The 57,671-nt window shown below is 71.6% G+C and carries 30 protein-coding genes (2 of these 30 running past the window's edge); 20 read left to right on the forward strand and 10 right to left on the reverse strand.

Annotation, left to right across the window (positions count from 1 at the left end; all coding sequences use genetic code 11):
* From ACFRKB_RS06100 to ACFRKB_RS06130, 7 genes are all read right to left on the reverse strand, one after another.
* On the reverse strand, positions 1–381 hold the start of the coding sequence (locus tag ACFRKB_RS06100) for a DUF2264 domain-containing protein (RefSeq protein WP_383103686.1). It extends 1,611 nt beyond the left edge of the window; 381 of the gene's 1,992 nt are visible here — the first part of the coding sequence; the start codon lies at positions 379–381; its stop codon lies beyond the left edge, outside the window.
* Positions 378–2,009 carry a substrate-binding domain-containing protein gene (locus tag ACFRKB_RS06105; protein WP_383103687.1) on the reverse strand — a complete coding sequence of 544 codons (1,632 nt, stop codon included), beginning with the start codon at positions 2,007–2,009 and terminating at the stop codon, positions 378–380. The genes ACFRKB_RS06100 and ACFRKB_RS06105 overlap by 4 nt, the downstream gene beginning before the upstream one ends.
* 2 nt (positions 2,010–2,011) lie before the next feature.
* Positions 2,012–2,956, reverse strand: coding sequence for a carbohydrate ABC transporter permease (locus ACFRKB_RS06110; RefSeq protein WP_383103688.1), 945 nt, complete (start codon positions 2,954–2,956; stop codon positions 2,012–2,014).
* On the reverse strand, positions 2,953–3,924 hold the full coding sequence (locus tag ACFRKB_RS06115; protein ID WP_383103690.1) for an ABC transporter permease: 972 nt from the start codon (positions 3,922–3,924) through the stop codon (positions 2,953–2,955). Before ACFRKB_RS06115 ends, ACFRKB_RS06110 begins: the two co-directional genes overlap by 4 nt.
* 124 nt (positions 3,925–4,048) lie before the next feature.
* Complete coding sequence (locus ACFRKB_RS06120; protein WP_383103691.1) at positions 4,049–5,005, reverse strand: hydroxyacid dehydrogenase; 957 nt, start codon at positions 5,003–5,005, stop codon at positions 4,049–4,051.
* Positions 5,006–5,140: 135 nt separating this feature from the next.
* Positions 5,141–8,173, reverse strand: coding sequence for an alpha-mannosidase (locus ACFRKB_RS06125; protein WP_383103693.1), 3,033 nt, complete (start codon positions 8,171–8,173; stop codon positions 5,141–5,143).
* A 68-nt stretch (positions 8,174–8,241) separates the two neighbouring features.
* On the reverse strand, positions 8,242–9,342 hold the full coding sequence (locus ACFRKB_RS06130; protein WP_383103694.1) for a Gfo/Idh/MocA family protein: 1,101 nt from the start codon (positions 9,340–9,342) through the stop codon (positions 8,242–8,244).
* Between the two features lie 524 nt (positions 9,343–9,866).
* Between ACFRKB_RS06130 and ACFRKB_RS06135 the strand changes: the two genes are divergently transcribed.
* The 3 genes from ACFRKB_RS06135 (at position 9,867) to ACFRKB_RS06145 (ending at position 14,107) form a co-directional block, all read left to right on the forward strand.
* The gene (locus tag ACFRKB_RS06135; protein WP_383103695.1) at positions 9,867–11,705 is read left to right on the forward strand and encodes a glycosyl hydrolase family 28-related protein; all 1,839 of its coding nucleotides are present in this window, start codon (positions 9,867–9,869) and stop codon (positions 11,703–11,705) included.
* A gap of 465 nt (positions 11,706–12,170) precedes the next feature.
* Positions 12,171–13,148, forward strand: a complete 978-nt coding sequence (locus tag ACFRKB_RS06140; protein ID WP_383103696.1) for a helix-turn-helix transcriptional regulator — start codon at positions 12,171–12,173, stop codon at positions 13,146–13,148.
* A gap of 176 nt (positions 13,149–13,324) precedes the next feature.
* Positions 13,325–14,107: a polyprenyl synthetase family protein gene (locus tag ACFRKB_RS06145; protein ID WP_383103698.1), complete on the forward strand. Its 783-nt coding sequence runs from the start codon at positions 13,325–13,327 to the stop codon at positions 14,105–14,107.
* 37 nt (positions 14,108–14,144) lie between these two features.
* Here the strand turns inward: ACFRKB_RS06145 and ACFRKB_RS06150 are convergent, their stop codons facing one another.
* Positions 14,145–14,849: a helix-turn-helix transcriptional regulator gene (locus tag ACFRKB_RS06150; RefSeq protein ID WP_383103699.1), complete on the reverse strand. Its 705-nt coding sequence runs from the start codon at positions 14,847–14,849 to the stop codon at positions 14,145–14,147.
* Between the two features lie 442 nt (positions 14,850–15,291).
* Between ACFRKB_RS06150 and ACFRKB_RS06155 the strand changes: the two genes are divergently transcribed.
* Both ACFRKB_RS06155 and ACFRKB_RS06160 read left to right on the forward strand, forming a co-directional pair.
* Positions 15,292–16,212, forward strand: coding sequence for an ACP S-malonyltransferase (locus ACFRKB_RS06155; protein WP_383103700.1), 921 nt, complete (start codon positions 15,292–15,294; stop codon positions 16,210–16,212).
* 100 nt (positions 16,213–16,312) lie between these two features.
* Positions 16,313–16,507, forward strand: coding sequence for a ferredoxin (locus ACFRKB_RS06160; protein ID WP_383103701.1), 195 nt, complete (start codon positions 16,313–16,315; stop codon positions 16,505–16,507).
* Between the two features lie 102 nt (positions 16,508–16,609).
* Here ACFRKB_RS06160 and ACFRKB_RS06165 read toward each other — a convergent pair whose 3' ends face one another.
* Positions 16,610–16,831 carry an MbtH family protein gene (locus ACFRKB_RS06165; RefSeq protein WP_365975059.1) on the reverse strand — a complete coding sequence of 74 codons (222 nt, stop codon included), beginning with the start codon at positions 16,829–16,831 and terminating at the stop codon, positions 16,610–16,612.
* A 193-nt stretch (positions 16,832–17,024) separates the two neighbouring features.
* A complete protein-coding gene (locus ACFRKB_RS06170; protein ID WP_383103703.1) occupies positions 17,025–18,242 on the reverse strand; it encodes a cytochrome P450 family protein in 1,218 nt (405 codons plus the stop codon).
* Between the two features lie 361 nt (positions 18,243–18,603).
* On the opposite strand from ACFRKB_RS06170, the gene ACFRKB_RS06175 reads away from it, so the two are divergent.
* The 15 genes from ACFRKB_RS06175 to ACFRKB_RS06245 form a co-directional block, all read left to right on the forward strand.
* The gene (locus tag ACFRKB_RS06175) at positions 18,604–18,855 is read left to right on the forward strand and encodes an acyl carrier protein (RefSeq protein ID WP_365975057.1); all 252 of its coding nucleotides are present in this window, start codon (positions 18,604–18,606) and stop codon (positions 18,853–18,855) included.
* A gap of 62 nt (positions 18,856–18,917) precedes the next feature.
* Positions 18,918–20,174 carry a beta-ketoacyl-[acyl-carrier-protein] synthase family protein gene (locus ACFRKB_RS06180; RefSeq protein ID WP_383103704.1) on the forward strand — a complete coding sequence of 419 codons (1,257 nt, stop codon included), beginning with the start codon at positions 18,918–18,920 and terminating at the stop codon, positions 20,172–20,174.
* Positions 20,171–21,307, forward strand: coding sequence for a beta-ketoacyl-[acyl-carrier-protein] synthase family protein (locus ACFRKB_RS06185; protein ID WP_383103705.1), 1,137 nt, complete (start codon positions 20,171–20,173; stop codon positions 21,305–21,307). Before ACFRKB_RS06180 ends, ACFRKB_RS06185 begins: the two co-directional genes overlap by 4 nt.
* Positions 21,304–22,266 (forward strand): beta-ketoacyl synthase N-terminal-like domain-containing protein, encoded by a 963-nt coding sequence (locus tag ACFRKB_RS06190; protein WP_383103707.1) that lies wholly within the window; start codon positions 21,304–21,306, stop codon positions 22,264–22,266. Before ACFRKB_RS06185 ends, ACFRKB_RS06190 begins: the two co-directional genes overlap by 4 nt.
* Complete coding sequence (locus ACFRKB_RS06195) at positions 22,263–23,126, forward strand: alpha/beta fold hydrolase (RefSeq protein ID WP_383103708.1); 864 nt, start codon at positions 22,263–22,265, stop codon at positions 23,124–23,126. The genes ACFRKB_RS06190 and ACFRKB_RS06195 overlap by 4 nt, the downstream gene beginning before the upstream one ends.
* 5 nt (positions 23,127–23,131) lie before the next feature.
* Positions 23,132–24,172, forward strand: coding sequence for a thioesterase family protein (locus tag ACFRKB_RS06200; protein ID WP_383103709.1), 1,041 nt, complete (start codon positions 23,132–23,134; stop codon positions 24,170–24,172).
* A 27-nt stretch (positions 24,173–24,199) separates the two neighbouring features.
* Positions 24,200–25,303, forward strand: a complete 1,104-nt coding sequence (locus ACFRKB_RS06205) for a beta-ketoacyl synthase N-terminal-like domain-containing protein (protein WP_383103710.1) — start codon at positions 24,200–24,202, stop codon at positions 25,301–25,303.
* A gap of 216 nt (positions 25,304–25,519) precedes the next feature.
* Complete coding sequence (locus tag ACFRKB_RS06210) at positions 25,520–25,783, forward strand: acyl carrier protein (protein ID WP_383103712.1); 264 nt, start codon at positions 25,520–25,522, stop codon at positions 25,781–25,783.
* Complete coding sequence (locus tag ACFRKB_RS06215) at positions 25,780–26,238, forward strand: 3-hydroxyacyl-ACP dehydratase FabZ family protein (protein WP_383103714.1); 459 nt, start codon at positions 25,780–25,782, stop codon at positions 26,236–26,238. Before ACFRKB_RS06210 ends, ACFRKB_RS06215 begins: the two co-directional genes overlap by 4 nt.
* On the forward strand, positions 26,235–26,723 hold the full coding sequence (locus ACFRKB_RS06220; RefSeq protein WP_383103715.1) for a 3-hydroxyacyl-ACP dehydratase FabZ family protein: 489 nt from the start codon (positions 26,235–26,237) through the stop codon (positions 26,721–26,723). The genes ACFRKB_RS06215 and ACFRKB_RS06220 overlap by 4 nt, the downstream gene beginning before the upstream one ends.
* 21 nt (positions 26,724–26,744) lie before the next feature.
* Complete coding sequence (gene fabG, locus ACFRKB_RS06225) at positions 26,745–27,491, forward strand: 3-oxoacyl-[acyl-carrier-protein] reductase (protein ID WP_383103717.1); 747 nt, start codon at positions 26,745–26,747, stop codon at positions 27,489–27,491.
* A gap of 33 nt (positions 27,492–27,524) precedes the next feature.
* Positions 27,525–28,235: a 2-hydroxychromene-2-carboxylate isomerase gene (locus ACFRKB_RS06230; protein WP_383103719.1), complete on the forward strand. Its 711-nt coding sequence runs from the start codon at positions 27,525–27,527 to the stop codon at positions 28,233–28,235.
* A 111-nt stretch (positions 28,236–28,346) separates the two neighbouring features.
* On the forward strand, positions 28,347–30,023 hold the full coding sequence (locus ACFRKB_RS06235) for a phytoene desaturase family protein (RefSeq protein ID WP_383103721.1): 1,677 nt from the start codon (positions 28,347–28,349) through the stop codon (positions 30,021–30,023).
* A gap of 204 nt (positions 30,024–30,227) precedes the next feature.
* Positions 30,228–44,474: an amino acid adenylation domain-containing protein gene (locus ACFRKB_RS06240; protein WP_383103723.1), complete on the forward strand. Its 14,247-nt coding sequence runs from the start codon at positions 30,228–30,230 to the stop codon at positions 44,472–44,474.
* Positions 44,471–57,671, forward strand: partial view of an amino acid adenylation domain-containing protein gene (locus ACFRKB_RS06245; RefSeq protein WP_383103724.1) — the 5' portion only. It continues 974 nt past the right edge of the window; only the first 13,201 of its 14,175 coding nucleotides appear in the window; the start codon lies at positions 44,471–44,473; its stop codon lies off the right edge, out of view. Before ACFRKB_RS06240 ends, ACFRKB_RS06245 begins: the two co-directional genes overlap by 4 nt.

The raw sequence follows: 57,671 nt of genomic DNA on the forward strand, positions 1-57,671 counted from the left end.
GTCGAGGCGGTCCCAGATCCAGGGCCGGGTCTCGTGCAGCGCGAGCGCGATGGAGGCGGCCTCGACCTTGGCCTGGTTGCACTCCGCGAAGGTGGGCCAGCGTTCCGGGTTCTTCGGGTCGGTGCCGGCGGCCAGGCCCGCCGCGTACCATCCGGCGAGGTCGTGCGGGTCCGCGCCCGCCGCCCCCGCCAGCCGGAAACCGGCCAGCAGGAACGTACGGGCGAACCCCTCAAGGCCATCGCTGTGCGCGCCGTTGTGGCTCGCCGTACCGGGCAGGTGGATCAGCTCGTGCCCGGCGCCGGCGTACGGCCGGACGGCGAGCAGCATACGGTCCGCGGTCTGTTCCCAGTGGGCGCGGTCCTCGGCAGGGGTGCGGTTCATCGGTGGCGGGCCTCCCACGCCTGCTCGTACTCGGCGCGCATCTTGTCGCCTGCCTTCGCCCGCCAGTTCTTTACCGCGCTGTCCCACTCACCGGGGGCGTTGCGGCCCTGCATGATGCCCATCCGCAGGCTGTCGAGCGTCGCGAAGAACAGCTTGGACATCTTGGCGTCCGTCGCCGAGTACAGCGCCTCGGCGGGATTGGGGATCAGCCGCTTGACGGCTTCCTTCTGGAAGGCGTACTGGTCGGGCACGATCTCCGGCTTCTGCGGGTAGTAGAGCGTGAACGGCGAGTCGGTGGCGAAGATCGTCGGCAGGTAGGTCTCGGCCGTGCCCTTCGGTGTGGGGATCGGATCCGGTCCCTTCAGGGTGTGATCGGGACCCCGCACGCCGTACTTGCGCAGCAGATATCCGTCCGTGCCGAAGGGGGTGGCGAGCGCGTTCATGGCGCGCAGGATCTGCTGGATGCGCGCCCTGGGGGCCTTCTTGATGATGAGCGTGGCGTAGTTGGCCCGGCCCTGCCACTGGCCGCCGGTGGTGCTCTCGTCCCAGTCGGGCGGCATCATGTACCCGATGTCCAGTCCCTCGGAGACGGGCCCGTACGTGGTGTAGAGATCGTTCCACGCCACGGGCGCGTCGGGGTGCATGACGATCTGACCGTTGCCGAACCACTCCTTGAACTTGCCCTTCACGGCGAAGGCGTCCGGGTGCATGACGCCCGCCTTCTTGAGCTGGTTGACCGCGTCCATGGCCTGCTTGCACTCTTCGGTCTCGAAGTGGTGCGTGAACCTGCCCCGCTCCTCACGCCACCAGTTGGGCGCGCCCAGCATCTGCATCACGAGGTTCCACGTGGTGACGGGGTCGCCGAGAGCGTACTGGTGGGCCTTGGGGTCGGTGATGTCCTTGCAGAGCTGGACGAACTCGCGCCAGGTCTTCGGGTTCGGGTCGAGGTCCTTCTTCCGGAACAGGTCGAGCCGGGTGTAGACGGGGCCGCCCGAGACCGGGCGGGGCATCGGGAGGGCGTAGATCCCGCCGTTGCGCACGCAGGGGCGCCAGGAGTCGGTGGGGATGTTGGCGAGGTACGGATAGTCCCGGATGTTGTCGCCGGACAGGTGCGGGGTGAGGTCCTCGAAGAGGCTGTACAGCATGTCCGGGGTGGCGGCGCTGTTCTGGTCCGGGGGCAGCATCAGCATCGCGTCCGGCAGATCGCCTCCCGCGAGGGTCACCGCGAACTTCTGCGGATAGTCGTTGACCGGGGTGATCGCGAAGTTGATGTCGCAGCCGATGTACTTGTTGAGGGCCTGCCACATCACGTTGTTCTCCACCGGCGGCGGCACCGGGTTGAAGATGAGGTTCATGATGTCGATGGCGGGGCCCATGGCGGGCGGGCCGTCCGGGAAGGCCTTGGGGGGATCGGCCGGGAAGTGCTGGTAGCCGGCGGAGACGCCGTCCTGCGTGGCGGGCATCGATGTCGGCACGCCCTTGTACTGGATGTACGTGGGCAGCTGCGCGTTCGCGTTGGCCAGATGGGCCGGCCTGGGACGGAAGTCGCCGCAGCCGGTGAGGGCCAGACCCGCTCCGACTCCGATGGCCGAGGCGAGGAAGCCGCGGCGATTGAGTGATGGCTTCATGGTCATCCCTTCACCGCTCCGATCATGACGCCCTTGTTCATGTGGCGCTGAACGAAGGGGTAGACGAGCACGATCGGCACGATCGACAGTACGAGGATCGCCGCCTGCAGCGACTGGGCGGGCGGCACCGGTGCCCCGGCGGCGACGTCGATCTGGCCGCCGCTGAGTGCGGAGTTGTTGACGACGTAGGTGCGCAGCACGAGCTGCATGGGCCACTTGGAGGCGTCGTTCATGAACAGCAGGGCGTTGAAGAAGGCGTTCCAGTACGTCACGGCGTAGAAGAGGCCGATGACCCCGATGGACGCCTTGGACAGCGGCATCACGATCTTGGTGAGGATGGACCACTCCGACGCGCCGTCGATGCGAGCGGCGTCGATCAGCTCGCGGGGCAGGCTCATGAAGAAGGAGCGCAGCACGATCACGTTGAACGCGTTGACCATGGTGGGCAGGATCAGCGACCAGTAGCTGTTGATCAGGCCGAGCTGCTTGACCATCAGATAGGTCGGGATGACACCCGGCACGAACAGCAGGGACATCAGCAGCAGCATCAGCACCGGCTTGTGCCCGAAGGAGCCGGGCCGGCTCAGCCCGTACGCCAGCATGACGGAGGTGGCGAGGCTGAGAGCGGTGCCCGCCACGGTGACCCCGACGCTCACCATCATGGCCTGTGACACCAGGCCGCCGGAGAGCAGCGCCTTGTACGACTCGAAGGTCGGGCTGTCGGGCCACAGGACGAAGCCACCGGCCTTGGTGAGCTGGTCGGGGGCGGCGATGGAGGTCGAGACGATCGCCAGGAAGGGCAGCACGACCAGGAGCACACAGACCAGCAGAAGCAGCGACTTCAGGGCGCGCCACGGCGGGGTGCCCGGGCTCTCGCCGGGGATGGCGCTGTAGGACCTGCGCGGCTTGCCGCCGCGTACGGGGCGGGTGGGAGACAGCGTTGTCATGACCGGTAGACACCTTCTTCGCCGAAGAGATGGGCGACCTTGTTGGCGCCCAGCACAAGCAGGATCCCGATCACGCCCTTGACCAGGCCGACGGCGGCGGCCACGCCCCACTGCCCGCCGATGATGCCGTTGTTGAAGACGTACGTGTCCAGCACCTCACTACTGTCCAGGCCGACGGCGGTCTGCTGCAGCAGGATCTGCTCGAAGCCGACGGACAGGGCGTCGCCGAGGCGGAGGATGAGCAGCAGGATCACCAGGCCGCGCAGGGCGGGCAGGGTGACGTGCCAGGTCTGCCGGAAGCGGCTGGCGCCATCCATGGCGGAGGCCTCGTACAGGTTGCTGTCGACGCGGGAGAGGGCCGCCAGGAAGAGGATGGTGCCCCAGCCGGCGTCCTTCCAGATCACCTGGGAGGTGATGAGCGTCTTGAAGAAGTCGGGGTTGCCGATGATGTTCCAGGTACCCAAGTCCTGGGCCTGCAGGAACAGGTTGAGCATGCCGGTGCCGCCCAGCATCTGCTGGAAGAGGGCGACGATGACCACCCAGGACAGGAAGTGCGGCAGGTACAGGACGTTCTGCACCCACTTCTTGATCCGCTCGCTGACCAGGCTGTTCAGCGCGAGCGCCAGCACGATGGGCACCGGGAAGACGAACACGACCTGGATCAGGGTGAGTTCCAGGGTGTTGACCAGCGCCTTGAGGAACTGGTCGTCGCCGTTGAAGATGACGTCGAAGTTGTCCAGCCCGCTCCAGGGGCTGTGCATGATGCCGATGAACGGCTGGTAGTCCTGGAACGCGATGATGTTGCCCAGCAGCGGGATGTAGTGGAAGAGGAGCAGTACCACGATGCCCGGTATCAGGAACCAGAACAGGGCCATGTCCCGGCGGCGGCGTGGCCGCGGCAGCCGGCCCTTGTCCGCCTGCCCGGCCTTCTCGGCGGGGCGGGCGGCGGGTTGGTCGAGCGTTGTCATGATGTGTAGCCCTTTCACCGGGAGGCGGGCGTCGTCGGCCACTCCCGGGTCAGCAAGTCATGCGGAGGTGAGAGCGGCGGTCCGGCCTCCTTGTCTGTTCCGGCGTATGTGCTCGCGCTGCCCGTCAGGCGAGGCGCGGGAGCGCTTCCCTGGTGACCTCGCCGAGCAGCGGCTCACCCGCCACCCACCGGGCCACCTCGGCCACCGCGTACTGCCCGAGCCGTCGTACCTCGCTTCCCTGTGCGCCGGCTATGTGCGGGGTGACCAGCACATTCGGCAGTGACAGCAGCGGGTGGCCGGGCGGCAGGGGTTCGGGGGCCGTCACATCGAGGTACGCCTCCAGCCGGCCGGAGGCGCATTCGGCTGTCAGCGCGTCCGTGTCGACGATGGCCCCTCGGGCGGTGTTGACGAGCGCGCCACCGTCGGGGATGAGCGCGAGCATCGTGGCGTCGAGCAGGCCCGTGGTCTCGGGCAGGAGCGGGGCATGGACGCTGACCACCGCCGACCGTGCGCAGAGACCGGCGAGTCCGACCCGCTCGGCGCCGAGTCGGCGTGCCTCCTCGTCCGTGAGGTACGGATCGCTCAGCAGCACCCGGAAACCCGCGTCGGACCTGCCCAGTTCGGCGATGACCCGGCGCCCGATGCGCGAGGCGCCGATGATCCCGACCGTGAGTCCGTCGGCGCCCGAACGGTCGGCGAAGTCCGGCCATCCGTCGGCGTAGCGGGCCGCCGTCGTCAGCGTCCGGCGCGCGGCGAGCGTGATGAGCGCGACGGTGCAGGAGGCGACGGGGCCGGCGTTGGCGTCGGCCGCCGAGGACACGACGATCCCGCGTTCCCAGACCGCCTCGCTGACGATCGGCTTGACGGTGCCGGCGGCGTGCATCACGGCGCGCAGGTGGGGTGCCCCCGCCAGGACGTCGGCCGTCAGGCGGGGACAGCCCCAGCCGCTGACCAGGATCTCCGCGTCGGCGAGCGCGGCTCCCAGCTGGGCTCCGGAGCGGTCGGGGGCGAGCCGGACCAGTGAGGAGAGCCGGGCGCGCTGGTCCTCGGGGAGTACGAGCTCCGCGGTACCGGGATTCATGACGCATACCGCCCTCGGGCGTTCGGGATGTTCGGCTCTGGCTGTCATGAGAAGGGGCCTCTTTCGCTACGTACTGTTGTCTGCTTGTCCGCACTGCTGCGCGTCGTTCGGCCGCCGTCCCGGTGCGGCACGTCGTCAGGCGCGCGGCAGGCGGAGGGTCACCATCTGGAAGGGGCGCAGGGCGAGTACGACACCGCCGTCGGCCGCCGTCGGTGGCTCGGCGTCCGGGAGCGGGCGTTCCAGCAGATCCGTGGGGACGGCTCGGCCGGTGGCGAAGCCGTCGACGCGGACGGTGGCGCGGGCCCGGCCTCCGTGTGCCTCGTAGAGGCGTACCACCAGGTCGCCGCTGCGGTCGTCGGCCAGCTTCACGGCACTGACCACGACGGCGTCATGGTCCACGGTCACCAGCGGCGCGACCGCCGCGACGGATCCGGTGACCCGGCGCTCGGGCAGGTTGGCCCGGTGGCCCTCGCGGACGGCGTCGCCGATCGTCGCACCCGGCACCAGTGCGTGCCGGAACCGGTGGACGCCCTGGTCGGTCTCGGGATCCGGGTAGCGGGGGGCGCGCAGCAGCGACGCGCGCACGGTGGTCGTCGTGCCCGCGGCGGTCCCGGTGCGTACCGAGCGGGTCACGTCATGGCCGTAGGTCGCGTCGTTGACGACCGCGACGCCCCAGCCCGGCTCGTCGACATGCACGAAACGGTGGTTGCACGCCTCGAACTTGGCCCACTCCCAGCTCGTGTTCTGGTGGGTGGGCCGGTACACATGGCCGAACTGCGTCTCGGAGGCGTACCGATCGGCCTTCACGTCCAGCGGGAAGGCCAGCTTCAGGAAACGCTCGGTCTCGTGCCAGTCCACTTCGGTGTCGATGTCGAGCCGCTTGGCGTCCGCCGGAACCGACAGAAGCTGAGTGACACGGGACGCCCCGAAGATCCGCTCGACGCGCACCGAGGTGCCCTCGACACCCAGCCGGGCCACGTCGGTGAGGTCGCTGCCGACGTTCCGGTAGAAGGCGTCGACGTCCCACGCGTCCCACTGGTTGGGGAAGTCGGGATGCAGCTGGAGCAGGTTGGCCGCCTGCCCGGGTGCGACCGCCTCCCGGTCCGCGACGCGGTCGTACGCGGAGACCACGAGGCCGCGTCCGTCGATCTCGACCCGCAGCAGGCCGTTGTCGAGGACGTACCCGCCGCCCTCGCGTGGGACGGGAGGCACCGCGTCGCCCTGCGCGGTCCGGGCCGAGGCGCCCCCGGCCGGGACCGAACAGCGGGCGTGCGGAGCCGGGTTGAACACCAGCTCGTGACCGCCCGACGCGTCACCGGCGAGCGCACGCTGCGCACCGGCGATGATGCCCTCCAGCTCCCCGGCGAGCCGCGCGTACGTCTCGCGTGCCTCGCGGTGCACCCAGGCGATCGACGAGCCGGGCAGGATGTCATGGAACTGGTGCAGGAGCACCGTTTTCCAGATCCGGTCCAACTCCTCGTAGGGATACGGCATGCCGGTGCGCGCCGCCGCTGTGGCGGCCCACAGCTCGGCCTCCGTGAGCAGCGACTCGCTGCGCCGGTTGCCGCGCTTGGTCCCCGCCTGGCTGGTGAGTGTGGCGCGGTGCAGTTCGAGGTACAGCTCCCCGACCCACACGGGCGGGTCGGGGTATTCGGCCTCGGCCTTGGCGAAGAAGTCGGCGGGCGCCTCCCACTCCACTCTCGCCGCGCCCTCCAGACCGCGCATCCTGGCCGCCTTGGCGACCATCTCGCGCGTGGTCCCACCCCCGCCGTCCCCGTAACCGGTCGGCGCGAGGGAGCGGGTGGCGAGGCCCTTCTCCTTGAAGTTACGTGCCGCGTGGGCGATCTGCCGGCCCGTCATCTCGCAGTTGTACGAGTCGACGGGCGGGAAGTGGGTGAAGACGCGGGTGCCGTCGATGCCCTCCCAGGAGAACGTGTGGTGCGGGAAGGTGTTGGTCCGGCTCCACGAGATCTTCTGGGTGAGCAGTCGTGTGGCGCCGGCGGCCCGGATGATCTGCGGCAGACCCGCCGCGAAGCCGAAGGTGTCCGGCAGCCACGCCTCGTCGCTCTCGATGCCGAACTCCTCCAGGAAGAAGCGTTTGCCATGGACGAACTGGCGGGCCATCGCCTCGGACCCCGGCATGTTGGTGTCGGACTCCACCCACATCCCGCCGACGGGTACGAACCTGCCGTCCGCGACGGCCTTTCTGACCCGCGCGTACACCTCGGGCCGGTGCTCCTTGATCCAGGCGAACTGCTGGGCCTGCGACATGGTGAAGACGAAGTCGGGCTCCTCGTCGAGGAGCGCCGTCATGTTCGACGCCGTACGGGCCACCTTGCGGACCGTCTCGCGCAGCGGCCACAGCCACGCGGAGTCGATGTGGGCATGCCCGACGGCACTGACGCGGTGCGCCGCGGGGGCGGCGGGCGCGGCGAGCACACCGGCGAGTTCGTCACGCGCCGCCCGGGCCGTGCCGTTCACGTCCTGGAGGTCGACCGCGTCCAGGGCGCGGCCGACCGCGCGCAGGATCTCCCAGCGGCGTGCCCCGTCGAGGGGCAGCTCCGCCATGAGCTCGCCGAGGACTTCCAGGTCCATGACCAGGTTCCACACCGTCTCGTCGAAGACGGCCAGCCGCATCTCGCCGAGCACGTACTGGGGAGCTTCGCCCGCCGTCGCCTTGTCGCCCATCGGTGTCGGCTGGAACGGCACCCCGCCGGCGTCGAGGTCGGGGTTGGAGGCGGCCTCGATCCGCCAGTGGACCCGCTCCCCGCCGGTCACCGGTGAGCCGACGCGGACGTACGCGTTGCGCGGGTGGAGTCCCTTGACCGGGGTGCCGTCGGGCCGGTAGACGAGGCCCTCGCACTGGAAACCCGGGGTCCGCGGGGTGAAGCCGAGGTCGAGTACGGCCTCGACGGTACGGCCCGACCACTCGGCGGGCACGGTGCCGGTGACCTGGAACCAGCTGGTCCCCCAGGGCAGGCCCCACGGTGTGCCGGGGGCGATGGGGACGGTCGGTGCCGCCAGCCCCGCGGCCACGGGGACGGGTTCGCCCGCGGTGGACCATATCTCCACGGCCAGGGGTGTGGTGACGGGGTGGACAGCCGGCCGGATGCGTTCCCTGAGGACGCGTTCCAGACGTGCTTCGACCAGCTTCCGGTCGTCATGCATGAAGGGGATCTCCTGTTGCGGCGAGCGTGTGGGGGCGGTCGGGAGTGGGTGGCCGGACGCGGTGCTGATCAGTCGGCCGGGACCACCGGGGCGGGGCGCTCGCAGGTGCTTGTCACCGGGAGTGCGCGGCCCTGGTTCGCCGCGTCGACGAGGGTGAGCATGGTGTCCAGGACGTGCGCGGCGAGTTCCGCCGACGCGCGGTGCGGACGTCCCTCGGACAGGGCCTCGGCCAGATCGGCGAGGCCGGTGCCCCGCCCGGCGCCCGGGTAGCCGGCGGACGGGGGCAGGGTTTCCCAGCCGTCACCGCGGTGGATCTCCACGGCGCCGTCGAAGTTGTTCGGGTCGGGCACGGACAGCGAGGCATCAGTGCCGTGCACCTCGATGCGCGGCAGCCGCGCGGCACGGACGTCGAAGCTCATGACGAGGGTGGACAGGGCGCCTCCGGTGTGTTCCAGGACGCCGGTGATGTGGGTGTCCACCTCCACCGGGAAGGTGTGTCCCGCGCGGGGACCGCTGCCGATGGTCCGCCGCGCACGCGGCCGGGAGGACGCTCCGGTCACCCGGGCCACCGGGCCGAGCAGGTGGACCAGGGCCGACAGGTAGTACGGCCCCATGTCGAGCAGCGGGCCGCCGCCGGGCCGGTAGTAGAACTCCGGGTCCGGGTGCCACTTCTCGTGGCCCGCGCCGGTCATGAAGGCGGTGGCCGCCACGGGCGTACCGATCAGGCCGTCGTCCACCGCCTTGCGCGCGGTCTGGGTCCCGGAGCCGAGGACGGTGTCGGGCGCGCAGCCGACCCGCAGTCCCGCCGCGCGCGCCGCCGCCAGCACGGCATCGGCCTCCTGGCGGCCGGCCGCGAGGGGCTTCTCGCCGTATACGTGCTTGCCCGCGCGGAGTGCCGCCAGGGCGACGTCCGCGTGCGCGGCCGGAATCGTGAGGTTGAGAACGGCGTCCACGTCGTCCCTGGCCACCAGGGCGGCCACGGACGGCAGCACGGCGACTTCATCCCCGGCGCGCGCCTGTTCCGCGACGGCCCGCGCGCGGCTCCGGTCGAGGTCGGTGACGGCGGTCAGCCGCACGGACGTCAGATTCCGCAGCGTCGAGAGGTAGGCGCCGCTGATCTTTCCCGCGCCCACGATGCCGATGCGCAACGGCTTCACCGGCTCGCCCACAGCAGTCCCCTTCCGGTTGTCGCTGGTCAAGGTGGTTCGCGCTCCCATCGGCACCGCACGGCGGAGTGCGGCGATCGGGGTCGGGTGAGGTCGGCCGACAGGCCGGGGGAGCGGCTACGTCCGCTCGGACCGAGGCGAGCCGGCTGCGATCCGCCGACTGTGATCTGAACGTATGAACCGGTACCGAGGTTTGTCAATATGTTGGACGAACCTGGGGAAGGGGTGCGTGACGACTGCCCCGCACGGTGAGGCGGTAAGGGCGGCGATCGCCGCGAAACCCTCCCTATGTGCGGCGACCGTGTTCGAGCTGCCGAACGTATTGACTAACGCAACTCGATGGAATTACATGACGGCGCGGTCACGCCGTCAGCCGCACCTGCCCCCCACCTCCAGCGCACGTACCCACCGAGGGTGCGCATCCCGGGCGCCTCGGGCGAGCGCCTGCTCGCCTGCTCGCGGTCCGTTGATCCCCCCTGTCGTCAGACCGATCAAGACCCGTTGTCCATCCATTCAAGAGGTGACACATGCACCGGAGAATCCGACGAGTCTCACTGTGGCTCTCGGGCATCGCGACGCTGGCCGCCGGCGCTCTGTTCGTCGTTCCAGGCGCCGAGGTCCACGCGGAAGTGGCAACGAGGGAAGGGGGACCGGGGGCCACCGCGAAGGCGGTTGCCGCGGCCGGTGCCACCACGCCCTTCGTGACGGTCGAAGCCGAGTCCGGCCGGCTCGGCGGCGGCGCCACGGTTCGCTCCATCAAGCCGGGGGACCCGGCGCCGACCGCGGCCTCTCTGGAGTCCGAGGCCTCGGGCTACGCGTTCGTCGAACTGAGCGGCACCGGTGGGTCGGTGACGATACCGAACAACACCGGCAAGAACGCCAATACCCTCGTGGTCCGCGCATCGATTCCTGACGCACCGGAAGGCGGCGGCATCACCGCGTCGCTGAACCTGTATGTGAACGGTGCGTTCCGCCAGGCGATCACGCTGAGCTCCCAGCAGGCGTGGAACTATCGCAACGCGACCACGAACCCGGACGACCCCAACGCGGGCGGGGACCCCTACCACTTCTACAACGAATTCCCCGTCTGGGTCACGGGCGCTCCCATCGCCCCGGGCAGCACCATCATGCTCAGGAAGGACGCCGCCAACACGGCTGCCGTCTACGACATCGACTCCATCGATCTGGAGAACGTCGGGGCCGCACTGGCCCAACCGGCCAATTCGCTCTCGGTCGTGAGTTATGGCGCGGATCCGGACTTCTCGAAGGATTCGACGGTCGCCATCCAGGACACGGTGAACGCCGCCCGGCAGCAGGGGAAGTCGGTGTGGATCCCGCGGGGCAAGTATCTGACGAACAGCCTGGTTTCCAAGCCGCTGGACTTCACCGGTGTGAAGGTGCAGGGGGCCGGTATGTGGTACACCACGCTCTATCGCAAGGTTCCCCTTCCGGCCAACTCATGGCGCTCGCAGATACTGGTGGGCTCGGGCAGCACCGTCACGGATCTCCAGATCGATACGAACGCCATCTGGCGGGGAGTCGGCGGCACCGGCGGTTCGGACTACGGAATCAACGCCAGCGGTGCCGGCGGGTGGCAGGTCGAGCGGATCTGGACGCGGCACATCGATGCCAATTGGCTGTCGGGCACGGGTGGCACCATCCGGAACAGCCGGACCGCGGACACCTACGGTGACGGATTCAATATCAACAACGGCAATACCAGGAATCCCGACAAACTCGGTCTCAACATCACGGTCCAGAACAACTTCGCCCGGGGCACCGGCGACGACTCCTTCGCGGTCTACTCCGACTCCGGCGCCGCCGGGACCAACGGCCAGCTGATCGGTGCGAAGGTCCTGAACAACACGGCGATCGCCCCCTGGTGGGCCAACGGTCTCCGGATCGCCGGCGGGCGAAACATCGAGATGAGGAACAACCTGGTGAACAGTGTGTCGTCGAACAGCGCCCTGGACATCGGCGTGTACGGCGATTCGGGACACCCCCTGGAGTCCGCCACGGTCAGCGGGAACGTCCTGCTCGGAGGCGGCGGCTGGAACGGCGTCCGGCACGGTGTGCGGATCAGCTCTCCCCCGAGCACCTCGCAGTATCCGGACGCCTACACGAACGTCACCCTGACCGACAACGTCCTGCGCGGGGCCCTCCGTGCGGGCCTCTACATCGACCGGACGCGGGTCACCGTGACCCTGCGGAACAATACGATCGACGGTCCGGCGACCGGGGGAATCTGGATCACCTCGGGAGTCACCGGCACCGGGTCCTTCACGGGTAACCAGGTGCGGAACCTGCGCCCGGGGCAGGTCGCGACCCAGAACGACTCGGCGTCCACTTTCAAGATCACTGGCTGAAATTCCCCGGCCTGACGGCGAATTCCAGGGAATGTGACGACAAAGGTGATCAACTGGCGGTGATCAGGAGCTTGGTGAGGCGCTCGGCCGGGGTTTCCCGGCCGGGCGTTTTGCGTTGGTGACGCTTCGGTGAGAACGAGGCCGATGTCACGCTGCGCGATTTCGGGCACGCGAGCGCGCCCCGCGGAGAGGTGGGAAGGGATGCCCCAATGCCTCCCGTGGTGTACCTGGTGCCTGCTTTTCTTCGCCTGACTGGGGCATTGACCTGCGAACAAGTGATCGCTTAGCGTTCCAGCGTTCATGTTCAAGCCACACCCACCAGGCCAGAACACACGAGGCAAGAACGTCGCTCCCCCAACCGGCGTTCGAGCCCAGCCGCCAGGCGGTCCGGCACGCACGTGCGTGGCACAACAGGCCAGAACCGAGACGGGATGAAACATCTTGATGGAGGAATTGGCCCGGGGGATGCGGCACAGCCACGGGGGAACGGACGGGGAAGTGCCGGTGCGGGGGCAGGAGGACGATATCGAGAGAGCCCTTCTCGAGGTCCAGTCCCTGGTCCGCGCGACAGTGGCGAAGCATCGGCGAAGATCATCCCGTAAGCAGCTCACCACCGTGCTGAAGCCGGTCGCCGGCGAGATACTGGCCGCGAGTGAACAACTCGCCCACGGGGCCGCACGCGCCGTCGACGCCGTGGTCGCCGAGCCGGCCTACGCCGCGCGCACCTACGCGGTGCTGCGCGAAGTGCTGCGGGAACGCCGAGGCTCCGTGCGGGCGCGGATCCTCTGCGTACAGGCCACTCTCGACCGCGACCTGGTGGAGGAACTGGCCCGGTACGGGCACCCCAACGCCGTGCGCGTCGCCCGGATCCCGCGCATGGACGCCGTCATCGCCGATGGCCGGTCGGCGCTGGTCTGCGCGGAGATGGCGGGCGAGCGCCAGGCGTGCGTGCTGCGGGTGTCGCCCGAGACACAGGTCATCCACAACCTCTTCGGCACCGTCTGGAAGCAGGCGGTCGATGTCAACGCCTGGATCGGCTTAGGCGAGCACACCCGCGTCGAACTCGTCCAGCAGATCCTCCACTACCTCCGTACCGGTGCCACCGACGAGGTGGCGTCCCGCAAACTCTCCATCTCGGTGCGCACCTACCGTCGGCACATCGCGACCATCATGGAACTCCTCGATGCCAAGTCCCGTTTTCAGGCAGGCGTGCGCGCGGCCGAGCTGGGCTTGCTCACCGGCATCCCTCCGGTGCCCGACGCGTCGCGCGGATGGTCCCCGCCGGGCCGGGCGAGATGCGGGTGCGCACCACCGCCGGACTACGACTACTTTCCGGACAGTCTCCGGGCCGTGCAGCGGCTGTGCCCGGCCCAGTTGTGCGCCGGAAGGCCGCAGCCGGCCGTCGGCCCCGGCATCGCCCTGTCGAACGGTCGCACCGCGTGACAGCGCCCGTCCGGCAACTTCGCGTCAGCAAGCTGACAGCGGTGTGGGCCGGGCGCGCCGCGCTGTCAGCTTGCTGACGGGATGACCGCTCCGCGCGCGGGCCGTGAACCACCCGTCCGTAAGCTCGGCCGCCGAGGCCCTGGACCGGGGCCCGCGGACCGCGGCGGGAGGACACGATGACCGAGGCGAAGGCCCCCGTACCCGTACTCCCGGCGGTCTTCCCGCCGGCGGTGTCCGACCCGGAGCTGGAGCGCCGGCTGGGGCGCGGCCTGGGCCGGGTGGAAGAGCGGCTGGAGGCATGCACGGCCCGGGTGGCCGACCCGAGGATGGCCGGGATCGTCGGTCACCTGCTGGCCGCCGACGGCGAGCGCCTCCGCCCGCTCCTGGCGTTGCTGGGCAGCGAGTTCGGCCCCGGCGGGGCCGAGGGCGCCGCCGACGCGGGGGCCGTCGCCGAACTCGTCCACACCGCCTCCCTCCACCACGTCGATGTCATGGACCGCGCTCCGGTCCGGCACGGAGTCCCCAGCGCCAACGCGCTGTGGGGCAACCGCCTGGCGGTTCTGGCCGGCGACTGGCTGCTCGGCCAGGCGGCCCGGATCGCCGTCGGGCTGGGGCCCGAGGCGGTGCGGCTGCACGCCGGGACCGCCGAACGGCTCGTGCTGGGGCGGAGCCGGAAGGCGACGGCGCCGGGCCCCGGCACCGACGCGGTCGAGCATCGCGTCGAGGCCGCCGGGAGGACCGCGGCGCTGTTCTCCATGGCGCTGAGCATCGGGGCCCTTCAAGCAGGCGCGCCGCGGTATGTCGTACGCGATCTCGGCGAGTTCGGGGAGCTGCTGGGTACCGCCGCCGTGGACGGCTGTCCGGCACGGGCTCGGGAGGTACTGGTACGCCTGCCGGACAACCCGGCCCGGGAGGCTCTGGACTCGCTCTGCGACTCCGTCCCCACCGGAGCGGCCTGACGTGCCGAGGAGGCGCCGTTCCGGTCCCGGGCAGTTGTCATTCCAGCGGTGGCAGCAGCCCCAGTTCGATGGCTCGCACACCCGCCTGGAACCGGGAACTCGCGCCGAGGCCGCGCATGATCTCGGCGACATGTCGCCGGTAGGTCCGCAGTGACACGTTCAGCTCGCGCGCCGCGACGTCGTCGGTGCTGCCGGACCGCAGGTGCTCCAGGACGCGGCGGCTGGTCTCGGCATGAGCGCGGGGGCCCAGCCGCAGATGGGCGTCGAGCGGTACGGCGGCGGTCCATGCCGCGGCGAACAGTGACTCCAGGGCCCGCACCACCAACGGGATCCGGATGACGGCGGCTTGTGGGGCTCCGTCCCCCGAGTCCGTGTGGGCCAGGACGAGCCGGCCGCCGAGGATGACGGCCTCCTGGAGCGGCGCCGCGGTCACCCGGACCTCGCAGTCCGGCCGATGCGGCGTTCCGGCCGGCAGCCGCGCCGGGCAGAGCAGGCGCAGTGTGGTACCGGTCCGGATACGGGGGGCCGCCCGGCCGATCGCCGCGTAGAGGGCGTGGGCCTCCCCGCCGTTGCCGCTGATCATCACGGCCACGTCGCCCTTGGCGGCCGGGATCAGCCGCTCGGCGGCGGCTGCCATCGACTCCCCGGAGCAGCCTGTGAACGGGACGACGGACGTTCTGCGGCGATGAGCCGACATGGTCATCTCGATGAGCTGCTGGATGCGCGCCAGGTTGTTTTCCATCTCATCGGCGGAGCCGGAGACGCTCCAAGCCGTCGCGTGATCGATCAACACTACCCCCGGAGTCACGTGAAGATTCCGGAAGTGGAACGTTCCAAAGCGTTCGCGCGGGACTTCCGGACGGCACCCGAGTAGCGTGCCGGAGCGCTCATGACCTGTCGCTCCGGATGGCAGGAAGTTGCGCTGCCCTCACCCGGTGGAGTGATGATATGACAGCCCGTCATGCGGAATCATGTTCTGTGGCCGCCTGGTGACAGGCACGCATGGGCGCGGGCAGCGGCGGCGGGCACATGGATACGCACGGCCGTCCGGGCGGGCGGTGCGCACTCCGACTGGCAGCTTCCTGAAAGCGGCTTGCCCCACCCGCGCACAGCCCACTAGGCATGGGGACCGCACGGTCAGTCGTGTCCTCCGCTGTGGGCGGATACCGTGGAAGGTGGCAGCTATGAGTCCGTCGCGGATCGGCCTGGTGTTCCCCGGGCAGGGCACGCAGCGCGAAGGCATGGGCGAACCCTGGCGTGAGACCGCCTCCTGGCGGCTCGTGGAGGAGATCTCCGAGCACTCCGGCACGGACGTCGAGGAGTTGCTGCTGCGCACGTCCGGCGAGCGGCTGCGGCGCACCGACCTGGCGCAGATCGCCGTCTACTCCGTGGCGATGATGGCCCATGCCGAGGCCGAGCGGGCGGGACTCCTCACGGACGCCGTGGCCTGCGCCGGTCACAGCCTGGGCGAGTACGCCGCACTGACCGCCGCGGGGATCCTCGAACTGGCCGACGGCGTCGCCCTGGTGACCGCACGCGGCCGGGCGATGCGCGAGGCCGCGGCCGGGCGGGAGGGAACCATGGGCGTGCTGGTACGGGCCGGGCTCGCCGAGGCCGAGGAACTGGTCGCCAAGGCGGCGGCCGAGGGCCACGCCGTGTGGGTGGCCAACGTCAACGGCCCCGGTCAGATCGTCCTCTCGGGCACGGAGGCGGCCATCGAGTACGTCGCCGGCCAGGCTCCCGAGGCCGGTGCCAAGCTCATCCGCGTAGCCGTGGGCGGCGCTTTCCACAGCCCGCTGATGGAACCGGCGGCCGGTCAACTGCCCGCCGTGCTGCGGAAGGTGAGGTTCGCGCCGGGCCGGCTGCCGGTCGTGGCGAACGTCGACGGCGAACCGTACGCCGGGGACGCCGACTGGCCCGCACTGGCCGTACGTCAGCTCGTCTCGCCCGTCCAGTGGGAGCGCAGCGTACACACACTGACCGGGACGCTGGGCTGCCGGCGCCTGCTGGAACTCGGGCCCGGCCGGACACTGGCCGGTCTGATCAAGCGGATCGCCCCGGACGTCGACACCGTCTCCTTCGACCGGCCCGACGCCGTGCGCTGACGCCGTCACCGGACGGGGCGCACCCCGCACGTGTTCGTCCACGGCACCGGACGAGGCGGTCCCTCGCCCGGTGCCCCGTCATATCGCTGAGGAGCAAGCCATGAAGGTCTTCGCCGACCAGGACACGTGCGTCGCCTCCGGCCAGTGCGTGCTGGCCGCCGCCGAGGTGTTCGACCAGCGGGAGGAGGACGGCATCGTCGTCCTGCTCGACAACAACCCACCCGTCGGCCTGGCGGACGAGGTCCGGCAGGCCGCCGCCCTCTGCCCGGCCGTGGCCATACGGGTGGAGGAGTGAAGCGGATCGTGGCCACCGGGGTCCCGTACGGCGAACGGCGAAGCGCCGGTCCGTGCGGTCGTCGCGTTCGCGCTCCCGCCCGGACCGGCGCTCGGCCATCGCCTACTTTCCGGCCGCCTCCATTTCACGCACGAGGCTGAGCGGACGCATATCGGTCCAGTTCTTGTTCACGTACTCCAGGCACGCCTCTTTGCTGTCCTGGCCGTGTACGACCGTCCAGCCGGCCGGAACCTCGGCGAAGGCCGGCCACAGCGAATGCTGGCCTTCGTCGTTCACCAGCACGTAGTAGTCGGCGTCGTTGTCCTCGAAAGGATTGGTACTCATATCTCCTTCTCCATCCTACGATGCGAACCGGCGCCGGATCCGCGGCGGACAGTCGATCACGGTGCGCCACGGGTCCAGCAGATCAGGCGGAACGGCGAGATGTCCAGAAGAATTGGTCGGCGAATCTTCTATATCGGCGATTCCTGAACTCCCGGAACAAGCGTATTTCGGTGGGTGAAGCGGCCGGGGCTTTTCAGAGCTTGACGGGCAGCGCGGCCGGCGCCCGCACGAGCAGGGCGGGCTGGTAGCGCAGCTCCGAAGGGCGCACGGCGAGACGGATGTCCGGGAAGCGCTCGAAGACGCGCCGCATCGAGATCTCCGCCTGCGCCCGGGCCAGATGTGTACCGATGCAGTAGTGGATGCCGTGGCCGAAGGTGAGGTGCGCCGGCTTCGGCCGGTCGATGTCCAGGTCGTCCGGCCGGTCCGGGAAGGCGTCGGGATCGTGGTTGGCGCTCGCCGGCGAGAGCATCACGATCTCACCGGCCGGAATCGTGGTGCCGGCGATCTCCACGTCCTCCAGGGTCAGCCGTTGCAGGGCGTACAGCATGGGGCTGGAGAAGCGGATCAACTCGTCGACCACGTGCGGGATCCGGCCGGGGTCGGCCTTGAGCCGTTCGCCCTGCTCGGGGTGGGCGAGCAGCGCGGCGAAGCAGCCGGTCATCAGCGACGTGGTCGTTTCGTTGCCACCGGTCATCAGCGCGAACGCCGTGGAGAGTATCTCCTTGGGGGCCAGCAGCTTGTCGCCCTCGGCGTGCACCATCGCGGAGATGAGGTCGTCGGTCGGGCGCCGTGACTTCTCCGCGATCAGATCGGCCATGTACGCGGAGAGTTCGCGGGTGTGCTGGGCCAGGATGCCGGTCGGATCGGTCGCGTCGGTGCTCCGCATGGTCTTCGACCAGACGTTGAACTGCCGCCAGTCCGCGGCCGGAACGCCCAGGAGCTGGGCGATCCCGATGATGGGCAGCGGTTCGGTGAGACTCTCCACCAGATCCGGCTGCTCGCGCGCGGCCAGCTCGTCGAGCAGCTGGTCGACGACCTTCTCCAGGCCGGGGCGCAGATTCGCGACGCGCTTGGGCGTGAAGGCGAACACCAGCGCCTTGCGCAGCGGGGTGTGGCGAGGGGGGTCGGAGTTGGCCAGGTGGTTGGTGATCTCGTCGGCGGGCTTCAACTCCTTGCCGATCTGCCGGCCGAGGGCCTCGTACAGCTTTCCGATGTCCCGGCTCAGCCGGGGGTCGGCCAGCGCCTCGCGGACGTCGTCGTACCGGGTGATCACCCAGGCGCGGGCCCCGTCGGGCGTCTGCACCATGGTCACGGGGTGTTCCGCGCGCAACAGGGAGAAGGTCGGATACGGGTTCTGGGTGTACTCGTCACTGAACATCCAGTACTTCGAAAGTGCTCCGCAGGCTGTCACTCGATGCTCTCCTCGCGGTTGTCCGGTGAGGCGTCCGCACCGCTCGCGGGGCACGTCCGGCCCACCAGCCTGACACCGCGGGCGCCGGCCGTCAGCACTGATGTGGAAATTTCGATGCGCGCGTGCGGAGGCCCTGCGGCTCGCCTTCTGGTTCAAATTCTTCGTACTGGCCTGGTGAACGCCGGTTCACCTCGGCTACCTTCGCCGAGGCGCGTGATCAGGACGCCCCGAATTCAAAAGGAAAATCATCGGTGCGGCGGGAGGAATGCCTGCCGCGCACATTGATGATTTCCTCGTCAACCGGTGCACGGCCCGTCCGGGACGATGGCACAGCCACAGGGGAAGAGGAGTGAGCAGCGACATGACGACTTCTGCCGAGAACAGGACCGAGATAATCAAGGAAATCGTCTGCGACATCCTCGAACTGGAGGAGGACGAAGTCACCGAGACAAGCCTGTTCAAAGAGGAACACGGTGCCGACTCGCTGCGTGCGATCGAGATTCTCGCCGCCTTGGAGAAGCAGTTCCACGTGGTCATCGACCAGACCGAACTGGGCCGCATGGTCCACCTCCAGGGCGTCGAAGAGGTCGTCGCCGAGGCCGCCGCCAAGTAGCCAGGGCCGCGCGGTTCGCCGCACCGTCAGGACACAGACGACCGAAACCGGACGGAGAGACCATGCCTGCAACGGAAACCAGCAAGGGGTCGGCGCCACCAGCGCATCGTGTGGTCCTGACCGGCTTCGGAGTCTTCTCCAGCATCGGTGTGGGAGCGGTCGAGTTCGCCGAGGGGCTACGGGCCGGGCGCAGCGGCGCCAAGCCGATCACCAGGTTCGAGACCGAGGGCTTCGCCCACGCCAATGGATGTGAGCTGGTCGGATTCGAGCCCCGCGAGTGGATCCGTAACCTCGACATCGACGAACTCGGCCCCGCCACCCGCTTCTCGGTGGCCGCGGCCAGGATGGCCATCGACCACGCCGGCCTCGACGAGGAGGAACTGCGAGAGCGGCGCGGTCTGATCTCCATCGGCACCACCGATGGCGAATCGCACGACCTCGACCGCCTGGTCGAGACCGAGATCACGCACGGACCCGAGAAGATGGATCCGGTGGTGGTACGGCGGGTGGCGCCCAGCCGGCTGGCCACGTCCGTCGCGCACGAACTGCGGCTGCACGACGTCGAGGCGGTCACCATCCCCACCGCGTGCGCCGCGGGCAACTACGCCATCGGGTACGGCTTCGACGCGGTGCGCACCGGCGAGGCCGAGTTCGCCCTGTGCGGCGGCGCGGACGCGATGTGCCGCAAGACCTTCGCCGGGTTCTACCGGCTCGGCACCATCGCGCCGGACTGCTGCCGGCCGTTCGACAAGGACCGCAAGGGCATCCTGACCGGTGAGGGCGCCGGCGTACTCGTCCTGGAGAGCCTGGATTCGGCGCTGCGCCGCGGTGCCACCATCTACGCCGAGGTCCTCGGATACGGGCTCAACTGCGATGCCGAGCACCCGGTCGCACCCGACCAGAGCAGTATCGCCCGGTGTATGGAACTGGCCCTGGACAACGCCGGTGTGAAGCCGGCCGAGGTCGATCTGATCTCCGCGCACGGAACCGGGACCAAGGCCAACGACGTCACCGAGACCCGTGCCGTACGCGACGTCTACGGTGCGGTGGCGCCGCGTACCGTCTCGCTCAAGTCCATGCTCGGCCACACCATGGGCGCCGCCAGCGCGCTCGCGGCGATCGCCTGCGCGCTCGCGATCGTGGGCGAGTTCATCCCACCGACCATCAACCACCGGGAGACCGATCCCGAGTGCGAGATCGACTGCGTGCCCAACCACGCGGTCGACGCGCCCCTGAGGATCGTGCAGAACAACGGAATGGCCTTCGGCGGCAACAACGCCGTGGTGATCCTCTCCAAGTACGAGGAGCAGGCGTCATGAGCTGGCCCATCACCGGTATCGGCGCGCTCGCGAGCATCGGCCGCGACCCGGCCGAGCTGTTCGACAGCCTGTGCGCCGGTCGCGGCGGACTCGCTCCGCTCCGCGGCTTCGACCCGGCGAAGTTCAAGGCCGGCCACCTCTTCGAGATCGACGACCGGCCGGCGCCGGGGGTGGACGCGCCGGGCCGGGCGACCCGGTTCCTGCTCGACGCGGTCGGCCAGGCGGCCCGGGACGCCGGACTCGGTGAGGACCTCAGCGAGGTGCCGGTGCTGATCGGCACCGGTCTGCGGGAGCTGCGCTCGCTGGAGCTGTGGTGGCGCGACGGCGCCGAGTTCGGGGCGGAGCGGATGCACTTCGGCACCGCGCTGCGCGAGCGGTTCGGCGCGGTGAACACGCACACGTTCTCCAACGCCTGCTCCGCCTCGCTGTACGCACTCGCCCTCGCCGTCGACCAGTTGGAGTCCGGTGCGGCGGAGCACGTGATCGTGGCGGGCGCCGACTCGATCACCGAGAGCATGTTCGGCCTGACCGACGCCTTCCAGTTGCAGCCGCCGGGCCGGCTGAGACCCTTCGACGTCAACCGCAAGGGCACCATCCTCGGCGAGGGCGCGGGCGCGATCGTGCTGAGCCGCGAGCCGGACGGCCACCGCGGGATCTACGGCCGGGTGCGCTCGGTCGGCGTCAACTGCGACGCGTACCACACCACCGCGCCCGACCGGGCCGGGGTGGCGGCCGCCATCAGGCAGGCGCACGAGCGTGCCGGGGTGAAGCCGGCCAACGTGGACCTGGTCATGCTGCACGGCACCGGTACCCCGCTCAATGACGAGGTCGAGGTCCGGGCCATGTGCGACGTCTTCGGCGAGCACGCGAACGTACCGCTGGTGACCGCCGTCAAGTCGATGACCGGGCACACCGCCGGGTCGGCCGGGGTGCTGAGCCTCATCACAGCCCTGCAGGCCATGTCGACGGGACGGATCCCGCCGGTGACCGAGCTCGACGAGCCCACCGAGGAGGTGCGGGGGCTGAGGCTGGTGCACACCACCGCGGCCACCGGACACATCGACGTGGCCCAGATCAACGGTTTCGGCTTCGGCGGGCTGAACGCGGTTGCCATCGTGGAGGCGGTCCGATGAGTGAGTTCGCGCAGATCGTGGTGAGCGGTGTCGGGCCGGCCCTGCCCGGCGTGGCGGACGCGGGGGATCTGGTGACCGGGCCTGCCCCCTCGGCGGAGCCCGTCGACCCGGCCGCCCTTCTCGGCAAGAAGGGCCTGAAGTACAAGGACCGCGCCACCCGGCTCGGACTGAGCGCGGCCCTCGCCGGGCTGCGCGACGCCGGGCTGCGGGACGAGGACGGTCCCCGGGCCGCCGGTGACCGTATCGGCGTGGTGGTGGCCTGCAACTACGGCAATGTCGAGACCATCTGCCGGGTGGTCACCACCATCGCGGCGGAGACGACGCGCGGCACCAGCCCGATGGACAGCCCCAACGCCTCCAGCAACATCATCGCCTCCGAGATCGCCATCCGGTTCGGACTGCGCGGCCCGAACCTGACCGTGTGCAACGGCGACGCCTCCGGGCTGGACGCGCTGCACTGGGCCGCGAGCATGCTGCGATCGGGGCGGGCCGAGCAGATTCTGGTCGTCGGGGTCGAGCCGGACCATGAGACGGTGCGCAAGCTCGTCGGCGCCGACCGGATCGTGGACGGGGCCGTCGCGGTCGTCCTGGAGCGGGCGGAGACCGCCAGGGCGCGTGGCGCCAGGGCCGCCGCCCGGCTCGGCGGTTACGCGCGCGCCGGCGGGGTCGGGGAGTGCGTCCATCGGCTCGGCCGTCTCGGCCCCGACACCCCGGGCGGCTGGTACGTTCCGGAAATCGCCGGCGACACCGAACTGCCCGCCGGACTGCTCCCCGGCGTCCCCCGGCACGCGATGCCCGACGTCTGGGGCTCGCTCTCCGGCGCGCTGGGAGTCGTGCAGTGCGCCGCCGCGACCGCCCGGTTCGACGCGGGAGAGGCGGGCCCGTTCTACGCCCTGGCCGGCCGTGAGGACGACGGAGTCGCGGGGCTCCTCCTGCTCGCCCCTGGAGACCCCCGGTGAGTCCCGAGCGGCCGGATGCGGTGGACGCGCCCCGTGGCGCGGAGCGCACGGTGCGCCACAGGCGGCCCACGGAAGGCCCGCGGGCGCTTCTGCTGCACGGCCTGGCCAACAGCCCCTCGGTCTGGGAGCCGTTGGCCGGGAGCGATGCCGGCGGTACGGACCTGTGGACCGCCGAACTGCCCTGGAGCGGCGGGCAGCCGCCGGACTGGGCCTACGGGCCGGACGCCGGCTGGGCGATCGCGGACGCGCTCGACCAGGTCCCCGGCGGCGTCGGCATGGTGGTCGCGCACTCCTTCTCCGCGGTGCTGCTGCTGAATCTGCTCAGCGACGAACTCGCCCGGGGCCGCGACCCGTTCAGGCGCTACGGCATCGACGCGCTGGTGCTCGTCTCCCCGTTCTACCGGCGTGATCCGGAGTGCTTCGAGTACGGCGTCGTCGGCGAGTTGCTGGACAACTTCCGCAGCACGATGGACGAGGGGATCCGGGTGATGGCCGGTCCCCGGCTCGATCCCTCGCTGCGCCACGACATGGCGCGGCGGGTCTGCGAACGGGTCGGCCCCTACGGCTATCTGAGCTTCTTCCGCAGCTACCTGCGCACGCCCTGGCTGCGCACCGATCTGATCACCGTTCCCACCCTGGTCATCAGCGGGGAAGGCGACGCCATCGCCCGCTCCGCCGAGAGCATGGCGCTCACCGCCGACCTTCCCCACGCACGCTGCCGGCTCATCGCCGGCGCCGGGCACTTCCCGATGGTGGAGCAGGTGGACGCCTTCTCCGCCGCCCTGGGCGAGTTCGCCGGTTCGATCAGCGGGCCGAACCAGCAGTCGCCGACCAAGCCGCTCGACCTACGAGGAGCCTGAGCACGATGACGTCACCCATCAGCCACACCCCGGAACTCACCGAACAGGCGCTGACCGACTTCTTCGACGTCACCAGCCACGTCACACTGCGCCCGTCCTACGAGGGCGGCAACATCAGCACCACCATCGGGTTCAAGCAGGTGCACTACCTGATCGAGGCCGCCGTCCTGGAGCACTTCCGCGCGGCCGGCCTGGGGGCCACCACCCTGTACGTCGAGTACGGCGTCGGGCTCGACGTGGTCTCCGTGGACACCCGGCTGCACACCGTCCTCATGCTGGACGACGCCGTCGCCGTCGAGGTCAAGCCGGTCACCAGGGACACCGACACACGGCTGCGGTTCAAGATCACCGCCACCGTGCAGCGCGACGGCGCTCCCCGCAAGGCGGTCACCACCACGTTCGAGGTCGCGCTGCGGGCGATCGAGCACGTGGAGAACCCGAAGCCGGTGCCGGGGCGCCTGACCCGTTATGTGGTCCCGCGACTGGGCCGGGCGACGCCGGGGAAGATCGCCGCGGTGCCGGTGGACAACATCGACCTGTCCGCGCAGCGCGGCGTCACCACGCGCTCCGGCGACCCGGTGCTGGCCGAGATCATCGGCGACGACAACGCCTTCGGCTGGAAGTGGCGGGTGCCCTACTTCTACTGCCACTTCACCAGCCACATGCAGATGTCCGGCTTCCTGCGGCAGATGGAGGAGGTGCTGCACCTGTTCGTCGCGGACCGGGGCATCGCCATCCGCCGCATGCTCGACGAGCGCAGCTGGATCCCGGTGGTGACCAAGTGCGACCTCCGGCTCACCGACGAAGTGCGCATCGAGGACGAGCTGTACACCGTCTTCACGATCGAGGACGTCTTCAAGGCCATCCTGTTCACCGCCCGGATGGACTGCTACGTGGTCCGCGACGGCGCGCTGGTGCAGGTCGCCACCGGACACATCACCCACGGTTACGTCACCAAGGAGTCACCGGAGCGCGACTGGTCCCTCGTCACCTTCGACGAGGAGGTACTGGCCGCGCTGAGCGGCAAGAACCTCACCGCCCACTGACCGGCCCGGCCGGAAGGAGCTGTTGTCATGAGCAGCCGCACCACAGGCGCCGTCGGGGCGCCGGTGATCACGGCATGGTCGGCCGTGTCCCCGTTCGGAATGGGCCGTTCCGCGTTCGCCGACGGACTGCGCGAAGGCACCGAGACGGCCGTCCCCATCGATCGCGACCAGTGGCACGTACCCGACGAGCGGGCCAGGCTGGTGCCCGGTTTCAGCCCGCGCGCGGTGCTGGGCCGCAAAGGCACCCGGTCGATGGACCGGGTGACGGGGCTCGCGGTCAGCGCCGTCGGTGCTCTGCTCGCCGACGCCGAGCGCAACCGCGAGGTGGCGACCGGCGAGCGCGGGGCCATCGTCCTCGGCACCACCACCGGCAGCGCGCAGAGCATGATGGACTTCACCCGCGACTCGCTCACCGGCGAGCAGCCCTATTTCGTCGACCCGGCGCAGATGCCCAACACGGTGATGAACTGCGCCGCCGGCCAGTGCGCGATCTGGCACCGGATCAAGGGGCCGAACGCCACCATCGCCGGGGGACGGCTGGCCGGCCTGCTCGCGCTGAACTACGCGCGCAGACTGCTGGGCGCCGGCCGCGCCAAGGCGGTGCTGTGCGGTTCCGCGGAGGAGTACTCCGACGAGCGTGCCTGGCTCGAATGGCATGCCAGAGGAGCGGAGGAGACCCCGGCGCTGCTCGGAGAGGGCGCCGGCATGCTGCTGCTGGAGCCCGCGGAGGGTGTCGACGCCCACCATGTGCTGGCGGAAGTGCTCGCCGTCGAGAGCGGTGTGTTCGGCGCGGACGGGCCGGCGACGGTGCTCGGCTCCTGCCTGCGCCGCGCCATGGACCGTGCCGGGGTCGACCCGTCGCAGGTGTGGGCCGCCGCCCCGTGCGGCGCGACAGGCTCGCTCGGCGAGCAGGAACGCGCGGTGCTCACCGGGATGTTCGGCCCGCGGGTTCTCGAAGAGCCGCGGAACACCACGTTGTTCGGGGACGCGTCGGCCGCGTCGGCGAGCCTGCAGATCGCCTCCGTGCTCGCGGTCGCCGAGCGCAGGCCCGATGTCGCCGGCCGGGTGGCGGTCGTCACCGCGGTCGAGCGCGACGGCGGGACCGGCTGCGCGCTGCTGCGGCTGCGCTAGTGCTGTGGCCGGAAAGGTTCACCGGCTCGCGACGCCCGGCACGGCACCTCGCCGCGTTGTCGGACGCGCGCGAGTACCTCCAGTACGAGCGCGATCCTCCGCCTTGCGACGCACCGCACCGGACGCCGCGAGCCCCCGGCAAACCTTTCCGGCCACAGCACGAGCACCGGTCCCCAACCCGCCCCGCCCGGCACCGAATCGAGAACGGAGAGAGCGATGACGGCACAGCCCATCGAGACCCTGGACACGGAAGATCTGCGGCGGACTCTGGCCGAGGTGATCGACGTCGACGCCACCGAGATCGGGGAGGCGACCGACTTCGTGGACGAGTTGAACGTCGACTCGCTGCTCCTGCTGGAACTGGTCGTGGTGCTGGAGAAGAAGTACGGGGTCAAGTTCAGCGAACGGGAGATGCGAACGGCCCGCACCTTCCGTGACGCGCACGCGCTGCTGAAGCGCAAGCTGGCGGTGTCGGCATGACCACCTCGCCCCCCGGGGCGCGGGTCGCGGCGGGCCGCTTCGCCGCGCGGCCCACCCCGGTGGACGCGGCGATCGACGTGATCTCGGTGGCGAGTTCCGAGGCGGCCGGGGGAGGCGGCACCGTCCTCACCGCGGTCACCGGCGTCGCGATCGAGGAGACGGAGCCGGTCTTCGCCGGCCACTACCCGGACTTCCCGATCTTCCCCGGTGTGTGTGTCGTCGACTGCGTCGAGCGCAGCGCGCTCGCCGTGGCCGAGCGGACCGGGATGGCCGAACCACGCCTGGTCGCCGTGGAGTCCACTCGCTTCCTCGGTGCCGTCTACCCCGGCGATCTGCTCACCGTGCGCCTGGAGATGCGTGACCACGAGGGCGCTGTGCGGTGCAAGGCCCTCGCGAGCACCGGGCGGGGCGACGCCGCGTCGGTGCGGCTGCGGATGGCGGGGAAGCTCGCGTGAACGCGTCGTACGAGGTCGAACGCCTGCTGCCGCACCGCTTTCCCCTGCTGCTCGTCGACCGGGTCCTCGACCTGGTGCCGGGTGAGAGCATCACCGCGGCCAAGGCCGTCACCCGCAACGAGCAGTGCTACCGCAAGGTCGGCGCGCACACCGCCGACGCCTGCCTGGAGTACCCGCGGGCGCTGCTCATCGAGTCGTGGGGCCAGACCGCCGGCATTCTGGCGACCTGGCACACCCCCGGCCAGGAGCCCGACGCGGGTGACGCGGACCGGGTGATGCTGCTCGGCGGGCTCACCGGAGTCACGTTCCACCGGCCGGTGCTGCCGGGCGATGTGCTCCACCACCGGGCCCGGCTCTCCCGTGCCCTGTCCGACACCGTGATATTCGAGGGCGAGACCGTGTGCGACGGCGAGTTGGTGATGTCGGTCGAGCGGATGGTGATGGCTTTCCGCCCCGCCGGCGGCCTTCTGCCGTCCGCCGGGTGAGACGAGGAGGAGGAACGCCCGATGGAGCAGGACAGAAAGCCGGTCGCGCTGGTCAGCGGCGGCTCTCGGGGCATAGGCCGGGCCGTGGTGAAGCGGCTCGCCGCCGACGGCCACGAGGTCAGCTTCTGCTACCGGTCCGACGACCAGGCCGCGAGCTCCCTGGAGAAGGAACTCGCCGGACTCGGCACCCGGGTGATGGCCAGGAAGGTGGACGTGGCCTCGCCGGACTCGGTACGCGAGTGGGTGGCCGAGACACAGGAGACCCTGGGCACGGTGGACGTCGCGGTCACCGCGGCCGGCATCACCCGGGACAACCCGCTGCTGATGATGACGGACGAGCAGTGGAAGGACGTCCTCGCGGTCAACCTCGACGGGGTCTACCACGTGTGCCGCTCGGTGGTGTTCGAGATGATGAAACGCCGGTCCGGCTCGCTGATCCTGATCTCCTCGGTGGCCGGTGTGTACGGCCACGCCACGCAGTCCAACTACGCGGCGACCAAGGCCGGGATCATCGGCTTCGCCAAGTCGCTGGCCAAGGAGGTCGGCCGCTACGGCATCCGCTCCAACGTGGTCGCCCCCGGATTCATCGAGACCGACATGACCTCGGTACTGAACGACAAGATCCGCGACGAGATGCTGAAGTCGATCCCGCTCAACCGCTTCGGCGACCCGGACGAGGTCGCCGACCTGGTCTCCTTCCTGGCCTCCGAGCGCTCCGGCTACATCACCGGCTCGGTCTTCCAGATCGACGGCGGCATCACCATCTGAGCCCCTTCCCACCGACCACACGAGGACACCGCCATGGCCAAGAAGCCGCCGCGTTGGTACTTCTCCCTGCGCAGTCCCTACTCCTGGTTCGCCTACCGCGACCTCATGAAGCACCACCCGGACGTCCTGGCCGCCGTGCGATGGATCCCGTTCTGGGAGCCGGACGCCCACAGCCGGGAACTGCTCGCGGGCATGGGGGTCGAACTCCCACTGGTGCCCATGGCACGTGAGAAGAACTTCTACATCCTCCAGGACACCCGGCGGCTGGCCGAGGACCGCGGACTTGAGGTCACCTGGCCCCTCGACCGGGAGCCGGTCTGGGAGGTGTCCCATCTGGCGTACCTGGTGGCCGAGGACGCCGGGAAGGGCAAGGAGTTCGTCGACGCGGTCTACCGGGCCCGCTGGCAGGAGTCGAGGAACATCTCCAGCCCGGCTGTGATCGGTGAGATCGCCGCCGGACTCGGCCTGGACGCGGACCGGGCCGCCGGCGCGGCGGACGATCCGGACCTGCGCGCCCGGGGCGTGGCGATCCTCGCCGCCTCGGCGAAGGACGGTCTCTTCGGCGTGCCGTTCTTCATCCACGGGCACGACAAGTTCTGGGGCGTCGACCGGGTGGACGCGTTCGTCGCCGCGCTGCGCGGTGTCCCGCGCGGCGAGGTCGCCCTGTCGGACGCGGAGCGTGCCGCGCTGCCCGCCATGGCCGAGGCGGGCGGGGACGCCGGCCATGCCGGCGGCTGTGGCTGAGGCTCACACCCGCGACGCGCACCCCGGACGCACACCCCGGACGCACGCCCGGGACGCACGCCCGGGACTCACATCCAAGACGCACACCCGAGACGATCCCGAGAGGTCGCGATGAGCAGAGAGCACCGGCTGCCGGCCGACTGGGACGCGATCGTGGTCGGCAGCGGCATGGGCGGCCTGACCTGTGCCGCGTATCTCGCGGTGACGGGCCACCGGGTGCTGGTGCTCGAACAGGCCGGCGTGCTGGGCGGCAACAGCCATGTCTTCCGCCGCCGCTCGGCCTACGAGTTCGACGCCGGTGTGCACTACATCGGCGACTGCGGGCCCGACGGTGTGCTGCCGTCGATCCTGCGCGGGCTGGGGCTGGACGGCCGTGTCGGGTTCCGTGCGATGGACCCGGACGGATTCGACGAGATCGTCCTGCCCGGTCTGCGAATGCTCGTGCCCGTCGGCTGGGACAGGTATCTCGACCGGCTGATCGAGGTGCTGCCGGCGGACAAGGAGGGGCTGCGGGAGTTCACCCGGGTGTGCTCGGCGGTCGGCGCGGAGATGCGCTGGACCCTGCTGTCCGCGGCCGGCGTCGACCCGGCCGAGATCCTGCGGCGCACCCCCACCGCGATGGCCTGGGGCCGCCGCACGCTGCACGACCTGTTCGAGCACTGCCGGCTCTCCGCCGCAGCGCGCACCGTACTGGCCGCCCAGGCGCTCAACTACGGGATCGGCCCCGACGCGGCCACGGTCGGCACGCACGCCAGTGTGACCGACCACTACCTGCGCGGCGCCGCCTACCCGGTCGGCGGCGGCCAGATGCTGTCGGCATCACTGAGTGAGACGATCACCGGCCACGGCGGCACGGTCAGGGTGGGCCACCGGGTGGAGCGGGTGCTGATCGAGGAGGGCATGGCGCGCGGTGTCGTCCTGGCCACCGGCCAGGAACTGCGCGCCCCGATCGTGGTGTCGAACGCGGACTACCCGCGTACCGTCCTGGAGTTGGCCGGTGAACAGCACTTCCCGACATCGATCGTGAAGCGGGCCAGGACCGCCGTGATGGGCTTCCCCCTGGTGGTGCTCTACGTGGGGCTCGACCGGGAACTGCCCGGGAGGCGCAACGCGAACCTGTGGTGGCACGGGAACGCCGACATCGAGGAGGCGTTCCGCGGGCTGACGGACGGCCGCTTCGACGAGCCGCCGTCGGTGTTCATCTCCTTCGCCTCCGGCAAGGACCCGCACACCCCGGCCATCCGGCCGCCCGGCCACGCCAACTTCCAGGTGATGGCGCTGTGTCCGCGCTCCCTGGAATCCTGGGGCGCGGCGGCCGATCCCGCCGGCGGCGAGCGGTACCGCCGCGACCCGGCCTACCTGGCGCGGAAGAAGAGGGTCACCGAGACGATGCTGGCCACCGCGGAACGCGCGCTCGGCCCGTTCCGGCGGCATGTCACCCATCTCGAACTGGCGACCCCGGCCACCCAGCGCCGCTACACCCGTTCCACCGGCGGATCGCCCTTCGGACTGGCGCGCTGGGGCGGTACGGGAGCCAGGCCGGACACCCGGACCAGTGTGGCCGGCCTGTACGTGGTGGGGCAGAGCACGCGCTACGGCAGCGGCATCACCGGTGCGGCGGTGAGCGGTATCGCCTGCGCCGGGCAGATACTCGGCCGTCCGCTGCTGCCGGAGGTGTACGCCGGCGCGGTGCTGGGAGACCACCGGCTGCTTCCCGAACGTGGCGCGGACTGGGACCCGCTGCGGGTGTGCGGCGGTCGCGCGCCCCGTGGCACCCGCTCGTCCTGAACGGCGGATCCGTACACGGCTCCGGCGGCCTGACGACGGCTTATCGAGGCTTCTTATAAGAACGTTCCTGCCGACCCGGGTGCTTGGTAACGTCCGGGCCCGGGGCGGGTTCCGCTCGTCCGACCGCTTGAATGCGCCGAATTCGGTGTGTTGGCCCGCAGGGACTGTCCCCATCATTTCTTGACTCAAAGGGAGTGAGTAGTCGTGCCACAATCCGGTGATACCCGACTCCCTCTGACGCCGGCCCAATCAGGTATTTGGTTCGCGCAGCGGATTGATGTCACCAACACCGTCTACAACATCGCCGAATACGTGGACATCGACGGGCCGGTCCATCCGGAATTCCTGGAAACCGCGCTTCGCCGGGTGGTCGGTGAGACGGACGCGCTGCGGGTGCGATTCGCCGAGCGGGGCGACATCCCCGAGCAGCGGATCCTTGCCACCGTCGACTTCCCCTTCCATGTCCTGGACGTCTCCGCGGACGCCGACCCGGCCGGGAGCGCGCGGACGTGGATGGACGAGGACCGCGAGCGTCCGGTCGACCTGTGCGGCGACCGGCTCTTCACCTTCGCCCTCTTCAGGATCGCGGCGGATCGCTGGTTCTGGTACCTGAGGTTCCATCACATCGTGCTGGACGGCGCCAGCATCGCCCTGTTCGTGCCGCGGGTGGCCCAGGTCTACACCGCCCTGATGGCGGCGCTCCCCGTGCCGGCCAATCCGTTCCCTCCGCTGCGGGGCCTGGTGGAGGCCGCGTGCGACTACGCCGATTCCACGGACCACGACGCCGACCGGGCCTTCTGGACCGAGCGGTTGAGCGGCGCGCGGCCCCCGGTGAGCCTCTCCGGCGGTGAGCAGCACCTGCCCCGCACGGTGATCCGCAGCAGCCGGCTGCTGGGCGCCGACGAGACCGAGGCGATCCGGGGTATCGCGCGCGAGGTCGGCACCGGCTGGCCGACCGTGGTCGTGGCCGCGCTCGCCCTCTATCTGCGGCGCCTCACCGGCACCGACGAGGTGATCATCGGGCTGCCGGTCGCCGCACGGCAGGACCAGGCCGTGCGGGCCGTCCCCGGCAGTGTGTCCAACCTGGTCCCCCTGCGGCTGCGTGTCCGGCCGGACACGAGCGTGGGCGACCTGTTCACCACCGTCGCCGCCGAGATGCGGCAGGCCGTCCGCCACCAGCGGTACCGCCACGAGGACATGCGGCGTGATCTGAGACTCGGCCCGGAGCAGCATCTGATCGGACCGCACGTCAACCTGATCCTGTTCGACTACGGCCTGGACTTCGCCGGCCACGGTGCGACCGTACGCAACCTGCCCAGCGGCCCGGTCACCGACCTCGCGATCGTGCTGGACACCCGTGCCGCCGACGGCGCTCTGCGCTTCGACTTCGACGCCAACTCCGCGCTGTACGACGATGAATCCCTCGCCACGCACCAGGACCGGTTCCTGGACCTGCTCGCCAGACTGTGTGCCTGCGACCCCGGCATGCCGCTCGGACGCCTGGACGTCGTCACCGCCGGGGAAGCCGCGCGCCTGCTCACCCGGCCCGTGCCCGTGGAGACCGCCGCCGGGACACTGCCGGAGCTGTTCGAGCGGGTCGCCGCCGACCACCCCGAGCGCACAGCCGTCGCGCTGGACGGCGTCGGCCACACCTACCGGGAGATCAACGTCCGGGCCAACCGGCTGGCCAGGGAGCTCATCTCCCGGGGCATCGGTCCCGAGCGGTTCGTCGCGCTCGCGCTGCCCCGCTCGGTGGAGATGATCGTCGCGCTGCTCGCCACCCTCAAGGCCGGCGCGGGCTATCTGCCGCTGGACCCGGCCTACCCCGCCGAGCGGATCGCGTTCATGCTCGCGGACGCCGCGCCCGACGTGGTGCTGACCGACATGGCGGGCGCGGAACGCCTGCGGGAGACCGGCGCCGCCGAGCCTCTGGTGCTCGACGACCCGCGTACCGCCGCCGAGGTGGCGGGCCGGGCGGACGGCGACGTCACCGACGCGGAGCGGCGCGCTCCGCTCGACCCGCGGCACCCGGCGTACATGATCTACACCTCCGGCTCCACCGGCCGGCCCAAGGGCGTGGTCGTCCCGCACCGCAACGTGCTCCGGCTGTTCGCCGCGACGGAGCACTGGTTCCGCTTCGGGGCCGAGGACGTGTGGACGCTGTTCCACTCCTACGCCTTCGACTTCTCGGTGTGGGAGATCTGGGGCCCGCTGCTGCACGGCGGCAAGCTGGTGGTCGTCCCGTACGAGGTGAGCCGCTCGCCGGTGGAGTTCCTGCGGCTGCTGGCCCGCGAACGCGTCACGGTGCTCAACCAGACCCCGTCCGCCTTCCACCAGCTCGTGCGGGCCGACCGGGAGAACCCCGGGACCGGCGCCGAACTGGCCCTGCGGTACGTCGTCTTCGGCGGCGAGGCCCTCGATCCGCGGCGGCTGGAGAGCTGGTACGAACGGCATCCGGACGACGCACCGGTCCTGGTGAACATGTACGGCATCACGGAGACCACCGTGCACGTCAGCCACGTCGCGCTGGACCGGCGGACCGTGCGCGCCGCACGGGGCAGCGTGATCGGCGTGCCGATCCCCGATCTCGGGATCCATCTGCTGGACGACGCGCTGCGACCGGTGCCGCCCGGGGTGGCCGCGGAGATGTATGTCTCCGGCGACGGGCTCGCACGCGGCTACCACCGGCGTGCCGACCTGACCTCGCACCGGTTCGTCGCCGATCCCTTCGGCGCGCCCGGCAGCCGCATGTACCGCACCGGCGACGTGGCGTGCTGGACGCCGGACGGGGAGCTGGAGTTCGTCGGACGGGCCGACCAGCAGGTGAAGATCCGCGGTTTCCGGATCGAACCGGGCGAGGTCGAAGCCGTGGTGGAGGGCGTGGCCGGGGTCGCGCGGGCGGCGGTGATCGTGCGCGAGGACCAGCCCGGCGACAAGCGCCTGGTCGCCTACCTCACACCGGCCGGCGACCCCGCCGGCCTCGATCTACGCGCGCTGCGCGAGGCCGTGGCGGGCGCCCTGCCGGAGTACATGGTGCCCGCGGCGTTCGTGGTCCTGCCCGAACTGCCGATCACCGTCAACGGCAAACTGGACCGCGAGGCGCTGCCGGAGCCGGAGTTCGTCGCCGGCTCGGCGGGCCGGGCCCCCCGCACACCGGCCGAGGAGGTCCTGTGCGGTCTGTTCGCCGAGGTCCTCGGCGTGTCGAGCGTCACGATCGACGACAACTTCTTCGACGTGGGCGGCCACTCTCTGCTGGCCACCCGGCTGGTCAGCCGGATCCGCTCGGTGTTCGGCGTGGAGCTGCAGATCCGGACGCTGTTCGAGACGCCCACCGTCGCCGACCTGGCGGAGCGCGTCGGCTGCGCCGAGAACGCCCGTTCCGGCGTCTCCCCGATGCCACGGCCGGCGGAGATACCGCTCTCGTACGCCCAGAACCGGCTGTGGTTCCTGGACCGGCTGGAAGGTCCGGGCTCGGCTTACCACATCCCGCTGGTGCTGCGGCTGTCCGGACCGCTGGACCACGACGCGCTGCTCGCGGCGTTCGGCGACCTGCTCGTCCGGCACGAGAGCCTGCGCACCGTCTTCCCCGATGTGAAGGGCATTCCGAGCCAGGTCGTCCTGGACCCGGAGGCGGCCACGATCGAGCTGCCCGTCTCGGCGATCGCCGCCGAGGACCTGCCCGCGGCATTGGCGAGCTGCGCGGCCGGGCCGTTCGACCTGGCCACCGAACTGCCGCTGCACATCGACCTGTTCTCGCTCGGCGAGGAAGAGCACGTGCTCTCCGTCGTGGTGCACCACATCGCCGCGGACGGATGGTCGCTGGGCGTGCTGGCCCGGGACCTGTCCACGGCGTACGCCGCCCGGGTCCGGGGAGCGGAGCCGGACTGGCAGCCGCTCGCGGCCCAGTACGCCGACTACACGCTGTGGCAGCGGAATGTGCTCGGCGACGACCGGGACCCCTACAGCACCATGGCGCGGCAACTCGCCTTCTGGCGCTCGGAGCTGGCCGGGCTGCCGGAGGAGACCGCGCTCCCCACCGACCGGCCGCGACCGGCCGAGGCGGACTACCAGTCCGACGTGGTGGAGCTCGGGCTGCCGGCCGAACTGCACCGCGGCCTCGCCGAACTGGCCCGGCAGACCGGCACCACGCTGTTCATGGTGCTCCAGGCGGGCCTCGCCTCGCTGCTGTCGGCGCTGGGCTCCGGCCCCGACGTGGTGCTCGGCAGCCCGGTGGCCGGCCGTACCGATGACGCCTTGGACCGGCTGGTCGGCTTCTTCGTCAACACCCTGGTGCTGCGGACCGACGTCTCCGGCGATCCCACCTTCCGTCAGCTGCTGGACCGGGTACGGGAGTCGGACCTGGCGGCCTACGCCCACCAGGACGTGCCGTTCGAGCGACTGGTCGAGGTGCTGAACCCGGAGCGCTCGCTGGCCCGGCACCCGCTGTGCCAGGTCCTGTTCTCGCTGCAGAAGAAGCTGGACGCCACCCTGGACTTCCCCGGCCTGAAAGCGGTCGCGGAGCCGGGCGTGCGCACGATGGCCAAATTCGACCTTTCCTTCGAATTCAGCGAGCATGTCGACGGCAGGGGGGCACCGGGCGGTATCGACGCGGTGGTCGAATTCCGGATGGACCTCTTCGACCGCCACAGCGTGGAATCGCTCACCGGCCGTCTGCTGCGTTTCCTCCGGGTGGTCGTCGCGAATCCGGAAACGCCGGTGCGGGCGGTCGACGTGCTGTCCCCGGCCGAGCGGCGGCGGATTCTGCGGGAATGGAACGACACGCACGGCGACGTACCGGCGGGGACACTGGTCGACCTGCTGGAGCGGACGGCGGCGGAGAATCCGGACGCGGTGGCGGTGAGCGACGGCTCCCGGTCGCTCACCTACGGCGAACTGCACGCGGGCGCCAACCGGCTGGCGCACGAACTCATCACCCGGGGCGCCGGGACCGAGCGCCTGGTCGCACTGGGCCTGCCGCGGTCCGTGGATCTGGTCGTCGCCCTGCTGGCGGTGCTCAAGTCGGGTGCGGCGTACCTGCCCGTGGACCCGTCGTATCCCTTGGAGCGCGTCGCGCTGCTGCTGTCCGACGCCGACCCGGTGCTGCTGGTGAGCACCGAGGGCGTACTGTCCGACTGGCCGGAGGAGGCGGTCGCGAGGGTGCCCGCGCTGGCACTGGACGACCCCGGGACGGTGGAGTCGGTCGCGGCCCGGCCCGGGACCAGCCCGGTCGACGCGGAACGGATGGCGCCGCTGCGGCCGGACAACGCCGCCTACGTCATCTACACCTCCGGCTCGACCGGAACGCCCAAGGGCGTCGTGGTGCAGCACCGCAACGTGGTCAACCTCGTCACCTGGGCGGCACAGGAGATCGGCACGCCCGCCCTGTCCCACGCGCTGGCGTCGACCTCGCTCAACTTCGACGTATCGGTCTTCGAGATCTTCGGGCCGCTGGCGGCCGGCGGACGCATCGACATCGTGCGCGACCTGCTGGCACTCGCCGAGCGTCAGGACGGCTGGTCGGGCGGCATGATCAGCGCGGTGCCGTCCGCGCTGGCCCAGTTGATCAGCCAGGACACCGTCCCCGCCTCGGCCGGTCTGCTGGTGCTCGCCGGAGAGGCACTCACCGGCCGGGCGATGACGGACATCCGCGCGGCCATGCCGAAGGCGCGCATCGCCAACATCTACGGCCCGACCGAGGCCACGGTCTACGCGACGGCGTGGCACTCCGGCGACGGCCCGGCCGAGCCGCTGATCGGCCGTCCGGTCTCCAACACCCAGGTCTACGTGCTGGACTCCTGGCTGCGACCGGTCCCCGCCGCCGTCGCGGGCGAGCTGTACCTGGCGGGCGAGGGCCTGGCCCGCGGCTATCTGGACCGCCCCGCCCTGACCGCGGAGCGTTTCGTGGCCAGCCCGTTCGGTCCCCCGGGCTCCCGCCTGTACCGGACCGGTGACCTGGTGCGGTGGACGCCCGACGGCCAGTTGGTCTACCAGGGGCGCACCGACGAGCAGGTGAAGGTGCGCGGATTCCGTGTCGAGACCGGCGAGATCGAGTCGCTGATCGCCCAGGACCCGGCCGTGGCCCAGGTGGTGGTGGTCGCCCGGGAGGACCGGCACCACCACAAGCAGCTCGTCGCGTACGTCGTACCGGTCTCCGGCTCCGAAGCCGACATCGAGCGCCTGCGCGAGCTGGTGGCGACGACCCTGCCCAGCTATATGATGCCGGCCGCCTTCGTCACCCTGCGCAGACTGCCGCTCAACCCCAACGGCAAGCTGGACCGCAACGCCCTGCCCGCACCGCAGTTCGCCGGCGACAAGGCGGGCCGGCAGCCCCGCACCCCCCACGAGCAGGTGCTGTGCGGTCTCTTCGCGGAGATCCTGGAACTGTCCTCGGTCGGCATCGACGACGGCTTCTTCGACCTCGGCGGGCACTCGCTGATCGCCAACCGGCTGATCATCAGAATCCAGTCGGTGCTCGGCGTCGACCTCGCGGTGCGCGACCTGTTCGAGGCGCCGACCGTGGCCGAGCTGGCGAAACTGGTCGAACGGGCCGGTACGGCCAGGCCCCGCGTCGTCCCGATGGAACGCCCGGCGGAGGTGCCGGTGTCGTTCACCCAGCAGCGGCTGTGGTTCCTCAACCGGCTGGAGGGTCCGAGCCCGACCTACAATCTCGGTGTCTCCCTCCGCTTCACCGGCCAGGCCGACCGTGCCGCGCTCAACGAGGCGCTGCACGACGTGATGGTCCGGCACGAGAGCCTGCGCACGGTCTTCCGCGAGCGCGACGGAGTGCCGATCCAGTGCGTCGTGCCCGCGCGGGAGGCCCGCCCGCGGGTCTCGGTGACCGAGCTGACCGAGCCGGAACTGGACGCCGCGTTGACGGTGGCCGCCCGCCGCGGATTCGACCTGGAGAACGAACTGCCCATCCGGGCCGAGCTGTTCGTGCTCAGCCCCACCGAGCAGGTCTTCCTGATCCTGGTCCACCACATCGCGGCCGACGGCTGGTCGTTCGCCGGACTGGTGAGCGACTTCGCCGGCGCCTACACCGCGCGCCGGGCGGCCCACGCCCCGGACTGGACACCACTGCCGGTGCAGTACGCCGACTACGCGCTGTGGCAGCGGCAGATCCTCGGCGGCATCGACGACCCCGGCAGCGTGCTGGCGCGGCAGATCGACTACTGGAAGTCCACGCTGGCCGGCCTGCCGGACCAGCTGGACCTGCAGACCGACCGGCCCCGCCCCGCTCTGCCCAGCCACGGCGGCGGATTCGTACCGATCGCCATCGGCGCCGAACTCCACGCCCGGCTGCAGGAGATCGCCCGTGCCAGCGGCGCCAGCCTGTTCATGCTCATGCAGGCCGCTCTGGCCGCGCTGCTGAGCCGCTTGGGCGGCGGCGAGGACATCCCGATCGGCACCTCGGTCGCCGGGCGCAACGACGAGTCGCTGGTCGACCTCATCGGCTTCTTCGTCAACACCCTGGTGCTGCGCAACGACCTGTCCGGTGACCCGACCTTCCGGCAGCTCCTCGGCCGGGTGCGTGAGGCGGACCTGTCCGCCTACGCCCACCAGGACGTGCCCTTCGAGCTGCTGGTCGAAGCGCTCAAGCCGGAGCGCTCGCTCTCCCGGCATCCGCTCTTCCAGGTGCTGCTCAACTTCGAGAACACGCCCGAGATGGAGCTGGAGTTCCCCGGCGTGCGCACCCGCCTGCACCCGGTGAACACCGAGGTCGCCAAGTTCGACCTGTCGTTCTCCATGGGCGACCGGTACGCCGACGACGGCACGCCGGCCGGCATCACCGGTCTGCTCAGCTACAGCACCGACCTGTACGACCGCGTCACGGCGGAGGACATCTCCGCCCGGTTCCGCTGCCTGCTGGAGTCGGTCGCCGACGACCCCGCGCAGCGGGTGAGCGAGCTGGAACTGCTCGACGAGGCCGGCCGCCGGCGCATCCTCGCCCTCGGTGTCGGTGAGATCCGCGAGGAGGTCCCACAGACGTTCGTCGAGCGGTTCACGCACCAGGTGGCGAAGACCCCGGACGCCGTCGCGCTGGTCTGCCGGGACGACGAAGTGACGTACCGCGACCTCAACGAGCGCGCCAACCGGCTGGCGCACCACCTCATCGCGCGCGGCGTGGGGGCCGAGGACTGGGTCGCGGTCGCCCTGCCCCGCACCCCGCGGCTCGTGGTCGCGCTGATCGCCGTTCTCAAGGCGGGCGCCGCCTACCTGCCGCTCGACCCGGACTACCCTCAGGAGAGGATCGAGTTCATGGTCGAGGACGCCTCGGCCATGCTGCTCATCACCGACTCGGCCGTCGGCGCGGGCATCCCGGACTCGGCGGACCTGCCACGGCTGTCGCTGGACGATCCGGCCACCGTCGCGGCGGTCGCGAGCCGCCCGGTCACGGATCCCACCGACGCGGACCGGCTGTACCCCGTCAGCCCGCACCACTCCGCGTACGTCATCTACACCTCCGGTTCCACGGGGCGCCCCAAGGGAGTGCTGACCGAACAGCACTGCCTGAGCGACTACCTGAGGTGGAGCACCTCGGGCTACCCGAGCACCACGGGCGCCGCGGTGCTGCACAGCCCGATCTCCTTCGACCTGACCGTGACCGCGCTCTACACGACGCTGTCCGTCGGAGGCACCGTGGTCCTCGCCACGCTGGACGACAGCGATCCGCGGACGCTGGCGGCGCTGGAGAAGACCCCGTGCACGTTCCTCAAGGCCACGCCGAGCCACCTGCCGCTGCTGGAGGCGCTTCCCGACGCGTTCTCACCCACCCGCGAGCTGATGCTGGGCGGCGAGCTGCTGCTCGGCGGGACGCTGACCGAGTGGCGCGCCCGCAACCCCGCGGCGCACATCTACAACGGCTACGGGCCCACCGAAACCACGGTCAACTGCACCCAGTACGTGATCAGGGCCGGCGAACCGGTCGACAGCGGCCCGCTGCCGATCGGCCGCCCCATGCCCAACACCTGGCTGTACGTGCTCGACGAGTCCCTGCGGCCGGTGCCGATGGGTGTGGCCGGTGAGCTGTACGTGGCCGGCGAGGGCATCGCCCGTGGCTATCTGCACCGGCCGACGATGACCGCCGAGCGGTTCGTGCCCAACCCGTTCGGCCCCTCCGGCTCACGCATGTACCGCACCGGCGACATCGTGAAGTGGACCGCGGACGGCGAGCTGTACTTCCTGCGGCGGATCGACGACCAGGTCAAGGTCCGCGGCTTCCGGGTCGAGATCGGCGAGATCGAGAACGCGCTGCTGCGCCGCCCCCATGTCGCCCAGGCCGCCGTCGTGCTCCGGGAGGACGCCCCCGGTGACCGGCGCCTCGTCGCCTACCTCGTGGCCGACGGGCCGCTGGACGAGGCGACGGTCGCCCGCGAGACGGCCGGGGACCTGCCGGACTACATGATGCCCGCGGCCTTCGTGGTGCTGGACGAACTGCCGCTCAGCCCCAACGGCAAGGTCGACCGGCGGGCCCTGCCGGTGCCGGACTACTCCGCCACCGTGTCCGGCCGCGCACCGCGGACGCCGCAGGAGGAGATCCTGTGCGGACTCTTCGCGGAGATCCTCGGCGTGCCCGAAGTCGGGGTGGACGACAGCTTCTTCGACCTGGGCGGGCACTCCCTGCTGGCCACCCGGCTGGTGAGCCGGATCCGCTCGGTCTTCGGCACGGAGCTGCCGATCCGCGCGCTGTTCGAGACCCCGAGCGTGGCCTCCGTCGCCGGGTCGCTGCACGAGGCACCGCAGGGCAGGCCCGCGCTGCGCGGCGGACAGCGGCCGGCGAACCTGCCGCTGTCGTACGGCCAGACCCGGCTGTGGTTCCTCAACCGCCTGGAGGGCCGTAGCGCCGCCTACAACCTGCCGGTCGCGCTGGAGCTGGCCGGCCCGGTGGACGCGTCCGCGCTGCGCGCCGCGCTCGCCGATGTCGTCGCCCGCCACGAGTCGCTGCGCACGATCTTCCCCGAGCGCGACGGCGTTCCGTACCAGGTGGTGCTCGACCCGTCGGTCGCCGCGCCCGAGTTCACCGTGCTCGACGCCGCGGCGGACGAGCTGGACGGCGCGCTGCGGGGCATCGCGGACCGAGGCTTCGACCTCACCGTCGAACCACCGCTGCGGGCCGCCCTGCTGCGAGCCGGCGAGTGGGAGTCGGTGCTCGTGGTCGTGATGCACCACATCGTCGTCGACGGCTGGTCGACCGGGCCGTTCGCCAGGGACCTCGCGGCAGCCTACGGCGCGCGGTGCGCCGGTGCCGCGCCGCCGTGGACGCCGCTGCCGGTGCAGTACCCGGACTACACCCTGTGGCAGCGTTCCGTGCTGGGCGACGAGACCGATCCGGACAGCGTGGCCGCGCGGCAGTTGGCGTACTGGCGCGAAGCGCTGGCCGGACTGCCGGACGAGCTCGGCCTGCCGACGGACCGGCCGCGCCCGGCGACCCCGTCCTACCGCGGTGGCTGGGTCACCTTCCGGCTCGATCCGCGGCTGCACCGGAGTCTGACCGCCCTCGCCAGGCGTTACCGGACGAGCATGTTCATGGTCCTCCAGGCCGGCGTGGCGGTGCTGTTGCACCGTCACGGCGCGGGTACCGACATCCCGCTGGGCACGCCGGTCGCGGGCCGCACGGACGAGGCCCTCGACGAACTGGTGGGATTCTTCGTCAACACCCTGGTACTGCGCACCGACCTGTCCGGCGACCCCACGTTCGCCGAGGTCCTCGGCCGCGTCCGGGACGCCGACCTGGCCGCCTACGCCCACCAGGACGTTCCCTTCGAACGGCTGGTCGACGTGCTGGGACCCGAGCGCGCCATGGCCCGTCACCCGCTCTTCCAGGTGATGGTCAGCCTGCACAACAACCCCGAGGCGGACTACGACCTGCCGGGGGTGCCCGCGCGGCGCCGCATGCTCGACCTGAACGTGGCGAAGTTCGATCTCAACATCAACCTGCGCGAGCTGTTCGACGCCGGCCGCGAGCCCGCGGGGATCGAGGCGGTCGCCGAGTACAGCGCGGACCTGTTCGACCACGACACCGTGGCGCGGATGACCGAGCGGTTCACCCACCTGATGGAACGTCTCTGCGCCGAACCCGACCGGGTCATCGGCGACATCGGCATCCTGACCACCGCCGAGCGCACCCGGCTGCTGAGCGACTGGAACGCCACGACGGCCGACCCGGGCCCGCACTCGCTGATCGAGGCGATCGAGGCGTCGGCGGCCCGGAACCCCGGGCATGTCGCGGTCGTCGCCGACGACGGCGAGGTCACCTACGCCGAACTGAACGCCCGCGCGAACCGGTTGGCCCGCCACCTGGCCGACCGGGGCGCCGGTCCTGAGGTCAGGGTCGCGGTGAGCCTGCCGCGCGGCCTGGACCTGGTGGTGGCGCTGCTCGCGGTGGGCAAGTCCGGCGCGGCCTACGTCCCGCTCGACCCGGCCTACCCGGCCGAGCGGGTGCGCCACATCCTCACCGACGGCTCGCCCGCGCTGGTGCTCACCACCCGCGAACTGGCCCACGATCTGCCCGTCGCGGCCGGGGCGGCGCTGATCGCGCTCGACGACCCCGCCGCGCGGCAGCGGATCGCCGCTCTGCCGGAGACCGACCCGCCCGGCACGGCGCGCGGCGACCATCCGGCGTACGTGATCTACACCTCCGGTTCCACCGGCCGGCCCAAGGGCGTCGTGGTGACCCGCGCGAACCTCACCAACTTCGTGCTGGACATGCGCGACCGGCTGCCGGTCACCGAGGCGGACGTTCTGGTCGCGGTCACCACCGTCGCCTTCGACATCGCCGGGCTGGAGCTGTACGTACCCCTGGTGGCCGGGGCCCGGCTGGTGGTCGCCACCGCCGAGCGGGTACGCGACGTGGACCGGCTCGCCGAGCTGATCACCGGAGCCGGAGCCACCGTCGTCCAGGCGACGCCGACGCTGTGGCAGGCGCTGGCGTCCGAGCACCCGGCGGCGCTGGCCGGGCTGCGGGTGCTGGTCGGCGGCGAGGCGCTGCCGGCCGGACTCGCCACCCGGCTGGGCGAGTTGGCCGCCGGGGTGCGCAACATGTACGGACCCACCGAGACCACGGTGTGGTCCACCACCGCCGAGGTGGACGACCGGCCCGGTGCGCCCGCGATCGGCCGACCGATCGCCAACACCCGGGTGTACGTGCTGGACTCCCGCCTCGCGCCGGTGCCGGCCGGCGTGGCGGGCGACCTGTACCTCGCCGGTGACGGCGTGGTCCGCGGCTATCTGGACCGAGCCGGGCTGACCGCCGAGCGGTTCGTGGCGGACCCGTTCGGCCCGCCCGGCACCCGTATGTACCGCACCGGCGACCTGGCCCGGTGGAACACCGCGGGCGAACTCGAATTCGCCGGCCGCGTCGACGACCAGGTCAAGGTGCGTGGCTTCCGGATCGAACCCGGCGAGATCGAGGCCGTCCTCGCCGCCCACCCGGCGCTCGCCCAGGCCACCGTGGTGGCCCGGACGGACCGTGAGGGAGACAAGCGCCTGGTGGCCTATCTCGTCGCCACGAGCGGGGGAGAGGTACCGGCCGCGGCCGGGCTACGGGAGTACGCGGCCCGTGTCCTTCCGGACTACATGATCCCCGCCGCGTTCGTCACCCTTGCCGCCCTGCCGCTCACTCCGAACGGCAAGGTGGACCGCAAGCTGCTGCCGGCCCCCGACTTCACCGCGCTCACCGGTGGCGAGGCACCGCGCACACCCCGCGAGGAGGCGCTGTGCGAGGTGTTCGCGGAGGTCCTCGGCCTGCCCTCGGTGGGCGTCCGGGACAGCTTCTTCGACCTCGGCGGCGACAGCATCGTCTCGATCCGGCTGGTGAGCCGCGCCCGGAAGAAGGGCCTGAGGATCAAGCCCGAGGACGTTTTCGTCCACCGCACCGTCGAAGGGCTGGCGTCCGTGGCGACCGACGTCGCCGACGTCGTCGTGGAATCACCCGGCACCGGGACCGGCGGGGTCCCGCTCCCGCCGCCCGTTCACGCGCTGCGCGAGCGGGGCGGCCCGGTCGCGGCGTGGCACCGGTCGCTGCTGCTGGACGCCCCGGCCGGCCTGGACCTCGACCGGCTGCACGATGTGGTGGGCATGCTCACCGACCGGCACGACGTGCTCCGGCTGGCACTCGGCAGGCACGACGACGGCGCGCGGTGGAGTCTGGAGGTCAGGCCCACCGGCACGGTGGACGTCGGCGGCCGTATCACCCGCGTCGCGGTCGAAGGGCCGGACGCCGACGGACCGGCCGCCGTCCTCGACCACACCCGGCGGGCGGCCGGCCGACTCGACGCCGACGCGGGAGAGGTCGCCCACTTCGTCTGGTTCGACGCGGGACCCGCCCGGCAGGGCCGGTTGCTCGTGGTTCTGCACCGGCTGGTGGCGGACGCGGCCTCCTGGCGCATCCTGCGGACCGAACTGGCCCACTGCCTGCGCGCCCTCACCGGTGACGGGCCGGAGGCCCTCCAGCCGGCGGGGACCTCGTACCGCCGCTGGGCCCAGCAACTGGTGGTCGCCGCGCAGGACCCGGAACGCGAGCGCGAACTGGACCTGTGGACGGGCATGCTCGCCGACGCGGAACCCCGGCTCACCGGCGCGGAGCCCCGGCTCACCGGCCGGCCGGCGGACCCCGACGCGCCCGGCGCTCCGGGCACGCTTCGCCGTACGCTGCCGCGGCGGTCGACCGAACCGCTGCTCGGCCGGGTACCCGCCGCCTTCAACTGCGCCGTGGAGGACGTGCTGCTCACCGCGTTCACGCTGGCCGTCGCGCACTGGCGGCGCCGGCACCTGCGCGACCACCGAGGCGGTACGAGCGTCCTGCTGGACCTGGAGCGGGACGGCCGCGAACCCTTCGCCGACGGCCAGGACCTGACCCGCACCCTGGGGTGGCTCGCCACGGAGCACCCCGTGCGCCTCGACCCCGGCACCGTCGACTGGGCCGAGCTGACCGCGGGCGGCCCGGACGTCGGCACCGCCATCAAGGCGGTCAAGGAGCAACTGCGTTCGGTGCCGGACCACGGCATCGGCTACGGCATGCTGCGCCACCTCAACCCGCGTACCGCGCCGGTGCTGGCCGCACTGCCCCGGCCGGCCATCGGCTTCGGCTACCTCGGCCGGCTCGACACCACGCAGCTCGCCGAGTGGCCGGTCTCCGCCGGATCTGCCGAGTCGCTCCAGGCACCGGACCCGGGGCCGCGGACCGGGCACGCACTGGAGGCGACCGCCCTGGTCACCGACGGTCCCGACGGGCCGTGCCTCGTTCTCGCCTGCACCTGGGCCACCGAACTGTTCGACGAGAAGGCCGTGCGGGATCTGGCCGACGACTGGCTTCGCGCGCTGGAAGCCCTCGCCGCCCACGCCGGGGCCGCGGGTGCCGGCGGCCACACCCCGTCCGACCTCTCCCTGGTCGGCCTCGACCAGGACGAAATCGACGTACTGGAAGCTGACGGAAGGTTCTTCTCCTCATGACGAAGCCGGGTTTCCAGGACGTTCTGCCGCTCTCGCCACTCCAGGAAGGTCTGCTGTTCCACACCGTCTACCACGAGCGCTCGCTGGACATCTACACAGCCCGGCTCCGTATCGACCTCGACGGTGAGCTGGACACGGCCGTGATGCGGGAGTCGGTGGCGGGCCTGCTGCGCCGGCACCCCAACCTGCGCGCCGCCTTCCGCCATGAGCGGCTCAGCAGACCGGTGCAGCTCATACCCCGCGATGTGCCCCTGCCGTGGGAGGAGTTCGACCTGCGCGGCCTGCCCGAGGAGCGGCAGGCGGCGGAGCTGCGGCAGCTCACCGAGGCCGCGTCGGACCGTTCATTCGATCTGACCCGGCCCCCGCTGCTGCACTTCACGCTGATCCACCACGGTGAGCGCCGCCACCGGCTGATCATGGCGCACCACCACATCCTGCTGGACGGCTGGTCGGTGGGCAGGCTGATGACGGACCTGTTCACCCTCTACGCCGCGGCCGGCGACGAGTCGGCGCTGCCGCCCGTGACGCCCTACCGCGACTACCTCGCCTGGCTGGCCGGACAGGACCGGCCGGCGGCGGAGGAGGCGTGGCGGACCGTGCTCCACGGGATCGAGGAGCCGACCCGGCTCGTGCCCGAGGACCGGCTGCGCACCCCCGTCGCGCCGGAACGCCTGGTGGTCGAGGTCCCGGCGGAGCTGAGCCGCGAGCTGACCGCGATGGCACGCAAGCACGACCTGACCCTCAACACCGTCTTCCAGGGAGCCTGGGCGATCGTCCTCGGCGGTCTGACCGGCCGCGGCGACGTGGTCTTCGGCGGCACCGTCTCCGGGCGTCCGGCGGACATCCCCGGAGTGGAGAGCATCGTCGGCCTGTTCATCAACACGCTGCCCGTACGGGTGCGGCTGGACCCTGCCGAGCCGGTGGGCGGGATGCTGGCCCGGTTCCAGCGGCAGCAGGCCGGACTGATGTCCCATCAGCACCTGAACCTGCCCGATGTGCACGCCCTGGCCGGCGCGTCAGGTGAGCTGTTCGACACGATCACCGTCACCGAGAACTACCCCTTCGACGAGGAGGGATTCCGGGAGCTGGCCGGCCTGACCATCGTCGGCGCGCAGGGAGCGGACGCCAACCACTACCCGCTCAGCGTGGCCGCCCTCCCCGGTGAGACGCTGCGGATCCGCTTCGGCTACCGGCCCGATGTCTTCGGCCCGGACGACATAAGAACGATCGGCGACCGGCTGGTGCGGACGCTGGAAGCCGTGGTGCGTGACCCGGGCCGCCCGGTCGGCCGGCTGGATCTGCTCGCCGCGAACGAGCGCGAGGAGATCCTGCGCGCCCGCAACGACACCGGGACCGAGCGCCCGCGGACCCTGCCGGAGCTGTTCGCCGCGCGGGTCCGGCAGGCGCCGTTGGACCCCGCGGTGATCTTCGAGGACACCACGCTGTCCTACGCCGAGCTGGACCGCCGGGCGAACCAGCTGGCCCACCGCCTCGTCGAGGCCGGAGCCCGGCCGGAGCAGTTCGTCGCGCTGGCACTGCCGCGTTCGGCGGAGCTGGCCGTCGCCGTGCTCGCCGTGCACAAGGCAGGCGCCGCGTATCTTCCGGTAGACCCCGACTACCCGGCCGACCGCATCGCCTACATGCTGGACGACGCGCGGCCCCGCATCGTGCTGACCACCGCCGCCATCGCCGGGACCCTGCCGGCCGGCGGCCCGCCGCGGATCGTGCTGGACGACCCGGACACCACGGCGCGCCTCGCCGCCGCTCCGGGCGACCGGGCGCCCGCCCCGGCGACGACGGTGGACCATCCCGCCTACCTCATCTACACCTCCGGATCCACCGGCAGGCCCAAGGGCGTCGTGGTCTCGCACCGCGGCATCGCGAGCCTGGTCGCCGCGCAGATCGAACGGTTCGAGGCCGGTCCCGGCAGCCGTGTGCTGCAGTTCGCCTCGATCAGCTTCGACGCGGCGTTCTGGGAACTGGTCATGGGCCTGCTGACCGGCGCGGCCCTGGTGCTCGCGCCCGCCGAACGGCTGCGCCCGGGCCGGCCGTTGGCCGAGCTCGTCGCCGAACGGGGCGTCACCCACGCCACGATCCCGCCGGCCGCGCTCGCCGTGCTCGACCAGGACGCGCTGCCCGAGGGCATCACACTGGTGGTGGCCGGCGAGGCGACCGCGCCGGAGCTGGCCGGCCGCTGGTCGGCCGGCCGCCGCATGATCAACGCGTACGGCCCCTCCGAAACCACCGTCTGCGCCACCATGAGCGCACCGCTGGCGGGAGAGGCTGTCCCGCCGATCGGCGGCCCGGTCACCGGCACCCGGGTCTATCTGCTGGACGCCGCGCTGCGCCCGGTGCTGCCCGGCGTGCCCGGGGAACTGTACGTGGCCGGGGCCGGCCTGGCCCGCGGCTACCTGGACCGGCCGGGGCTGACCGCCGAGCGCTTCGTGGCCAACCCCTTCGAGGGCCCTGGCGCCAGGATGTACCGCACCGGCGACATGGCGACCCGTGACGCCCACGGCGAACTGGTCTTCCACGGGCGCGCCGACAGCCAGGTGAAACTGCACGGCTTCCGTATCGAACCCGGCGAGATCGAGTCGGTCCTGCTCGCCCGGGACGACATCGCCCAGGCCACCGTGATCATCCGCGAGGACCGGCCTGGCGACCACCGGCTGGTGGCCTACCTGGTGCCCAGGGCCGGCGCCGGGGCGCCGGGGGTGGCCGCCCTGCGCGCGGGGGTCTCGGACACCCTGCCGTCGTACATGGTGCCGGCGGCCTTCGTCGTCCTCGACGAACTCCCGCTGACCCCCAACGGGAAGCTGGACAAGCGCGCGCTGCCCGCCCCGGACTTCTCCGGATTGGCCTCGGGCCGTACACCGCGCACTCCCCAGGAGGAGATTCTCTGCGGGCTGTTCGCGGAGATCCTCGGCGCGTCCGTGGTGAGCATCGACGACAGCTTCTTCGAACTCGGCGGCCACTCGCTGCTGGCGACCCGGCTGGTCACCCGGATCCGCTCGGTGTTCGGCGTCCAGTTCTCGTTGCGCGGTCTCTTCGAGTCGCCGACCGTGGCCGGGCTCGCCCAACTGCTCACCTCGCAGGGCCCGGTCACCCGGCGGATCGAACCCGCCCCGCGTCCGGACGATGTCCCGCTGTCGATGCAGCAGACCAGGCTGTGGTTCCTCAACCGGTTCGAGGGCCCGAGCCCGGCGTACAACGTGCCCATGGCCGCACGGCTGACCGGACCGCTGGACGTCGGGGCGCTGCGCATGGCGCTGGCCGATGTGGCGCGGCGGCACGAAAGCCTGCGCACGGTGTTCCCGGAGCGCGACGGCATGCCCTGTCAGGTCGTGGTGGACAGCGCACCGGAGCTGACCGTGACCGACGTCGATCCGGCCGGTCTGGACGCGGCGCTGGACGAGGCCGCCGGCCAGGGCTTCGACCTGACCGCCGAGCCACCGGTACGGGCGCGGCTGCTGCGGCTCGGCGACGAGGAGCACGTCCTGCTGGTGCTGATGCACCACATCGTGATGGACGAGTGGTCGGCCGTGCCGTTCGGCCGCGACCTGTCCGCCGCCTACGGCGCTCGCCGCGACGGCGATGAGCCGCCGCTCGAACCGCTTCCGGTGCAGTATGCGGACTTCGCCCTGTGGCAGCGCGACGTACTCGGCAGCGAGGACGACCCGGACAGCACGGTGTCACGGCATCTGGCCTTCTGGCGCGAGACGCTGGCCGGGCTGCCGCTCGAACTGGACCTGCCGGCCGACCGCCCGCGTCCGGCGACCGCCTCCTACCGGGGCGGCACGGTGCCCTTCCGGATCAACCAGGAGGTCCACCGGCGCCTCGTCGCGCTCTCCCGCAACTGCCAGGCCAGCGTGTTCATGACGCTGCAGGCGGGCCTCGCGGTACTGCTGCACCGGCTGGGCGCCGGAGACGACATCCCGCTCGGCACCCCGATCGCCGGACGCGGCGACGAGTCGCTGGACGACCTGGTCGGCTTCTTCATCAACACCCTGGTGCTGCGCACCGACCTGTCCGGCGATCCCGACTTCCGTGAACTGCTGGGCCGGGTACGGGAGGCCGACCTGGCCGCCTACGGCCACCAGGAGGTGCCGTTCGAGCGGTTGGTGGAGGTGCTGAACCCCGAGCGCTCGATGGCCCGGCACCCGCTCTTCCAGGTGATGCTCACTCTCCACAACAACCCGACCGCGCCGTTCCGGCTGCCGGGGGTGCGGGTCGGCACACAGCGCGTCGACGCTGCCGTGGCCAAGTTCGACCTGCTGTTCAGCCTCCGCGAGAGCTACACCGCAGACGGGCGTCCCGGCGGCGTCGAGGGCTTCGTCGAGTACAGCGAGGACCTGTTCGACGAGCGGACCGCCGAGCGCGTCGCGGCCTCGTTCGTGAGAGTGCTGGAGGGCGCCGTCGCCGACCCCGGCCGCGCGGTGAGCAAGGTCGAGGTGCTGGACCCGGTCGCCCGCCACGACCTGCTGGTCACCCGCAACGACACCGAGCACCCGGTACCCGGCGCCTCGCTGCCCGCGCTGTTCGAGGCCCGGGTCGCGGCACACCCCGACGCCCCGGCGCTGGTCTGTGGCGACGAGGAGCTGACGTACGCCGGACTGAACGCGCGGGCCAACCGGCTCGCCCGCCTGCTGATCGGCCGCGGCATCGGTCCCGAGAGCATCGTGGGGCTGGCCCTGCCCCGCTCGGCGGAGCTCATCGTCGGCCTGCTCGCCGTGCTCAAGGCGGGCGCGGGCTATCTGCCGGTCGACCCGGAGTACCCGGCCGAGCGGATCGCCTTCATGCTTGAGGACGCCGGTCCCGGGGCGCTGCTGACGACCACCGAGGTCGCCGGCCGGCTGCCCGCCGGGCCCCCGGCGCTGTCGCTGGACGATCCACGGGTGCTCGCCGAACTGGCCGAGCCGGCGGACACCGACCCCCGTGACGACGAGCGGACCGCCCCGCTGCTGCCGCGGCACCCCGCCTATCTGATCTACACCTCCGGCTCGACGGGCCGTCCCAAGGGCGTGGTGATGCCGGGCGGCGCGCTGGTCAACCTGATGTCCTGGCACGCCTCGGCCATCCCCGCCGAACCAGGGGCCCGGGTCGCCCAGTTCACCGCGATCAGCTTCGACGTCTCGGCCCAGGAGATCCTCTCCGCCCTGCTGGACGGCAAGACGCTCGTGATGCCGGACGAGGAGACCCGGCGCGACCCGGCCCGGTTCGCGGCCTGGCTGCGGGAACGGCACGTCACCGAGGTGTACGCGCCCACCATGATGCTGGACGCGCTCGGCGAGGCCGTCGCGGAGCACGGCGTCGACCTGCCCGCCCTGCGCCATGTCTCCCAGGCCGGCGAGGCCCTGGTGCTGGGCGATCGCGTCCGTGACCTGTGCGGCGCGGCCCAGCGGGAGCTGCACAACCACTACGGCCCGTCCGAGACGCACGTGGTCACCGCCCACACCCTGCCGGCGGACGGCCGGGGCCCGCACGGGAGACCGGTGCCGATCGGGCGTCCCGTGTGGAACACCCAGGTGTACGTGCTGGACGCGGCCCTGCGTCCGGTACCGGACGGCGTCACCGGCGAACTGTACGTGGCCGGGGCGCAGTTGGCGCGCGGCTACCACCACAGGCCGGGCCTCACCGCGGAGCGGTTCACGGCCGACCCGTTCGGACCGCCCGGCACCCGCATGTACCGCACCGGCGACCTGGCGCGCTGGACCGGCGACGGCCTCCTGGAGTACGCGGGACGCGCGGACCACCAGGTGAAGATCCGCGGCTTCCGGATCGAACCGGGCGAGATCGAGGCCGTACTGCGCACACACCCGGAGGTCGCCCGCGCCGCCGTCGTGGCCCAGGACGGTCCGAACGGCGGCCGGCGGCTGGTCGGCTACGTCGTGCCGGTCGCCGCCCCCGTCCGCCCGGCCGCGCTGCGCGCGCACGTCGCGGCGGCGCTGCCGGACCACATGGTGCCCGGGGCGTTCGTATCCCTGGACGAGTTCCCGCTGACGCCCAGCGGCAAGCTGGACCGGGCCGCGCTGCCGCTGCCCGAGGCCGAATCGCCGGCGGTCCGCGCCCCGCGCGGTCCGCGCGAGGAGATCCTGTGCGGCCTGTTCGCCGAGGTGCTCGGCGTTCCTTCGGCCGGCGCCGACGACGACTTCTTCGCCCTCGGCGGCCACTCGCTGCTGGCGACCAAGCTGGTCAGCCGGATCCGTTCCACGCTGGGCGTGGAACTGGCCGTGCGCGACATCTTCCGGACCCCGACCGTGGCGGGCCTCGCCGCCAAGGCCGCCGGTGCGGCCGACGCCCGCGCGGCCGTCCGCGCCATGCCCCGCACCGACCTCGTCCCGCTCTCCTTCGCGCAGCGTCGGCTCTGGTTCCTCAACCGGCTGGAGGAGAAGAGCTCCACGTACAACCTGCCGCTGGCCGCGCGGCTCACCGGGGCGCTGGACGTGTCCGCGCTGCGGGCCGCGCTCGGTGATGTGGTGGCCCGGCACGAGAGCCTGCGCACCACGTTCCCCGAGACCGACGGCACCCCCCGCCAGTCGGTCGTCCCGGCGGAGCGGGCCGCTCCCGATCTCGTGGTCGCCCGGGTCGACGAGGCAGGGCTGGACGCCGCGATGCGGGAGGCAGCCTTCCGCGGGTTCGACCTGGCCACTGAACTGCCGCTGCGGGCACACCTGTACGAACTCGCCCCGGACCACCACGTACTGCTCATCGTGATGCACCACATCGCGGGCGACGGCCTGTCCATGGCGCCGATGGCCCGCGACCTCGCCGAGGCGTACGCCGCCCGGCTGCGGGGCCGCGCGCCGGGCTGGGCTCCGCTCCCGATCCAGTACGCGGACTACACGCTGTGGCAGCGCGAGGTACTGGGCGGCGAGACCGAGCCGGACAGCGAGATCGCCCGCCAACTGGAGTTCTGGCGCACGGCCCTGGCCGGACTGCCGGACGAGCTGCGACTGCCCGCCGACCGGCCGCGGCCCGCGGTGGCCGCCCACACGGGCTCCACGGTCCCCTTCGCGGTCCCGGCCGCGCTGCACGAGCGGATGGCGCTGCTGGCCCGGCGGACCAGGACCAGCCTGTTCATGGTCGGCCAGACCGCGCTCGCCGCACTGCTCACCCGGCTCGGCGCGGGCACCGACATCCCGCTGGGCACCCCGGTCGCCGGGCGCACGGACGAGGCGCTGGACGACCTGGTCGGGTTCTTCGTCAACACCCTGGTGCTGCGCATCGACACCGGCGGCGATCCGACCTTCACCGAACTGCTGGGCAGGGTGCGCGAGGACAACCTCGCCGCCTACGCCAACCAGGAGGTGCCGTTCGAGCGGCTGGTCGAGGTACTCAACCCCGAGCGCTCGCTCGGCCGCCACCCGCTCTTCCAGGTCTGGCTGAACCTGCAGAACACCCCCGACGCCGAGATCACCCTGCCAGGCGTGGAGATCGGCCCGCAGGACTGCGGCATCGGCGCGGCCAAGTTCGACCTCGCCTTCAGCCTGCGCGAGCGCTACGACGAACAGGGCCGGCCGGCCGGCATGACCGGTCTGGTCGAGTACAGCGACGACCTGTTCGACCCGGGGACCGTCGCGCGCATCGCCGACCGGCTGCTGCTTCTGCTGGACGCGGTGTGCGCGGACCCGGACCGGCCGCTCACCCGGCTCGACGTGCTCTCCCCGGCGGAACGCCACCAGGTGCTGAACGACTTCAACGCGACCGCGCGCGACATGCCGCGGGCCACCATCGCCGAACTGTTCGGCCGTCAGGCCGCCGCCACCCCCGCCTCCGTGGCGATCCGTTACGACGGAACGGAGCTGACCTACGCGCAACTGGACGCCGAGGCCAACCGCCTGGCACAGCTGCTGGCGGGCAGGGGCATCGGCCCCGAGGACATCGTGGCCGTCGCCCTGCCGCGGACGCCGCGACTGGTGGCCGCCCTGCTCGCGGTGGGCAGGACCGGCGCGGCCTACCTGCCCGTCGACCCGGCCTACCCGGCGGACCGGATCTCGTTCATGCTCGCCGACTCCCGGCCGGCCACGCTGCTGACGGAGAGACCGGTCGCCGACGGGCTGCCCGGCTCCGGGGTTTCCCACGTGCTGCTGGACGACCCCGGTGTCCGGCGCGAACTGGCCGCGCTGCCGGACACGGCGCCGGACACCGGACGGAAGGCATCCCCGGCCAACGCCGCGTACGTGATCTACACCTCCGGCTCCACCGGCGTCCCCAAGGGCGTGGTGGTCTCGCACGAGGGCATCGGCACCTTCGGCGCCATCCGCGAGCGGTTCGGCCTCGACGCGAGCAGCCGCATGCTGCAGTTCGCCTCCGCCGGCTTCGACGCGGCCGTCTGGGAGGTGCTCGCACCGCTGCTCGTCGGCGGCGTCCTGGTGATGGCCCCCGCCGACGATCTGGCGGTCGGCGAGCCGCTGGCCGCGCTGCTGGCCCGCGAACGCGTCACCCACGCCAACATCCCGCCGGCCGCGCTCGCCGTGCTGCCCCCGGGCGCGCTCCCCGACGGCATGAACGTGATCGTCGCGGGGGAGGCGTCCGCACCGGATCTGATCGCCCGCTGGGCGGACGGCCGGCGGCTGCTCAACGCCTACGGCCCGACCGAGGCCACCGTGTGCGCCACGGTCAGCGACCCCCTCACCGCCGGTGTCACCCCGCCGATCGGCCGCCCGCTGTGGAACGTCCGGGTGCTGGTGCTGGACGAGACGCTGCGGCCGGTCCCGGTCGGGACGCCGGGCGAGGCATACCTGGCCGGAGCGGGCCTGGCCCGGGGCTACGCAGGCCGGCCCGGACTGACCGCGGAGCGGTTCGTGGCCGACCCGTACGGCCCCGCCGGCTCCCGTATGTACCGCACCGGCGACCTGGTCCGCTGGCTGCCGGACGGCAACCTGGAGTTCGCCGGCCGCGCCGACGACCAGGTCAAGATCCGCGGCTTCCGGATCGAGCCGGGCGAGATCGAGTCGCTGCTCGCGGCCCATCCCGATGTCGCGCAGACAGCCGTACTGGCCCGGGAGGACGAGCCGGGCGAGCTGCGCCTGGTCGCCTACGTGGTCGCTCCGGAAGGCCGCGAGGCGCCCTCGGCGGAGGCGCTGCGCGAGCACACCGCCGCGCGCCTGCCCGCATACATGGTGCCGGCGGCCTTCGTCGTACTCCCGGCACTGCCACTGACCCCCAACGGGAAGATCGACCGCAAGGCGCTGCCGGCGCCGGAGTCCACCGGCCGGACCGGCGGCCGTGCCCCGCGCAACGCGACCGAGACCACGCTGCGGGAGATCTTCCGCGCCGTGCTCCGCGACGACGAGGTCGACGTCGAGGCGAACTTCTTCGAACTCGGCGGGCACTCCCTGCAGGCGACCAAGCTGGTCAGCCGGATCCGCAGCGAGTTCGCGGCCGAACTGCCGCTGCGCGACTTCTTCGAGAACCCGACCGTGGCCGGCCTGGCCGCGCTGATCGACAGGGCCGACGACGCCCGGCGGACCGTGGTGCCACAAGCACGGCCGGAACGCATCCCGCTGTCGTTCGCCCAGCGCCGGCTGTGGTTCCTGGGAAGGCTGGAGGGCCCCAGCCCCACCTACAACATCCCCTTGGCCATGCGGCTCGCCGGAGCGCTCGACGTCGTCGCGCTGCAGGCCGCGATCGGCGACGTGGTGGCCCGGCACGAGAGCCTGCGTACCACGTTCGCCGAGACCGACGGGGTGCCGCGCCAGGACATCCTGGCCCCCGAGGCGGCCACCCCCCGGCTGCGGATCACCGAGACCGGACCGGACGAGGTGGACGCGGCCGTCGCCGAGGCCGCCGCGTACGGCTTCGACCTGGCCGCCGAACCGCCGGTGCGCGTCCATCTGTTCACCGTGGGGCCGCACGACCACGCGCTGCTCTTCCTCGTCCACCACATCGCCTGCGACGGCTGGTCGCTCGGCCCGCTGCTGCGCGACCTGTCGGACGCCTACCGGGCCCGCGTGGCCGGCCGGGCGCCGCAATGGACGCCACCGGCCGTGCAGTACGCCGACTACGCCCTCTGGCAGCACGACCTCCTGGGCGACGAGGACGACAAGGACTCGCGGCTGTCGACGGAACTGGACTACTGGCGCGAGCGGCTCGCCGGCATGCCGGAGGAACTGGCGCTGCCGACCGACCTGCCACGCCCCGCCAGACCCAGCCACCGGGGCGGCCTGGTACGGCTGCGCCTGGCAGCCCCGCTGCACCGGGCGCTGGCCGACCTGGCCAAGAGCGCGGGAGCGAGCCCCTTCATGGTGCTGCAGGCCGGGCTCGCCGCACTGCTCACCCGGCTCGGCGTCGGCACCGACATCCCCCTGGGCACCACGGTCGCCGGACGCACCGACGACGCCCTCGACGACGTGGTCGGCTTCTTCGTCAACACCCTGGTGCTGCGCACCGACACCAGCGGCGCCCCGAGCTTCCGGGAACTGGTCGAGCGGGTGCGGCGCACCGACGCCGCCGCCTACGAGAACCAGAACGTGCCGTTCGAGCGGCTGGTCGAGGTGCTGAGCCCCCACCGCTCGATGTCCCGGCACCCGTTGCTGCAGATCATGCTCAACCTGCTCAACACCCCGCCCGCCGAGCTGAGCCTCGGTGACGGCCTGACCATCGCCCAGCAGCCCAGCGGTCTGCGCGTGGCCAAGTTCGACCTGGCGTTCAACCTGGCCGAGACGGCCGGTGCGGACGGCGAACCCGACGGCATCGTGGGTGTCATCGAGTACAGCACCGATCTGTTCACCCACGGCACCGTCCAGATGCTCGCCGACCGGCTGGTCGCCCTGCTGGACCGCCTGCTGGCCGAGCCGGACCGCCCCATCGGCGACCACGACCTGCTGACCGCCGGCGAGCGGGAGCGGCTGCTCGGCACCTGGAGCCGCACCCCGGCCGAGGTACCGGCCGGCACCCTGGCCGGCCTGTTCGAGGCACAGGCGGCGCGCACGCCGGGGGCCACCGCCCTGTGGTGCGAGGGCGAAACGACCGATTACGCCGAGCTGGACCGCCGCGCCAACCGGCTCGCCCGTGAACTGATGTCACGCGGCGTCGGCCCGGGGCGGATCGTCGCGGTCGCCGTACCGCGCTCCGTGCGGCAGGTCACCGCGTTCCTGGCGGTGGCCAAGGCGGGCGCCGCCTATCTGCCGGTGGATCCGGAGTACCCCGCCGAGCGCCTGGAGTTCATGCTCACGGACGCCGCGCCGGCCGCGCTGCTGGCCACCGAGGCGTCGTGCGGCCTGCTGCCCGCCGCGCCGGGGGTGCCGACCTGGGTGCTGGACGAGCCGGAGTTCGCCGGCTCGGTGGCCGCCCGTCCCGCCACCGCCGCCGGGGGCAGGGCCACCCCCGGCAGCCCGGCTTACGTCATCTACACGTCCGGGTCGACCGGCAGGCCCAAGGGAGTGCTGGTCAGCCACACCGGTCTGGCGTCGTTCGCGCACAGCCACGCCGAGCGGCTGGGCCTGGACGGCGAGAGCCGGGTGTTGCAGGTGGTGTCGACCAACTTCGACGTGTCGATCGGTGACCTGGCGATGAGCCTGCTGTCGGGCGCCGCCCTCGCCCTGCCGGACCCGGCCAGGGAGTTGGCCGGCGACGGTCTGGCCGACGCCATCGACTCGGCCGGAGCCACCCATGTGATGCTGCCGGCCCCGCTTCTGGGCACCCTGCCCGAGCGCGCGCTGCCCACCCTGCGCTGCGTCGTCTCCGGCGGCGAGGCACTCTCGCCGGGCCTGCTCGCGCGCTGGTCGGCCGGACGCACCGTCATCAACGCGTACGGGCCGACCGAGACCACCATCGCCGCCACGCTCAGCGATCCGCTGTCGGGCGACACCATGCCGCCGATCGGGCGCCCGGTCGCGAACACCCGGGTCCTGGTGCTCGACGAACGGCTCCGGCCGGTGCCGGTGGGAGTCGCCGGAGAGCTCCACATCGCCGGCTCCGGCGTGGCGCTCGGCTATCTGGGCCGCACGGCCCTGACCGCGGAACGGTTCGTCGCCGACCCGTACGGGCCCGCCGGCGGACGGATGTACCGGACCGGCGACGTGGTGCGCTGGAACGCCTCCGGGCAACTGGAGTTCGTCGGCCGCACCGACGAGCAGGTCAAGATACGCGGCTTCCGAGTGGAGCCCGGCGAGATCGAGACCGTGCTGCTCGCCCGGTCCGGGCTCGCCCAGGCCGCGGTGGTCGTCCGCGAGGACCAGCCGGGGCTGCGCCGACTCGTGGCCTACGTGGTGCCCGAAGCGGGCGCCGGCGTACCCGAGCAGGCCGTGCTGCGCAAGGACGTCGCGGCCGTCCTGCCCGACTACATGGTGCCCGCCGCCTTCGTCGTGCAGGACGCGCTGCCGCTCACCGCGAACGGCAAGCTCGACCGTGCCGCGCTGCCGGCACCCGAGTTCGACACCGGCGTGCCGGGCCGCGACCCGGCCACCGCACGCGAGAAGACCCTCTGCCGGATCTTCGCCGACCTCCTCGGCCGGGAGACGGTCGGGGCCGACGACAGCTTCTTCGACCTCGGCGGCGACAGCATCGTCTCCATCCAGCTCGTCAGCCGGGCCCGTGCGGCCGGGATCGAACTGACCGTCCCCGACGTGTTCGAGTGCCGTACCCCCGCGGCGCTCGCGCAGATAGCCGAGGCCGCGTCCGAGACCCTCACCGAGGACCCGGACGCCGGCATCGGAGAGCTGCCGCTGACCCCGATCATGCACTGGTGGCGGGAGCACGGCGGACCGCTCGACGGCTTCCACCAGGCGATGATGGTGCGGACGCCCGCCGCACTCGACCTCACCGCGCTGACCGCCGCCGTACAGGCGGTGGTCGACCGGCACGACGCCCTGAGGCTGCGTCTGACCAGGGCCGGCGACGAGGACTGGCGGATCGAGGTACGGCCCCGCGGCGAGGTACGCGCCGGGGAACTCGTCCACCGCGTGGACTTCGCCGAAGCCGCGGCATCCGGCGACGAGGAGGCCCGGCGCGCGCTGCTCGTCGAACACGGCCGGGCCGCCTCGGGGCGCCTGACCCCCGAATCCGGCTCACTGGTGCAGGTGGTCTGGTTCGACGCGGGCGCCGGCCGGCCCGGCCTGCTGCTGCTGGCCGTGCACCACCTCGCGGTGGACGGCGTGTCCTGGCGGATCCTGCTGCCGGACCTGGCCGCCGCCTGGTCCCAGGTGGCGGCGGGCCGGGAACCCGCACTGGACGCCGTGGGCACATCACTGCGCA

The sequence above is a fragment of the Streptomyces scopuliridis genome (genome assembly GCF_042790125.1).
GTDB lineage: Bacteria > Actinomycetota > Actinomycetes > Streptomycetales > Streptomycetaceae > Streptomyces > Streptomyces scopuliridis_A.

Excerpts from the sequence above, each read along its gene's own strand:
- ACFRKB_RS06125 (WP_383103693.1), bottom strand. The coding sequence starts at position 8,173 with ATGCATGACGACCGGAAGCTGGTCGAAGCACGTCTGGAACGCGTCCTC.
- ACFRKB_RS06235 (WP_383103721.1), top strand. The coding sequence starts at position 28,347 with ATGAGCAGAGAGCACCGGCTGCCGGCCGACTGGGACGCGATCGTGGTC.
- ACFRKB_RS06160 (WP_383103701.1), top strand. The coding sequence starts at position 16,313 with ATGAAGGTCTTCGCCGACCAGGACACGTGCGTCGCCTCCGGCCAGTGC.
- ACFRKB_RS06105 (WP_383103687.1), bottom strand. The coding sequence starts at position 2,009 with ATGAAGCCATCACTCAATCGCCGCGGCTTCCTCGCCTCGGCCATCGGA.
- ACFRKB_RS06215 (WP_383103714.1), top strand. The coding sequence starts at position 25,780 with ATGACCACCTCGCCCCCCGGGGCGCGGGTCGCGGCGGGCCGCTTCGCC.
- ACFRKB_RS06155 (WP_383103700.1), top strand. The coding sequence starts at position 15,292 with ATGAGTCCGTCGCGGATCGGCCTGGTGTTCCCCGGGCAGGGCACGCAG.
- ACFRKB_RS06120 (WP_383103691.1), bottom strand. The coding sequence starts at position 5,005 with ATGAATCCCGGTACCGCGGAGCTCGTACTCCCCGAGGACCAGCGCGCC.
- ACFRKB_RS06180 (WP_383103704.1), top strand. The coding sequence starts at position 18,918 with ATGCCTGCAACGGAAACCAGCAAGGGGTCGGCGCCACCAGCGCATCGT.
- ACFRKB_RS06150 (WP_383103699.1), bottom strand. The coding sequence starts at position 14,849 with ATGGAAAACAACCTGGCGCGCATCCAGCAGCTCATCGAGATGACCATG.
- ACFRKB_RS06145 (WP_383103698.1), top strand. The coding sequence starts at position 13,325 with ATGACCGAGGCGAAGGCCCCCGTACCCGTACTCCCGGCGGTCTTCCCG.
- ACFRKB_RS06185 (WP_383103705.1), top strand. The coding sequence starts at position 20,171 with ATGAGCTGGCCCATCACCGGTATCGGCGCGCTCGCGAGCATCGGCCGC.
- ACFRKB_RS06230 (WP_383103719.1), top strand. The coding sequence starts at position 27,525 with ATGGCCAAGAAGCCGCCGCGTTGGTACTTCTCCCTGCGCAGTCCCTAC.
- ACFRKB_RS06190 (WP_383103707.1), top strand. The coding sequence starts at position 21,304 with ATGAGTGAGTTCGCGCAGATCGTGGTGAGCGGTGTCGGGCCGGCCCTG.
- ACFRKB_RS06210 (WP_383103712.1), top strand. The coding sequence starts at position 25,520 with ATGACGGCACAGCCCATCGAGACCCTGGACACGGAAGATCTGCGGCGG.
- ACFRKB_RS06140 (WP_383103696.1), top strand. The coding sequence starts at position 12,171 with ATGCGGCACAGCCACGGGGGAACGGACGGGGAAGTGCCGGTGCGGGGG.
- ACFRKB_RS06200 (WP_383103709.1), top strand. The coding sequence starts at position 23,132 with ATGACGTCACCCATCAGCCACACCCCGGAACTCACCGAACAGGCGCTG.
- ACFRKB_RS06115 (WP_383103690.1), bottom strand. The coding sequence starts at position 3,924 with ATGACAACGCTCGACCAACCCGCCGCCCGCCCCGCCGAGAAGGCCGGG.
- ACFRKB_RS06135 (WP_383103695.1), top strand. The coding sequence starts at position 9,867 with ATGCACCGGAGAATCCGACGAGTCTCACTGTGGCTCTCGGGCATCGCG.
- fabG (WP_383103717.1), top strand. The coding sequence starts at position 26,745 with ATGGAGCAGGACAGAAAGCCGGTCGCGCTGGTCAGCGGCGGCTCTCGG.
- ACFRKB_RS06205 (WP_383103710.1), top strand. The coding sequence starts at position 24,200 with ATGAGCAGCCGCACCACAGGCGCCGTCGGGGCGCCGGTGATCACGGCA.
- ACFRKB_RS06175 (WP_365975057.1), top strand. The coding sequence starts at position 18,604 with ATGACGACTTCTGCCGAGAACAGGACCGAGATAATCAAGGAAATCGTC.
- ACFRKB_RS06110 (WP_383103688.1), bottom strand. The coding sequence starts at position 2,956 with ATGACAACGCTGTCTCCCACCCGCCCCGTACGCGGCGGCAAGCCGCGC.
- ACFRKB_RS06165 (WP_365975059.1), bottom strand. The coding sequence starts at position 16,831 with ATGAGTACCAATCCTTTCGAGGACAACGACGCCGACTACTACGTGCTG.